General features: G+C 43.8%; 47 protein-coding genes (2 of these 47 only partly in view). 36 read left to right on the top strand and 11 right to left on the bottom strand.

Features of this window, described 5'->3' with window-relative positions:
• From IGI73_RS04680 to IGI73_RS04690, 3 genes are all read right to left on the bottom strand, one after another.
• On the bottom strand, positions 1-34 hold the beginning of the coding sequence (locus tag IGI73_RS04680) for an AAA family ATPase (protein ID WP_005225502.1). The gene continues 905 nt to the left of window position 1, outside the view; 34 of the gene's 939 nt are visible here — the first part of the coding sequence; its start codon is at positions 32-34; its stop codon lies beyond the left edge, outside the window.
• A 191-nt stretch (positions 35-225) separates the two neighbouring features.
• Positions 226-2,067, bottom strand: coding sequence for an FAD/NAD(P)-binding protein (locus IGI73_RS04685; protein ID WP_438759117.1), 1,842 nt, complete (start codon positions 2,065-2,067; stop codon positions 226-228).
• 37 nt (positions 2,068-2,104) lie between these two features.
• A complete protein-coding gene (locus IGI73_RS04690; protein WP_428206472.1) occupies positions 2,105-3,100 on the bottom strand; it encodes an ROK family protein in 996 nt (331 codons plus the stop codon).
• 172 nt (positions 3,101-3,272) lie between these two features.
• Between IGI73_RS04690 and IGI73_RS04695 the strand changes: the two genes are divergently transcribed.
• The gene (locus IGI73_RS04695) at positions 3,273-4,079 is read left to right on the top strand and encodes an HAD-IIB family hydrolase (protein WP_438759118.1); all 807 of its coding nucleotides are present in this window, start codon (positions 3,273-3,275) and stop codon (positions 4,077-4,079) included.
• Between the two features lie 85 nt (positions 4,080-4,164).
• Here the strand turns inward: IGI73_RS04695 and IGI73_RS04700 are convergent, their stop codons facing one another.
• Entirely contained in the window at positions 4,165-6,315 is a 2,151-nt protein-coding gene (locus IGI73_RS04700; RefSeq protein WP_428206470.1) for a GH92 family glycosyl hydrolase, read from the bottom strand.
• 5 nt (positions 6,316-6,320) lie between these two features.
• A complete protein-coding gene (locus tag IGI73_RS04705) occupies positions 6,321-7,373 on the bottom strand; it encodes a GntR family transcriptional regulator (protein WP_087627155.1) in 1,053 nt (350 codons plus the stop codon).
• Positions 7,374-7,528: 155 nt separating this feature from the next.
• Here IGI73_RS04705 and IGI73_RS04710 point away from each other — a divergent pair, with 155 nt between their 5' ends.
• The 11 genes from IGI73_RS04710 to IGI73_RS04760 all read left to right on the top strand — a co-directional run bounded on the left by IGI73_RS04710 (position 7,529) and on the right by IGI73_RS04760 (position 22,210).
• Complete coding sequence (locus IGI73_RS04710) at positions 7,529-8,818, top strand: glycoside hydrolase family 125 protein (protein WP_428206469.1); 1,290 nt, start codon at positions 7,529-7,531, stop codon at positions 8,816-8,818.
• 73 nt (positions 8,819-8,891) lie between these two features.
• Positions 8,892-11,570 carry an alpha-mannosidase gene (locus IGI73_RS04715; protein ID WP_428206468.1) on the top strand — a complete coding sequence of 893 codons (2,679 nt, stop codon included), beginning with the start codon at positions 8,892-8,894 and terminating at the stop codon, positions 11,568-11,570.
• A 3-nt stretch (positions 11,571-11,573) separates the two neighbouring features.
• The gene (locus IGI73_RS04720; RefSeq protein ID WP_428206467.1) at positions 11,574-12,449 is read left to right on the top strand and encodes an ROK family protein; all 876 of its coding nucleotides are present in this window, start codon (positions 11,574-11,576) and stop codon (positions 12,447-12,449) included.
• Entirely contained in the window at positions 12,442-13,833 is a 1,392-nt protein-coding gene (locus IGI73_RS04725) for a glycoside hydrolase family 1 protein (protein ID WP_128431792.1), read from the top strand. The genes IGI73_RS04720 and IGI73_RS04725 overlap by 8 nt, the downstream gene beginning before the upstream one ends.
• A 240-nt stretch (positions 13,834-14,073) precedes the next feature.
• Positions 14,074-14,955, top strand: a complete 882-nt coding sequence (locus IGI73_RS04730; protein WP_086294872.1) for an ABC transporter permease — start codon at positions 14,074-14,076, stop codon at positions 14,953-14,955.
• 13 nt (positions 14,956-14,968) lie between these two features.
• A complete protein-coding gene (locus tag IGI73_RS04735) occupies positions 14,969-15,889 on the top strand; it encodes a carbohydrate ABC transporter permease (protein WP_005225516.1) in 921 nt (306 codons plus the stop codon).
• A gap of 27 nt (positions 15,890-15,916) precedes the next feature.
• Positions 15,917-17,386 (top strand): ABC transporter substrate-binding protein, encoded by a 1,470-nt coding sequence (locus tag IGI73_RS04740; protein ID WP_005225517.1) that lies wholly within the window; start codon positions 15,917-15,919, stop codon positions 17,384-17,386.
• 278 nt (positions 17,387-17,664) lie between these two features.
• Positions 17,665-18,285: a DUF624 domain-containing protein gene (locus tag IGI73_RS04745; protein ID WP_128431794.1), complete on the top strand. Its 621-nt coding sequence runs from the start codon at positions 17,665-17,667 to the stop codon at positions 18,283-18,285.
• A complete protein-coding gene (locus IGI73_RS04750; RefSeq protein WP_223079917.1) occupies positions 18,278-20,026 on the top strand; it encodes a sensor histidine kinase in 1,749 nt (582 codons plus the stop codon). The genes IGI73_RS04745 and IGI73_RS04750 overlap by 8 nt, the downstream gene beginning before the upstream one ends.
• Positions 20,019-21,503: a response regulator transcription factor gene (locus IGI73_RS04755; protein WP_128431795.1), complete on the top strand. Its 1,485-nt coding sequence runs from the start codon at positions 20,019-20,021 to the stop codon at positions 21,501-21,503. Before IGI73_RS04750 ends, IGI73_RS04755 begins: the two co-directional genes overlap by 8 nt.
• Before the next feature lie 107 nt (positions 21,504-21,610).
• Positions 21,611-22,210 (top strand): YczE/YyaS/YitT family protein, encoded by a 600-nt coding sequence (locus IGI73_RS04760; protein ID WP_128431797.1) that lies wholly within the window; start codon positions 21,611-21,613, stop codon positions 22,208-22,210.
• Positions 22,211-22,350: 140 nt separating this feature from the next.
• Here the strand turns inward: IGI73_RS04760 and IGI73_RS04765 are convergent, their stop codons facing one another.
• Entirely contained in the window at positions 22,351-23,586 is a 1,236-nt protein-coding gene (locus tag IGI73_RS04765) for a helix-turn-helix transcriptional regulator (protein ID WP_144808310.1), read from the bottom strand.
• A gap of 150 nt (positions 23,587-23,736) precedes the next feature.
• Between IGI73_RS04765 and IGI73_RS04770 the strand changes: the two genes are divergently transcribed.
• The 10 genes from IGI73_RS04770 (at position 23,737) to IGI73_RS04815 (ending at position 36,666) form a co-directional block, all read left to right on the top strand.
• The gene (locus IGI73_RS04770) at positions 23,737-25,098 is read left to right on the top strand and encodes an MFS transporter (protein ID WP_438759121.1); all 1,362 of its coding nucleotides are present in this window, start codon (positions 23,737-23,739) and stop codon (positions 25,096-25,098) included.
• An 89-nt stretch (positions 25,099-25,187) separates the two neighbouring features.
• Positions 25,188-27,416 (top strand): alpha-L-rhamnosidase, encoded by a 2,229-nt coding sequence (locus IGI73_RS04775; RefSeq protein WP_128431802.1) that lies wholly within the window; start codon positions 25,188-25,190, stop codon positions 27,414-27,416.
• Between the two features lie 6 nt (positions 27,417-27,422).
• Complete coding sequence (locus IGI73_RS04780; RefSeq protein WP_128431803.1) at positions 27,423-28,688, top strand: glycoside hydrolase family 1 protein; 1,266 nt, start codon at positions 27,423-27,425, stop codon at positions 28,686-28,688.
• Positions 28,689-28,875: 187 nt separating this feature from the next.
• Positions 28,876-30,324, top strand: a complete 1,449-nt coding sequence (locus IGI73_RS04785; protein WP_164888596.1) for an MFS transporter — start codon at positions 28,876-28,878, stop codon at positions 30,322-30,324.
• A gap of 213 nt (positions 30,325-30,537) precedes the next feature.
• Positions 30,538-31,758 (top strand): MFS transporter, encoded by a 1,221-nt coding sequence (locus IGI73_RS04790; protein ID WP_010747782.1) that lies wholly within the window; start codon positions 30,538-30,540, stop codon positions 31,756-31,758.
• A 123-nt stretch (positions 31,759-31,881) separates the two neighbouring features.
• A complete protein-coding gene (locus IGI73_RS04795; protein ID WP_010747783.1) occupies positions 31,882-33,213 on the top strand; it encodes an APC family permease in 1,332 nt (443 codons plus the stop codon).
• Complete coding sequence (locus IGI73_RS04800; protein ID WP_428206465.1) at positions 33,210-34,169, top strand: D-2-hydroxyacid dehydrogenase; 960 nt, start codon at positions 33,210-33,212, stop codon at positions 34,167-34,169. The genes IGI73_RS04795 and IGI73_RS04800 overlap by 4 nt, the downstream gene beginning before the upstream one ends.
• A 168-nt stretch (positions 34,170-34,337) precedes the next feature.
• Positions 34,338-35,369, top strand: a complete 1,032-nt coding sequence (locus tag IGI73_RS04805) for a YibE/F family protein (RefSeq protein ID WP_332282798.1) — start codon at positions 34,338-34,340, stop codon at positions 35,367-35,369.
• Positions 35,366-36,127 (top strand): YibE/F family protein, encoded by a 762-nt coding sequence (locus IGI73_RS04810; protein WP_428206464.1) that lies wholly within the window; start codon positions 35,366-35,368, stop codon positions 36,125-36,127. The genes IGI73_RS04805 and IGI73_RS04810 overlap by 4 nt, the downstream gene beginning before the upstream one ends.
• Positions 36,128-36,144: 17 nt before the next feature.
• On the top strand, positions 36,145-36,666 hold the full coding sequence (locus tag IGI73_RS04815) for a GNAT family N-acetyltransferase (RefSeq protein WP_086294879.1): 522 nt from the start codon (positions 36,145-36,147) through the stop codon (positions 36,664-36,666).
• 81 nt (positions 36,667-36,747) lie between these two features.
• Here the strand turns inward: IGI73_RS04815 and IGI73_RS04820 are convergent, their stop codons facing one another.
• Positions 36,748-37,746: a LacI family DNA-binding transcriptional regulator gene (locus IGI73_RS04820; RefSeq protein WP_270276062.1), complete on the bottom strand. Its 999-nt coding sequence runs from the start codon at positions 37,744-37,746 to the stop codon at positions 36,748-36,750.
• 254 nt (positions 37,747-38,000) lie between these two features.
• Here IGI73_RS04820 and IGI73_RS04825 point away from each other — a divergent pair, with 254 nt between their 5' ends.
• The 4 genes from IGI73_RS04825 (at position 38,001) to IGI73_RS04840 (ending at position 43,579) form a co-directional block, all read left to right on the top strand.
• Positions 38,001-39,272, top strand: a complete 1,272-nt coding sequence (locus IGI73_RS04825) for an extracellular solute-binding protein (RefSeq protein ID WP_086294881.1) — start codon at positions 38,001-38,003, stop codon at positions 39,270-39,272.
• Between the two features lie 139 nt (positions 39,273-39,411).
• Positions 39,412-40,647: a carbohydrate ABC transporter permease gene (locus IGI73_RS04830; RefSeq protein ID WP_016608233.1), complete on the top strand. Its 1,236-nt coding sequence runs from the start codon at positions 39,412-39,414 to the stop codon at positions 40,645-40,647.
• Between the two features lies 1 nt (position 40,648).
• A complete protein-coding gene (locus IGI73_RS04835) occupies positions 40,649-41,503 on the top strand; it encodes a sugar ABC transporter permease (RefSeq protein WP_010747791.1) in 855 nt (284 codons plus the stop codon).
• A gap of 9 nt (positions 41,504-41,512) precedes the next feature.
• Positions 41,513-43,579 (top strand): beta-galactosidase, encoded by a 2,067-nt coding sequence (locus IGI73_RS04840; protein ID WP_428206463.1) that lies wholly within the window; start codon positions 41,513-41,515, stop codon positions 43,577-43,579.
• A gap of 83 nt (positions 43,580-43,662) precedes the next feature.
• Here the strand turns inward: IGI73_RS04840 and IGI73_RS04845 are convergent, their stop codons facing one another.
• Positions 43,663-45,177, bottom strand: coding sequence for a flavocytochrome c (locus tag IGI73_RS04845; RefSeq protein WP_428206462.1), 1,515 nt, complete (start codon positions 45,175-45,177; stop codon positions 43,663-43,665).
• Positions 45,178-45,750: 573 nt separating this feature from the next.
• On the opposite strand from IGI73_RS04845, the gene IGI73_RS04850 reads away from it, so the two are divergent.
• Together IGI73_RS04850 and IGI73_RS04855 are read left to right on the top strand one after the other, a co-directional pair.
• Positions 45,751-46,473, top strand: coding sequence for a metal ABC transporter ATP-binding protein (locus IGI73_RS04850; RefSeq protein ID WP_060791832.1), 723 nt, complete (start codon positions 45,751-45,753; stop codon positions 46,471-46,473).
• Between the two features lies 1 nt (position 46,474).
• Complete coding sequence (locus tag IGI73_RS04855) at positions 46,475-48,232, top strand: metal ABC transporter permease subunit (protein ID WP_015509320.1); 1,758 nt, start codon at positions 46,475-46,477, stop codon at positions 48,230-48,232.
• Between the two features lie 28 nt (positions 48,233-48,260).
• Here the strand turns inward: IGI73_RS04855 and IGI73_RS04860 are convergent, their stop codons facing one another.
• The 3 genes from IGI73_RS04860 to IGI73_RS04870 form a co-directional block, all read right to left on the bottom strand.
• A complete protein-coding gene (locus tag IGI73_RS04860; protein WP_194194772.1) occupies positions 48,261-48,434 on the bottom strand; it encodes a hypothetical protein in 174 nt (57 codons plus the stop codon).
• A gap of 134 nt (positions 48,435-48,568) precedes the next feature.
• Positions 48,569-49,429 carry a metallophosphoesterase gene (locus tag IGI73_RS04865; protein ID WP_428206461.1) on the bottom strand — a complete coding sequence of 287 codons (861 nt, stop codon included), beginning with the start codon at positions 49,427-49,429 and terminating at the stop codon, positions 48,569-48,571.
• 174 nt (positions 49,430-49,603) lie between these two features.
• Positions 49,604-50,320 (bottom strand): hypothetical protein, encoded by a 717-nt coding sequence (locus tag IGI73_RS04870; RefSeq protein ID WP_428206460.1) that lies wholly within the window; start codon positions 50,318-50,320, stop codon positions 49,604-49,606.
• 185 nt (positions 50,321-50,505) lie between these two features.
• Here IGI73_RS04870 and IGI73_RS04875 point away from each other — a divergent pair, with 185 nt between their 5' ends.
• The 8 genes from IGI73_RS04875 to IGI73_RS04910 form a co-directional block, all read left to right on the top strand.
• The gene (locus IGI73_RS04875) at positions 50,506-51,276 is read left to right on the top strand and encodes a TatD family hydrolase (RefSeq protein ID WP_005225534.1); all 771 of its coding nucleotides are present in this window, start codon (positions 50,506-50,508) and stop codon (positions 51,274-51,276) included.
• Positions 51,269-51,841 carry a ribonuclease M5 gene (rnmV, locus tag IGI73_RS04880; RefSeq protein WP_016608225.1) on the top strand — a complete coding sequence of 191 codons (573 nt, stop codon included), beginning with the start codon at positions 51,269-51,271 and terminating at the stop codon, positions 51,839-51,841. Before IGI73_RS04875 ends, rnmV begins: the two co-directional genes overlap by 8 nt.
• Positions 51,838-52,725, top strand: a complete 888-nt coding sequence (gene rsmA, locus IGI73_RS04885; RefSeq protein ID WP_005225536.1) for a 16S rRNA (adenine(1518)-N(6)/adenine(1519)-N(6))-dimethyltransferase RsmA — start codon at positions 51,838-51,840, stop codon at positions 52,723-52,725. Before rnmV ends, rsmA begins: the two co-directional genes overlap by 4 nt.
• 118 nt (positions 52,726-52,843) lie before the next feature.
• Positions 52,844-53,455 carry a hypothetical protein gene (locus tag IGI73_RS04890; RefSeq protein ID WP_005225537.1) on the top strand — a complete coding sequence of 204 codons (612 nt, stop codon included), beginning with the start codon at positions 52,844-52,846 and terminating at the stop codon, positions 53,453-53,455.
• Positions 53,456-53,593: 138 nt separating this feature from the next.
• A complete protein-coding gene (locus tag IGI73_RS04895) occupies positions 53,594-54,364 on the top strand; it encodes a C39 family peptidase (RefSeq protein WP_123834372.1) in 771 nt (256 codons plus the stop codon).
• Between the two features lie 399 nt (positions 54,365-54,763).
• Positions 54,764-55,732: a homoserine O-succinyltransferase gene (locus IGI73_RS04900; RefSeq protein WP_010747802.1), complete on the top strand. Its 969-nt coding sequence runs from the start codon at positions 54,764-54,766 to the stop codon at positions 55,730-55,732.
• A complete protein-coding gene (locus IGI73_RS04905) occupies positions 55,722-56,921 on the top strand; it encodes a MalY/PatB family protein (RefSeq protein ID WP_167823000.1) in 1,200 nt (399 codons plus the stop codon). The genes IGI73_RS04900 and IGI73_RS04905 overlap by 11 nt, the downstream gene beginning before the upstream one ends.
• Positions 56,911-57,671 carry the 5' portion of an aminotransferase class I/II-fold pyridoxal phosphate-dependent enzyme gene (locus IGI73_RS04910; RefSeq protein ID WP_428206459.1) on the top strand. Its footprint extends 334 nt past the window's final position, so the window shows 761 of its 1,095 coding nt (coding positions 1-761); the start codon lies at positions 56,911-56,913; its stop codon lies beyond the right edge, outside the window. Before IGI73_RS04905 ends, IGI73_RS04910 begins: the two co-directional genes overlap by 11 nt.

A 57,671-nucleotide genomic window follows, 5' to 3' on the forward strand; every position in this document is an offset into this window, starting at 1 on the left:
TCAAGGCATCTATTTTTTGTAATTCAGCGGTCATCTGATAACCTCCCTACGTTCGTTTCTTCCATTGTAACGGTTTTCTAGGACTGTCGCAATTTTCGTGTAATAATTAAAGAAAATTTCAAGAATATTCAAAAAAGAGAAATCCTTTCTGCGGATTTGCGAAAGAAAAACAAAAAACTTCCGAAGCGTTTCCTCGGAAGTTTGCGTTTGATAGAACAGAAGCGACTAGAAGGTGTGGTGCAAGAGGTCAGCGGCGATCTGGTCCGCCTGCTGTAAATTCCAAGCATCGGTTCCTGGCTGAGCAGTGGCAGCCGTCAGCCAGTGGATGCCTTCTGTGGGAATCCCAAAACAATAGAGGGTAGGGAAAGGGCGGTCATCTGGTCCAAGGATCTGATTGGTCTCAGGATCGATGGCGATCGCACCCGTCTCAAAAGGCACCTCATTGGGGATCGCCAACTGGTGCGGGTGAATAATCCGATCGTTTAGCAGTTGCCGCAACAAGGAATTGTTGGTTCGACGAATCGCTGTCGATGGAATGCGAGCCTCAATTAGTTGCGTCGCGTGATAGCGTGTGTCGTCAAATCGCTTTGAATACGTATAGTAAGCCTCCTCGATCTCAACAGTCATGTCAGGACCTAGTAAGGTCACCACTCCCGCTTCCATCAATGCCACCAGTTCCTGAAGGCGCCTAACTGGCGGACCGATCGATAAAAAGCTGTTCAAGGGAACGAAAGACTGCCAAAAGAGTGTTTTCAAGTCTTGTACTGGCATTAGCTGATGATCGAGAACAAACCGAATCGGGTCCCGCAGGTCTTTGAAGACTTCCAAGGCACTGCTGATAGGTCCTGTTAGATTGCCTTTTTCGGCATCTTGGATTTGGGTACGTAATAGTGCAATGAAAAAGTCTTGCAACGACTGCGGCTTTTTCTGCGCAAAGGGGTCGGCTAGTTGTTGCCATGACCACCACTCTGTCGTAGGAAGCTGCCATTTTTTCAGCAACTCTTCAGATCCTTCAGAGGCAACAAAGGCGGCGGTAAAAGCGGCAAGCTGATCTTTGTCCAGCAGCTGTTTTTCTAAAAGCAGCGTCTGATAATAGACGAGTTCTGCCTCTTTTTTTAAATAGAAGAGCAAGGTCTTGCCAGCAACCGTTTTGGCTGCTTGCCAAGCAGCGAGGCGTTCAGGGGTCAAAAAAACGGGCTTTCGCTGCTGCGTCGGTGTTTTTTGATTGCGGCCACGAGGATGATACGGGACACCCCGACGAGAACCTGCGATGATTTGCGGTTCTTCACCAGAAGGTTGATAGACGAGGGATCCATTGACTTTGACGAAGGTGCCGCCCCGACCGCTGGTCAAGCGGGTGACGTAATCGTAAAAGGCAAGTCCTAGTCCCCGTAGAATCACAGGTTCGCCAGCTTTCACCGCCGTTAGATCCGTATCTGCCGCATTGGCTGGCGGTGCATAAAACCAGCCATTATTTTCTGCGGCCGCCGCCAATCGTTGTTCTGCTGCTGACAGTTGGGCTTGTGAATGGCCTGTAGCTAAGACGACGGCATCAACAAGAAATGTGTGGTGAGCCGTCGTCAACTGGTAGCGATTTTTGGAAAGAGGGGTCAAGGAGCTGACACTGTCTGACAGATGGTTGACGGTAATGGATTCAGGCAGCTCTTTTAATAGCTGCTGATAAAACCACTGCTGATAGAGGCCATATAACGCCCGCGAGCAATGCCCGTTAGGATCAAGTGAATCAAGTGCTGTGCATTCCGCAACGAGCTCAGGAGCATGCGTGGCTGCGAAATGTTTCCCTTCTGTCACTGCCCATTCGTATAAGGTAGGTCCTTTGACCACAGGACCGCCGGTGCTTAATGTGTCATCCGTGAAAAGGGTGACTTGACTGGTTACAGAATTCAATAGCAGATCCGCCGATTGGTCCGTGCGCCAAACTGCCCCAGGAAGAAAGGGATCAAACAGCAGCAAGTCGATGGCTTGTTTGTTTTGTTTGCTATGAGCGATCAGTCGTTCTGAAAGTGAAAGTCCACGAGGACCAGCACCAATGATAGCTATTTTCATATCACACCACCTCAATTATTCTATGGTCATTGTGTCATCAACGGGCTAAGTCAAAAGGTGTCTTGCGGAAAATCAGCCAGTGCATGCCTAGCACCATGGCTTCCTCGATAGCATCGATATAATGGAAAGCAGGCTGATTGGGTTGTTGCTGCAGCAATGGATTTTTTTGGATCGCGTCTAAGAGATCGGTTTTTACTGCATCACTGCTGGCTAAAATAATACAGTGGGGGGCAAAAGCAGCATTGTAAAATGGCAGTAAGCTTGTCAGGCGCTGAACCAAAGCCGTGCGGTCTTGCGGTGCCCCTTGGTCCAAGTAGCCGGGCAAAAACTTTGCCTCTCCCGCTAGGGCGTCTTTTCCTTCTAAAAGTGCACCATTGACCAGGAGCGTGATACCAGGCATGCTTTTTTCGGGATTGTACATGCCGACGATGGTTTGCTGCAAAGAGATCTGTTGGGCGATGCAATAGCCGATCGTTAAAATATGGGCATCGTTTTGACAGTAGAAGGGCAGTGCAGTGACCTCTGCCACGAGAGCTGCCAGCTGCCAGCCATTAAATTTTTCATACCAGCTGGAAGTCACGGTTCCTCCACTGATTTTTCCTGGTAAAAAGAGGGCGATCTGTTCCACAGAAGGAAATAATGCTAGCTCGTTCGTTACACATTCTTGAAAGCGATGAGGGGCAACATCAGGAAACGGCTGGTCGTGTTTTGCCAAAACCTTTCCCTTGCGGTCGATCAGCATGGACCAAAGAGCCAAGGAACCATCGTGATCGATAAAACTAAGCAAAAGAGAATGGCCTCGGTCTTGGTTGAGCTGATAGGTCACAGCAGGCCGCCCTAGCTCTTTTTGCTCCAGCGGACCTTTAGTGATTTCTTCCTCTGCCAACAATTCTTTTAATAATGAGTTAGTGGTGACCATGCTGATGCCGGTTTTCTTTACTAAATCGGAGGCGAATAGTGCCCCGTTTTGAAATAAGGTTTTTAAAACCAGCTGTTTGTTTTGCTGGCGAATGGAATGGGTGTTAGAAGCCATAGGTGTTCTCCTTAATGAAGTGATTTAATTAAGTATACCGACGGGATGAAACGATGTAAAGTTTTTAAAAGACTGACTTGACGGAAAACTTTAAAATAAGTATACTTAATTAACAATGTTAATTAAGTGATTCGCCATAAAGAGGACACGAGGTAGAGGGGAAGAGAAACGTATGATCAAATTAGTCATCACAGATTTAGACGGCACATTTTTGAACAGCCAAGGCAGTTTTGACCGGCCTTATTATGAACAAGTCAGCCAACAAATGAAAGAAGCGGGTGTTGCTTTTGCTGCGTGTACCGGCAAACAGTGTGAACGAGTGGAAGAACTGTTTGGTGAAGCAGCAGCGGATGTTTGGATTCTTGGGGATAGCGCGACCCGCATCAAACATCAAGGCGAATACATCTTTGAATCACTGCTGCCAAACGAATTAGGGCGGCGGATCATTGCGAAGCTCGCTGCGATTGCGCAAGATCATGTGATCATCGCCTGTACACCGACTGCGGCGTACATTGTGGAAACGACCAATGAAGCAGATGCCCAGAAAGTTCGCGGCTCTTATCGGGTGGTCAAAACGGTGGCGGATTATCAAACCATCACCGAAGATTTTGTGAAGCTCACTATTTTTGATCCCAAACTACGTTGCTTTGAGCATGTCCAACAGTTAGGCGAGTTTACAAACGACGCCTACATCGTGGCTTCGGAAGCCGCTTGGATCGATATCACCAATCAAGGCGTCCACAAAGGAACGACTGTGGCACACTTGCAAGAATTGCTGCACGTCACACCAGAAGAGACAATGGTTTTCGGCGATGGCTTGAACGATTTGGAGTTGATGGCAGCTGGCACGTTTAGTTTCGCCATGAGCAATGCCTTTGAGGAAGTCAAGGCAGCCGCAGCGTTTGTGACCAAGTCAAACGATGAAAATGGCGTGCTGAAAACCATCGAACGTCTGTTACCGCTACAAATGAACCAATAAAAAAACCGCTCCCTAGCAGGGATAGCACGTACTTTCATTTGACTGAAAGTAGACTGCTGCCTGTTGCTAAGGAGCGGTTTTTTCGTTATGCATGTGGTTGACTGACGCTATAAGGATAGGCATCGGCTGACCACTCTTTGCTGCGAGGGACGATACCTAGCTGGAAGTTCAATGTACCACCGGCAGTCAATTCTTGGTGGGTGAAAAACAATCGCTCGAAGGGTTCTTCGTTCAATGTGATTTTATCCACGAAGAGCTGTTGCGGCGCATTGGGCGTGCTCTTGATCACTAAGTCTTTGCCTGAAGCAAGATGTAGTGTTGCTTGATCAAATAATGGCATGCCGATGACATATTCCCCCGTCCCTGGTGTGACTGGATAAAAGCCCAAGGAGTTGAAAATGTACCAACCAGCCATGCTACCGTTGTCTTCATCGCCAGGAAAGCCTTTGGGCGAGTCATTGAAGCATTGTGTCAATAGCTGCTTGATCAAGGGCTGTGCCATTTCTGGTTTGCCCAAATAGCTGAATAGATACGGATAGTGGAAGCTTGGTTGATTGGAGATCGCCAGCTGACCAAAATCGAGTGCAGCCATCTCGCTCATTTCATGGATCTCAAAGCCGTAGCCTTCTGTCGTATAGCGAGGTTCTTGATTGCACAAGTCGATCAGTTTTGCTTCAAAGGCCGCTTTGCCGCCGTGTTCGGCGATCAAGCCAGCGAAATCATGGTAAACAGCAAAACTGCTTTGCCACGCACTGCCTTCTGCATAATCTAAGCCCCAGCGTATGTCACTGAATTCTGGACGAAAGGCACCATCGGGATCTTTTGCCCGCATAAAGCCAGTTTCCTGATCGAAAATGTTGCGGTAGTTTTGCGATTGCTGCTGATAATAGTCTGCTTGCTCGTCACCCAGCTGTTGTGCGACTTGTGAGATACAAAAATCACTGTAACAATAATCAAGGGTGTGATTGACCGATTCATGATGCGTCAATGGCACATACCCATAAGTCAAGTAGTCCGTCGTGCCGCGCCGACCATAATTGGGATTTTCACTTTGGACGGTGGCGCCTTTTTTCATCGCTGCTAAAAATTCGGGCATCAAATCGGGACGAATGCCTTTTACTGCGGCATCAGCGATCACGGCATCGATCAGCGTCCCTGGCATCAATCCACGCTCATCTGGCGATAGCCATTTTGGTAAAAAGCCGCTTTCGCGATAACTGTTCAAAAAGCCTTCCAGCATGTCTTCCAATTGTTCGACAGCCAAGAGTGAAAAGAGCGGGTAGACAGTTTTATACGTATCCCAAAAGCCGTTGTTTGTATACAGTGGTCCTGGTTTGATTGCTTTTGCCAAGGTATCCCAATGCATTTTGCGGCCCTCTTGATCGATTTCGAAGAAGGTTTGAGGAAACAAGAATAAGCGATAAAAATTATGATAAAAAGTAGAAACTTGTGTTTGATCGTGATGCTCGATCTCGATTTTTTGCAAAAAATGATTCCATTGCTGTTGGACAGAAGCCAGATAATCGGCAGGAGCCCATTGCTGTTCCCGTTGCAAGTTCAAACAAGCTTGTTCGCGACTGAGAAACGAGGTCGCAAAACGGATCGTCTGTGTTTGGCAATCATCAAAGCGGAGAACGACGAAGGCTTCTTTGCCTGTCAAGGCACCTTCGATCGCCGTGATGGGTGTTTCAAAACGATAGACGAAATGGAAGGTGAAGCGTTCATCTTCGCACCCTGAAAATACGACCAGTTGACCAGCCACTGTTTGTTCATCCAACTGTTCTAAAACATAGTCACCCGGCAGTGACAAGCCAAGACCTGGCTGATCCCCGCAGTTTTCAATAGTCAGCACACCGCCATACATACTGGGGATCAAAGTCGTTGTTGTTAAATACCGCTGCGTCTTGATTTTAAGAAAGGCTGGATTAAAGGTGCTTTCTTCGGGACGATACGAGCTTTGCGCATGGAAAAGGGTATTTTCAGAAAGCGTGCCGTTTATCGGCAGCATCGTCAGATGGCTGAAATCTCCCATCCATGGGCTAGGCTGATGGGTGATGCGAAAGCCCTGAAAGGTTCGATCTTCTGGATGAAACCACCAACTGCCGCGTTGATCGCTGGTTTGCGGGGCAAAGTAGTTCATGCCAAAAGGAACCCCTGTATAAGGCAGGCAGTTGCCGTGGGAAAAACTATATTGGTTGTCTGTTCCGTGTCGTGTGTCGATCATTGATACGTTCACTTGGTTCACTCCTTTAATTGGGTTGATTCTCTTTTGATCAAAGAAACCGCCACTAGATGGGTGGTCGTCTCCGTTGGTACTGGGGTTGCTGCCTTCGCAGCGTTGATTTTCTCAATCACTTGGTTTCCTGCCAAGCGCCCCATCTCGGCAAAATTCTGCCCGATAGTCGTTAGTGCTGGATCAACGAGGGCTGCGGCTTGGATATTATCGAAACCAACTAGGGAAATGTTGGCAGGGACGTGCAAATCTGCTTGGCGCAAAGCACGCATCAATTCGATGGCGATCAAGTCATTTTCACAGACGGCTGCCGTGACCTGATGTTCTTCCAAGTAGGCAAGCGCATTTGCGATGCTGGCAGCCGTGTCATCGAGCTTGGTGCGAAAGGTTCTTTGGGCTTTTTTCAGCGCATCGATGTAACCTAGATAACGCTGACGGACGGATTGCGGATGATGGGTATCACCAAAAATATAAGCGATCCGTTGATGCCCCAACGCAAGTAAATGCTCTGTGGCTAGCTGTCCACCTTGAAAGTTATCTGGCATCACCGCTGGAAAATTAAACTCATGCAGCTTTTTATCTAAGGTCACGATAGGAAAGTGCTTTTCAGCACATTCGAACAGCAAGTCATAGTAAGAAAACGTATTGCTGGCGTAATAGATCAGGCCGTCGAATTCTTGCATCAGCTCAGCTGCCGTCGTTTTTTCCAAATAATCCACTGGTGTCATCAAAAGTTCAAAGCCGTGTTCTTGCATCACGGGGTAAATGCCTTCGGTAAAGTTTCCTAAAGAGAGATCATTGGCAAAGGGCAAGACAAACAAAATTCGTCCAGTCGCTTTTTTTTCCTTCAATTCTCGGACAAAGCTGCCGCTGCCTTGCACGCGATAGATCAGCTGATTTTGTTCCAGTTCCGTCAAGGCTCTTTTAGAGGTGATCCGACTGACTTGGTATTGTTCAGATAGTTCTTTTTCAGTAGGGACACGACTGCCAGGCGCTAATCGCCCTTCAACGATGGCTTCGTGAAGCTCCGCGTAAATTTTTTTATATAATGGTTGTTTCATAAGAAAACCCCTTTTGATATATCATATTTGTTAGCATACCATAAACCAATAAAAATGAAAACCCTTTAATTATTTTGAAAAAGCGCTAGACATTCAACTAATTCATGATATACTAGGTTCGTAAATTGATATATCAAATCAGGGAAGGTGATGGAATGGTTTATAAAGAAATACCAACTTCAGTAACAACATTTATGGAAACGATTACGGATCTATGCGGAGAAACGCATGCCGATTGGGCGAAAAATTTTAACGCAGCCTTTGCTAATACACTATTAACGACGGTCAAGCGTCATGAGGATGGCACGACCTTTTTACTGACGGGGGATATTCCAGCCATGTGGCTGCGAGATTCCACTGCACAAGTTCGTCCGTATTTGGTGATCGCCAAAGAAGATGAAGACTTAGCAAGCATGATCAGCGGGTTAGTTAAAAAGCAATTCTACTATATTACGATCGATCCTTACGCAAATGCCTTTAACGAATCAGCCAATGGCGCTGGCCACCAAACAGACGATACTGAAATGAACGATTGGATCTGGGAACGCAAATATGAGATCGACTCTTTGTGTTATCCGATCCAACTGGCCTATCTGCTATATAAAAACACAGGCAGAACCGATCAGTTCAATGATGATTTTGTAACAGGCATCGAAAAAGCCTTGGAGGTGTTTGTGACAGAACAAAACCATGAGGAGTCTCCATATCGCTTTGAACGGGATACCTGGCGAAAAGAAGATACCTTGACTCATGACGGCAAAGGCGCACCAGTGAAACCCGTCGGCTTGACTTGGTCAGGCTTTCGACCAAGTGATGATGCCTGCAAATACGGCTATTTGATTCCCTCCAATATGTTTGCGGTGGTGGTCTTAGGCTATATCCAAGAAATCTTTACGACGGTTTTAGAAGACGCAGCGATCGTGGCACAAGCGAAAAAACTACAAGCAGACATTGAAGCAGGGATTAAAGCATACGGGTTGACCACGAACCAAGCTGGCGAAGAAGTCTACGCCTATGAAGTGGATGGATTCGGCAATGGCACCCTGATGGATGACAGCAATGTGCCGAATTTGATCGCCGCCCCTTACTTGGGGTATGGCAGCATGGAAGATCCCCTTTATCTTCAAACCCGTAAAACGTTGTTGAGCAGTGAAAATCCGTATTTCTATGAAGGGAAATACGCCAAAGGCATTGGTAGCTCTCATACGCCAGAAAATTATGTGTGGCCGATCGCCATGGCAATGGAAGGGATGACCACCACTGACAAAGAAGAAAAGAAACGAATTTTGGATCAGTTAGTGGCGACAGATGCGGGTACAAATTTGATGCATGAAGGGTTCGATGTCGATGATCCTTCGCAATACACGAGAGAATGGTTCTCGTGGGCGAATATGATGTTTTGTGAATTGGTTATGGATTATTTCGATATCCGAGTGGAAAAATAAGCAGCACGACCCATCACCATTCGAGTGACACAAAAAGCAGTCCAACGACGCAAACAGCGAGGAGTAAAAATCAATGAAGAAACAAGTTTATATCATCTCACACAGCCACTGGGATCGGGAATGGTACATGCCTTACGAACAGCATCACATGCGGCTAGTGGAATTGATGGATGATCTTTTAGAATTAATTGAAAATGACCCTGAGTTCCACAGCTTCCATCTAGATGGACAGACGATCATCTTGGATGACTATTTAGAAGTGCGGCCTGAAAAACGCGAGGCGGTCAAAGCGGCCATCAAACAAGGGAAATTACAGATCGGTCCGTTTTATATTTTGCAAGATGACTTTTTGATCAGTGCCGAATCAAACACCCGTAATATGCTGATTGGAATGGCAGAAAGCAAAAAGTGGGGCACCCCCGTTATGTTGGGGTATTTCCCAGATACCTTCGGCAATATGGGACAAACTCCGCAAATGATGCTGCAAGCCAATCTTGAAAGTGCTGCATTTGGGCGTGGCGTCAAACCGATCGGCTTTGACAATGAAGTTTTACCCGATGATCAATTTACTTCCCAATATTCTGAAATGCATTGGGAAGGTCCAGATGGCAGTCAAATCTTTGGTCTACTTTTTGCCAACTGGTACTCCAATGGCAATGAGATTCCAGTGGATAAAGCAGAAGCCAAAGCTTTTTGGACCCAAAAACTGCAAGATGTAGAAAAATTTGGAGCCACCAATCATTACTTAATGATGAATGGGGTCGATCATCAACCCGTCCAAAAAGATATTTCGGCAGCGATTCGTACAGCCAACGAGCTTTTCCCAGAGTATGAATTCAAACACGCCAGCTTTACCGAATACCTTGAAGCGGTGCAAGCAGATCTGCCAGATGACCTAGGAACTGTCACAGGTGAATTGACCAGTCAAGAAACCGATGGTTGGTATACTCTAGCCAATACCGCCTCTTCCCGAGTTTATCTAAAACAATGGAATACAAAGGTTTCCCGCCAATTAGAAAATGTTGCGGAGCCATTAGCAACTATGGCTTATGAAGCAAGCGGCAGCTATCCTCACGATATGTTGGATCATGCGTGGAAAACCCTGATGCAAAATCATCCTCACGACAGTATCTGCGGCTGTTCAGTGGACGAAGTACACCGAGAAATGATGCCGCGGTTTGAAAAAGCCAATGAAATCGGCAAGTTCGTGGCAGATGAAGCGTTACGCAATTTAGTAGCCGCCATCGACACGAGCCAGTTTCCTGAGGAGAGTCGCCCTTTCGTGGTCTTCAACACCACTGGCAGCACCCGTTCTGGTTTAGTGGAAGTCGTGATCGAACTTGAGCGTAAAACATTCCGTGAAGGATTGCCAAGCAAGCTTTACCACGAATTGTTGGCGAAGCCAAAAGGTTATTATTCGGTGATCGATGAACAGGGGAACCCTGTTGCTGCGATCATTAGTGAAGAAGAGGTCCTTTTTGACTATGAATTGCCTAAAGATGCTTTTCGGATTCCTTTCATGAAACGCTTTGTCAAGGTCCAAGTTGAAGCAAATCAGTTGCCAGAATTTTCATGGCAGACCTTTGCCCTAGTAGAAAAAGCCGCTACGCCAGTAGAGAGCGCCCCGATCGTTTCAGAAGGAGGGCGCAAACTTGCCAACGCACATTTGGAAGCCGTCATTACTGAAAACGGCAGCTTGACGATTACAGACAAAGTAACCCAAAAAACGTATCGCAATTTACTGGTTTTCGAGGATGTGGGGGATATCGCCAATGAGTACATCTTCAAACAACCAGAAGGGGATGAAGCAATCTTATCGACACAATTTCCGCATCACGTGACGATCGAACAAAACGATCCACTGGTGGGGATCGTGCGACTGACGCAAGAATTGCAGATTCCCGTTTCAGCAGATGACCGTTTGTTAGAAGAACAAAAAGCTGTCGTCGATTTCCGTTTCCGTAAGGCACAGCGGAGTCAAGAATTGGTTGCTTTCAAGATCGAGACGGAGATCCGTTTAGAACGAACCAGCAACCGCCTGGCATTTAAAACCACCGTCAACAACCAAAGCAAAGATCACCGACTGCGAGTGTTATTCCCAACAGGGATCATCACGGATTTCCATGAAGCTGACAGCATTTATGAAGTCGTAAAACGGCCGAATCAGGTTTCCAGTCATTGGGAAAACCCAACAAATCCGCAGCATCAGCACGCCTTTGTCAACTTGCATGATGAAACTAGCGGCATGACGGTTTCTAATTTTGGTTTGAACGAATATGAAATCGTGAAGGATCAGATCTGCTTGACCTTGTTGCGCTGTACGGGAGAGCTAGGCGATTGGGGCTACTTCCCAACACCAGAAGCGCAATGCTTAGGCAGCCACACCTTTGAATACGGCGTAGCCTGTCATGGGGCTCCTGAAGAACGTTATGAAACGTATCGCCAAGCACAAGCTGCCCAAGTTCCTTGGACGGCAAGTCAGACCGACAAGCATCAAGGCAAGCTAGCCAGCAGCAACCAATATATGGAAGCTCATGGATCGACGGTAGCTATCACCGCCTTAAAACGCAATCGCCAAGACCAGCAGATCGTTTTGCGGGGCTATAATTTGGCGAATCAAGCCACTGCCTTTCACGTGCAAAAAGAGCAGGCGACGCTCTGTCTGTTGAACCTTTTAGAGGAAGAACAAGCATCGACCGTCAATCAGCAATTACACCCATATGAAATTCGTACCATTGGAGTAAAGGAGTGAGTAATGATGGTTTATGGAGGAATTGAAGCCGGCGGCACAAAAATGATTTGTGCCGTTGCCGATGACCAGCTGACGATTATCGCCCAAGAGTCGATCCCAACGACAACACCAGAGGAAACGTTAGCGGCGATCTTTGCCTTTTTCGATCCCTACGATCTCGTGTCATTAGGGGTCGGTTCCTTTGGTCCGATCGGGATCGATCCAACCCAAGCGAACTATGGCCACATACTAGCGACGCCGAAACAGGGCTGGCAGCAGTTCGATTTTCTCGGTGCATTGAAGAAGCGCTACCCAGAGACAGCATTTGCTTGGACAACAGATGTCAATGCTGCCGCTTATGGGGAATTACGCCAAGGATCGGCGCAAGGCAAAGACAGCTGTGTCTATTTGACAGTAGGAACCGGCATTGGCGCAGGAGTCGTTCGTGAAGGAAAGATTTTCGAGGGGATCGGTCATCCAGAAATCGGTCATACCTATGTCAAACGCCACAGTGAAGATACGTATGCTGGCACCTGCCCGTATCACGGCGACTGTCTGGAAGGATTAGCCGCAGGGCCTTCTTTAGAAGGACGTACGGGGATCAAAGGACAAGACTTGCCGCAAGCGCACGAGATTTGGGGGTTGCAGGCCTTTTATCTAGGGCAAGCGCTGGTCAATATCACGTTGACCTTAGCACCTGAGAAAATCATTTTAGGCGGCGGGGTCATGAATCAGCCGCATCTACTCGCTCAAATCCAACAAGCCTTCCAAAAACAAATGGCAGGCTATATGGAGACACCACCAGTGGAAGACTACATCGTCACTTGGGGCTTGCCGAACAAAAGCGGGATTATCGGCTGTCTCTTGTTAGGCAAAGAGCAGGTGACTGCCCATGACTAACCTGCATTTTCCTAAAGATTTTTGGTGGGGAGCCGCCGCCAGCGGTCCACAAACTGAAGGACGAACGGCCGATGATGGCAAAGGCGATTCGATTTGGGACTATTGGTACGCAACGGAGCCAGAACGTTTTTATCAAAAACGGGGACCAAAAGATACCGTCCAGCTGCTGCAGCGTTATCCAGAAGATGTGGCGTTGATGAAAGAGATCGGCTTTAATTCTTTTCGAACCTCGATCCAGTGGAGTCGCTTGCTGCCAGAAGGAAGAGGAGCGGTCAATCAACAAGCGGTGGCGTTTTATCGCGAGTACTTCGCCACTTTGATCGAAAATGGCATCGAGCCTTTCATCAATTTGTATCATTTTGATATGCCGATGGCACTGCAAAAAGAAGGCGGCTGGCTCAATCGCGAGACTGTCACAGCATTTGCAGATTATGCTGCTTTGTGTTTTGAGTTGTTCGGTGATCAAGTCCGTCATTGGTTCACGCAAAATGAACCGATCGTGCCAGTGGAGATGGGGTATTTGTATCAACAGCATTACCCAGCAGAAATCAACTTGGCACATGCGGTGCAAGTCGGCTACCATGAAGCACTCGCCAGCTCCTTAGCGATCCAACGCTTCCGTCAATCTCAGCAATCAGGCGAAATCGGCATCATCTTGAATTTGACACCGACTTATCCGAAAGATCCGAACGATGAAAAAGATGTCCAAGCGGCGCAACTGGCAGATGCCTTTTTTAACCGATCCTTCTTAGATCCAGCGGTCAAAGGCACCTTTCCTGTAGAATTGATCGCTGTCTTAAACGAGTTGGCGATCATGCCAGAAACCAGGGCAGAAGATTTGCAGATCATTAAAGAAAACACGGTCGATCTCTTGGGGGTCAACTATTATCAGCCACGGCGGGTGCAGCAAAAGCGTTCTGCCAAAACAGCGGACACACCAATGCCAGAAGATTACTTCGATGTGTATGATTGGCCAGAAAAGAAAATCAATCCCCATCGAGGCTGGGAGATCTATGAACGAGGCATCTATGATACCTTGATCAACCTACGAGACAACTACGGCAATATCCCCTGTTATATTTCAGAAAACGGCATGGGGGTCGAAGATGAAACACGCTTTATCGATGCCAGCGGTCAGATCCAAGATGAGTACCGCATCACCTTTATCAAAGATCATTTGCGGTATGTTCACCAAGCGATCCAAGAAGGCAGCCAGTGCCGCGGGTATCACATGTGGACCTGCATGGACAATTGGTCTTGGCTGAATGAATTCAAAAATCGTTACGGGTTTATTGCTGTCGATTTGGCTACCCAAAAACGGACCATCAAAAAGTCTGGTGAGTGGTTCCACGAAGTGATTCAGCAAAACGGCTTTGTCGACTGATCATTCATAAAAAACAAATCAATGAAGCGTCCTATCTTGCAAAAGGTAGGACGTTTTTCAGGTTTTTAGAGAATAAAAACAAAATATAAACAAAGACCTTTAATTTGTTTCATTTTATCTTTAGTTTGTTCCTTATTTTTTAGGGATGAAAGCGTTATTCTAGTAGCATGAAGGAGATGATGAGATGTGAAGAAAAAGGGGTTTTGGAGGAATGTCTGGCAATACAAAGCATTGATATTGATGGCTTTGCCAGGTGTTGTCTGGTTTATCTTTTTTTTCTATATACCTGTATTCGCAAATGTGGTGGCGTTCAAAGATTTCCACATTTCACCAGACGGCTTTTTTGCCAGTTTGAAACAAAGCCCATGGGTCGGCTTTGATAACTTTAAATTTTTATTTGCATCCAATGATGCTTGGCTGATCACTAGAAATACCCTACTCTACAATATCGTATTTTTAGCATTCAACCTATTCTTTGCGATTGCCTTTGCCATTATTATGAGTGAGCTGCGCAATAAGCGCTTGGTAAAAGTGTATCACACGATGTCCCTGTTGCCGTACTTCCTTTCTTGGGTGGTTATTTCGTACTTTGTCTATGCCTTTTTGAGTCCAGACAAAGGGATCATCAACCAATGGATCACGGGTATGGGCGGTGAAGGAATCAACTGGTATGCTGATCCGAAATGGTGGCCGTTTATTTTCGTCTTTATGAATGTCTGGAAGAGCTTAGGCTACAACAGCATCATCTATTATGCGTCAGTGGTCGGGATCGATCAGACGTATTACGAAGCCGCGATGGTCGATGGCGCCAGCAAATGGCAGCAGATCAAAAATGTGACGTTGCCACAGCTGATTCCAATGATTTCTGTTTTGTTGATTTTGAACATCGGTGGGATCTTCCGTGCCGACTTCGGACTTTTCTATCAAGTCCCACGAAACTCTGGGGCGTTGTACCAAGTCACCTCCGTTTTAGATACGTACATTTATAATGGACTGACTGCCACAGGCGACTTCGGGATGACCGCAGCTGCCGGCCTTTATCAATCAGTGGTTGGGGCATTACTATTACTAACAGCGAATTTGGTTGTTCGTAAACTAGAACCAGATTCAGCATTATTCTAAGGAGGATGGATAAATGAAGAAAAAAGTAACGAAAGTCGAGATCCGCTCCTTTAACCCAACGGTCAACCTGATTTTTAATATCGTGATCGGTCTGTTCGCGATTTCCTGTGTCTTGCCGTTTCTCTTTGTGATCGCGATCTCATTGACCAGTGAAACCTCTTTGGCAGAAAACGGCTATCGCTTTTGGCCACAAGAATTTTCGTTCGCAGCGTATACCTACCTGTTTAGCGGACAAATGAGCAGCAAAATTTTTCAAGCATTTGGCGTATCTATTTTTATCACTGTTTTTGGTACCTTCGTCAATGCAACGATGACTTCGCTATATGCCTATGTCATCTCTCGCTCAAATTTTCCATTCCGTCGTTTCTTTACGATCTTCGCTTTGATCACCATGTTGTTTGCGCCAGGGATGGTTGCCAATTATTTAGTGATGGTCAACTTGATCCAATTGAAAGACACGATTTGGGCGTTGATTTTACCCCTTGCCTTAGGGCCTTTTAATATCCTTGTTATGCGGACCTTCTTTAAAAAGACGGTACCAGATAGTATTATAGAATCTGCGCGCATCGACGGTGCCAGCGAAATGAAGATTTTTCTGTCCATCGTGTTGCCGTTAGCCGTTCCAGGGATCGCAACGATCAGTCTATTTGCCGCTCTTGGCTATTGGAATGACTGGTTCAATGCATTGTTGTATATTCAAAAAGACTCTTTAGTGCCCTTACAAGCACTTTTGATGCGGATTCAAAGCAACTTGGACTATCTAGCCAAAAGCTCTGGTATGGCTGCCCAGATCCAAGGCGGTTTGGCCGCTTTGCCAAGCGAAACTGCTCGCATGGCAATCGTTGTTGTTGCAACCTTACCGATTGCGATCACCTATCCATTCTTCCAACGGTATTTTGTCGGTGGTCTGACAATTGGTGGCGTCAAAGAATAATCAAATAAGTATAGGGAGGAAACAAAAATGAATTTGTGGAAAAAAACAGCTTTTGCTGGGATGGCCGCAGCGGCAACTTTGGGAATGGCTGCCTGTGGGTCGAACGGCGCAACATCCGACTCAGAAAACAATGCAGACGGCGTAACGACTTTATTGATGTATCAAGTTGGGGACAAGCCAGAAAACTTTGATCAATTAATGGAGATCGCCAATAAACGCATTGAAGAAAAAACCAACGCTCGCATCGATCTGCAGTATATCGGCTGGGGTGATTGGGATCAAAAAATGAGTACCATCATTTCATCGGGTGAAAACTACGATATTTCCTTTGCCTCAAACTATGTTGCGAATGCGCAAAAAGGCGCGTATGCAGATTTGACGGAGTTAGCACCAAAATATGCCAAAGAAGCGTATGATCAATTAGACGAATCTTATATCAAAGGCAATACGATCGACGGAAAATTATATGCCTTTCCAGTCAACGGCAATATTTATGCCCAACAAGTCTTGACCTTCAATAAAGAGTATTTAGATAAATATGATTTGGATATTAGCGGGATCGAATCTTATGCAGATGCCGAAGACGTGTTGAAGAAGTTTAAAGAAGAAGAACCAAACATCGCACCGTTTGCGATCGGACAAACCTTTAATGTTTCTGGAAACTATGATTATGTAATCGGGAAAGATTACCCATTTGCTGTTAAATTGGACGGCGATACAACGAAGATCATCAATCAATACGAAGATGATGAACAAATGGAAAACTTGAAATTGATGCACAAATGGTACAACGAAGGCTTGATCCCAACTGATGCAGCCACTAATACGACTGGTTACCCATTAGAAGGCAACACATGGTTCATGCGTGAAGAAACCCAAGGACCAATGGATTACGGCGATACGATCTTAAGCAATGCCGCAGGTCATGAATTGGTTTCACGTCCAATCACGAAACAATTAAAATCAACAGGCCAAGCGCAAATGGCAAACTTTGTCGTAGCGAATGTTTCGAAAAACAAAGAAAAAGCAGTGGAAGTGTTGGGCTTGTTGAACAGCGATCCTGAATTGTTGAATGGATTGGTTTGGGGTGTCGAAGGCGAAGCATGGGAAAAAATCGAGGGCGAAGACAACAAAATCCGTCTCCTTGATGGCTACTTGCCAAATACCCGGATGGCTGCTTGGAACACTGGGAACAACATGATCCTTTATACACAAGAATCCATCACAGACGATATGATCAAAGAGCGTGATGAAAATATTGCTAACGCTGAAGCATCACCAATCTTAGGGTTCAACTTCAAGACTGATAATGTGAAAACAGAAATCACGAATATCGCCAATGTCATGAACCGTTACAAAGCAAGTTTAGCAACGGGAACGATCGATCCAGAAGAAAATGTTCCGAAACTAAACGAAGAATTAAAAACCGCTGGCTGGGAGAAGGTTCGCGATGAAATGCAAAAACAATTTGATGAGTATCGTGCAAGCCAAGAATAAGCAACAGGCGCCGCTCACCAATCAATAGATCAAGTAAGCCGGAGGCTAAACGCATCAGGACCAATGGTTCCCACGTCTAGCTTCTGGCTGCTTTTTCTTTAAAGTAAGTAGCGAAATCTTTGATGAAAAAATAACGTTACTTTTGTTTTTTAACCTTCAAGCAGCAAGCATAGTGCCTCTAAAACGTACATAGCATTAAAAGATTCTCAGGTAGCTTGAGTAGGAAGCTAAAATCATGCTACATTTTCGATAGGGAACAAATAAGGGAGGAATTTTAAATGGAAGAAACAGCAAATAGTGGGTTGGTCAAGGGCTTTCGCTTGATTTGGGCGATCGTGAAGTTGAATTTGTTTTTCGTCGTATTGACATTGGCAGGTGGCGGAATCTTAGGGATCGGTCCAGCGTTTCATACCATTAGTACCTTGATCCATGAAGACGGACTAAATTATGAGCATCAAAGCTTTCGCAGCGCATGGCGCATTTGGCGCAGCGTCTTTGTCAAAGCCAATAAACAGTTTTATCTTTTCTTCCTACTGACAGGTTTCTTAGTGTATAACTTGTATTTAGCTACCCAGATCCAAGGCTTGATTTGGCTGATGATCTCTTTTGTTTTAGTTGTCGTCAGCGGATTGAGTATCTTACTGTACTTACTAAGTGTGGTTTTTGACACATCCTATGAGATTTCCTTGTGGAATAACCTGAAATTGTCCTTCGTGTGTCTGTTTCTTCATATGGCGACCTTTCTAAAATTGTTAGTGGGGATTGCCAGTATTTTCGCTTTTACTTGGATGATGAAAGGGCTCTTGCTCTTTGGAACCTTCAGTCTATTGATTTTGTGGTGCCACATGGCGATCAGTCAGGAAAAAACCGTCATTGATCGGGACTTGGCACATGACTAAGCAGCGCTTTCGTTTGTTTAAACATGACTTTTTGATCAATCAGTTGATGCAGTTGTATAGCGTCCTTTTGGTGATCATCTCGATTATTATCATGCTGGTTCTGACGGCATATACTGGGGCAGACCGCTTCAATAGCAGCGAACGCCTCGTGGAAGCTACCAGTATGCAGCTGGATGCATACGTGCAGGATCAAAACGCGGTCGTCTCAACGGTATTAGGCGAATTTACCAGTTCGGATACTGCTTTTGAATCGCTGCGCAATTATTTACAGCTTTCATTGCCAGACTATTTTTCCTATAGTAATGATATTTTTCGCCAGACGGGTCAAAGTGTGTATTTGCCAAACATCCTCTATCGCTTGATCCGTAATCATCCTAGTATCGAAGAGATCATTATTCAACTAGATGAAAGCAATGAGACACTAGTGGCAACCCCAGATACCCCTTATGGAGAAAAACGCAGCGGCAAGCAGATCGATTTGAAAAATCGTCTGTTTTTTGTTCGTTCGATCGCCCAACCAAGTAATTATGCGCAACCGTTAGGGCAAGTCTACGTGATTTTTCACTCAGACGATGTCTTAGCCAATCGACAAGAAGACAACCAAGCGCATGGTATTAACAGTTTTTTGTATACCTCCAATGGTCAGCGACTATACAAGGATGCCGCGAACCTTAGCAAGCAGACCTTAGCGAAAATTGATCAGGCGGTGGCTCATGGAACTATTCACGACACTCTGTCGAAAGACTTTTATATCAAAAAACAAACGACCGTCAGCGGAGAGTTGTCACTGATCTTGTTGTCAAAAGGTGTGATCTGGCGGGATATTTTTTCTAGCGCCATTTGGATCTTTAGCTTTGGGATTGGGATTCTCTTATTGGTCCTATGGGTGCTCCATCGGACCTTCAAGCGCTATACCTCGCAAGTACAGCAGATCGTCTATGCGACGAAAGAAGTCAGTCAAGGGAATTTTGATAAGCGGATCGATACCGCCAATGTCCAACAAGAGCTGAAAGAAATCGCAGAAGCCATCAATCAAATGACTTACAGTATCAACGAGTATATCAAAGACATCTACACGTTAGAGATCAAGCAGCGAGACGCCGATATGCGGGCGCTGCAAGCACAGATCAATCCGCATTTTCTGTATAACACGTTAGAATACATTCGAATGTATGCCTTGAGTCGCAACCAAGAAGAGCTGGCGGATGTCGTCTATGCCTTTTCGGCACTGCTACGGAACAATACGACGCAAGAAAAGACGAAGACCTTAAAAGAAGAAATCGATTTTTGTGAAAAATATGTCTACTTGTTTCAGATGCGCTACCCAGATAAGATCGCCTATCATGTAACCATCGATTCGGCATTAGAACAGTTGGAATTGCCGAAGTTCACGCTGCAGCCGCTTGTCGAAAACTATTTTGTTCACGGCATCGATTATCAGCGCAATGATAATGCCATCAGTATCAAGGCTTATAAAGAAGTCGATCAGATCGTGATTGAGGTCAAAGACAACGGCAAAGGCGCAGATGCACAGCAGTTGGCGATGATCCAAGAAGAACTGCAAAATCAGGAGATCGGAGCCCAAACCTCAATCGGGATCAAAAATGTTCATGAACGGTTGCGGGGTATGTTCAACAGCGCCTATCAAATGGACGTTGCATCTCAGGCAGGTGCTGGGTTTACGGTCAAGATCCGCTTAGATGAGAAACGTTTGCAAAGGGGGCATGAGACAGATGTATAAAGCAATGTTCGTTGATGATGAATACATGATCTTGCAGGGGCTGCAAATGATCTTGCCTTGGCAAGAACTGGGCTTTGAAGTGGTGCATACAGCGAAAAGTGCTAGTGAAGCTCTCGAATACTTGCAAGAGCATTCCGTTGATTTGCTGATCACGGATATTCGGATGCCAGAAATGAATGGCATCGATATGATCCGCCAAGCACAAGCGTTTGGGAATCGATTTTTCTCGATCATTCTATCAGGCTATCAGGAGTTTGCCTTTGTCAAACAAGGCATGGCGTTAGGTGTGCGTAATTATCTCGTCAAACCTGTTAACAAAGAAGAACTACGCAGCAGTGTACAAGCAATTACAGCTGAGTTAGAGGAGCAGCAAAAACTGTTGGCAGAAAAAGAACTGTATCAAGAGTCAAGCCTGCTGCTTTGGTTGAATGATGAATTGAACGAAAGCGAGTACCTCCATTTGCTGGCGCAACAGCGGGTGCCACTAGCAGCACCCTTTACCGTTTTGCAGTTCAATGGGACTGCTGAGATCTTACAAAAAATCACGACGTTTTTTCAGCAACACGATCAGCCATTGATCTTACCAGGGCGATTAGATGAAAACCAAGTGATCATTACTGCTGCTGGACCAAGGCAGCAAATCAACGCTGATCTAAAAGCACTGGCACAGCAGCTCAATAGTACTGACTGGCAGTTGATTATGAGCGAGACCATCAACGAGTGGGAGAATTTGTATAAAGCCTATGAAAAAATCAAGCAGGTTCAGTCACTGCAAGCCTTCTACCCAGATCTGTTCTTACAAGAACAGACGATCCACGTGGATATTTTAGAGCGAAACGAAGAACTCCCGTTTCTGTCTTTTAACAAAGCACTGACCATTGGGGATGTCAAAACGATCCAACATGAGCTGGATAAAATGTTCGCTATTTTGGAACAAACCCAAGCAGACCCTGAGCATGTTCGCTATGTTTCGTTCTTGTTGTTCAATGATATTTATCGGCAGCTGCCAGTACTTTCCCACGAAAACCATGAACAGATTTTGGCACGGATTCGTGAGTCTAATACACTGGCAGATTTGCGGCAGCTCTTTGATGATGTGCTGGAGTTGGCGAAATCGCAGCCGCCGCAAAAACGCTATTCAGAGATCGTTCAAAAGACGATCCAGTTGATCGAAGAAGGCTATACCCATGATTTGACGGTCAAATCAGCGGCTGAAGAACTGCATGTCAGTGTCGTTTATTTGGGGCAGCTCTTTAAGAAAGAAACGGAAATGAGTTTTAATCAGTACGTCAATCTGGTGCGGATCAAGCAAGCCCAGCAGCTGCTGCTTCATTCGAAAGCCACGATCAGTGAGATCGGCGATCGTATTGGTTACAACAATACCAACTATTTTTCCAAAATGTTTAAGAAATTGAATGGTCTGACCCCCAAAGAGTTTCGCGATACCTATGAACAGCATTATGAATCCCTTGATTGAATTTAGATTTCTTCAAAAAAAATCTGGTTTTTGTGATTAAATGATAGTAATTGTGACGCTTTCACGGTAAACTAAGAGAGGAAAAATAAAGAAGAGAGCGTGATGTTGTGAAAGAAACCAAAAAATTTGCACAAGTTTTGATAGGTACCGGGCTGATTGCGTTGGCCATTTCCTTATTGATCACCGCCCATCAAGGATATGATACGATCAGTACGTTTTTACTAGGAATTTTGAATTTCGTCGATGTCCCTTTTTGGATTGCCAGTTTGTGTTTTAATATTATTGTTTTGTTGATCGTTGCAGTCTTTGATCGTGCTGAATTAGGCATTGGCAGTTTTATCAATGGGATTGGCTTAGGCCTGTTGATTGGGATCTTTGAACCAGTGATGGACAAAGTATCTATTCATTTGCCTTTTTATCCTTGGATCGCTATTTTCGCTGCACCGATCTTATTTGGGATCGGCGCTGGTATCTACGTTTCTTCCAACAAAGGATCAGCGGCGTTAGAAGCCTTGACTGCCTTGATCTACAAACGAAGCAAATTGACGCAAAAAACGATCCGTATCGGCTTGGATGCAGCCATGGTCTTGATCGGTTTTGGGCTAGGCGCCAGTGTTGGGTTAGGTACTCTCTTGTGTATCGTCTTTATTGGCCCAATCTTTGAAGCCACCATGAAAACCATCGCTGCTCGGAAGAAAAACGCCTAGCCTTGAAAATAAGTCGGAAAAAGCTGTCTGTGAGGACAGCTTTTTTGCTGGATCAAAAGAGATAACGAGGAGTTACAAGAATCAGGGATGAAACGAGGTAACTTGTTTATTGTTTATACTACTAATTTTCGTTCCATTCATTAACGGTAAACTTCATTCTTTCTTGTGATTTGCTGCTGCTTTCGGTACTGCAATGGGGTGGTTCCAACAATCTGCTTGAATGTCTTTTGAAAATAACTTTGACTTGAAAATGAAAGCTGTTCTGAAATTTGGGCAATAGATAACTCCGTCAAAGCAAGTTGTCGTTGAGCTTCGCTGATCCGTTTTTCATTAATGTAATGGGGCAAGTTTTTGCCGGTCACTTTTTTGAATTTTGTAGAAAGGTACTCAGAGGAATAGCCGATATAATCTGCGATCATAGGGACAGTCAACTTCTCTCTGAAATGATCAGTAACATAGCTTATGCATCGATTGATTTCATCGTCTTCGATAATGTTCAATTGGGCTTCACGCGGTCTTGTCTGCTGCACACGCCTACAATAGTCTTTGACCATAGCAACAGAAAGTGTACTGAGTGCATGAATGCTTGGACTTGCCTCGATCTCATTGATATAAAGACCGCCTAAACGATAGCAAATATCAGAATCCACGCCTCCAGCGATTGCAGCTCGTAGTGCTAAAGAATTTAAGATCACATTTGCATTTTTTGAATGCCTTAGTGCGTCAGGACCTAGTTGCTTTAATGTATAAGAGAAGCTCTCTAAGATAGAAGTTAGGGAATCTAAATCACCATGACGAATACAATATGAGATTTTCTCTTCATAATTGACCGTGTTGGTGTGTTCAAGATTAAACTGGTTTTCCTGCTCAAAATCAGTCAGCTTTTTTTGTATCTGATTTAGCAGACTTTCTTCTTCTACTGGATTTGTTAGTAAGGACTGAGGGTGAACAATCTTTTGATTCAGGAAACAGTGTACCGAACAAATAATATTTAAAAAATTTTCTAGAGAAATATTTTCGATCGTCTCGATTCTATTGCTTGGTTTTTGTTCCAATTGTTTGAATGCAGTCTTCATTTTGACTTGTAGCGCATCTCGCTCTTGCGGATCATAGTATCCGACCAATCCTGGACCAATAACAATCTCTAAGTTTTCTGTACAGAGATAACCAAAGATGAAGAAATCTTCTGTAATCAAAAAATCTGGTTTGCTTTCTGCAAAGGAAGCTTGAAATTTAGGTAATATTTGCTGGATTTTTCCAAGATATAAAGAACTGCTATAAATACTTTTTTTGCCTTCAAAAATACTAAATCCCATTTGATGGGTTTTTGAAAGAAGATCAAGATAATGGGTGATCAAGCCTATTTTTTTTTGCATTTTTCCGCTCCTTTTCTTTGAATAGTACAATAATTATTTTAATTTTACAAGAATGCGCTTACTTATTTTGATATTCTGTGAATAAGGAGGCGATAGAAAGAGGTAAGTAAATAACGAAATTTTTATATTTTTTGATAGGAGATGTGAGCTATGGAAAATGTGCAAGAATCACAAGCACTGAATGAAGAGAATGAAAAATTAGATTTGCCAAAGTTTTTCTACTGGAAGGGAAGAGATGTTTCACTGTCAGGATTGCAGGTGATCGTTACTGGATACTTACTGCTTTTTTCGACAGATGTACTGCAGTTATCACCAGCATTTGTGGGTGGCTTATTGATGGCAAGCAAGATAATCAATGCTTTTACCAATCTATTCGCAGGCTACTTAGTCGATAATACCAACACAAAATTAGGAAGGGGACGGCCATATGAGTTTGCCGTGATTGGTGCATGGTTATGTACGGTTCTCTTATTCAGCTGTCCGCCTGAATGGAGTACAACAGTAAAAGCTATCTGGATCGTCATTATGTATTTCTTTATTTTTTCTATTTTTAATGCGCTACTTTTCGCCGCACAAACCCCCTACATGGTGAGGGCGTTCCCTTCAAGAACACAGATGATCAAAGTTTCATCATACGGCGGTGTCGTTTCAATGCTAGGGGCGATGATTGTGAGTATTACTTTCCCGGTAATGATGGGAAGACTGGCTTCTTCTGGGGGCGGTTGGCGTTCGTTGATTTTGATCTATGCAGTTCCGCTCTGCTTGATTGGAATTTTACGACTGATTTTTGTTAAAGAAGACACATCAATTCGTGTCGAAGAAGCAGGTGAAAAACTGAAAGTAAAAGAAATCAGACAGATGTTTTTGAAAAATAAATATGTTTGGCTCTACGCTGCTATCGTAGGACTTTTTAATGTTATTCAAGGGATGAACATATCCGCTCAATATTTCACCTATGTTGTAGGAAACATTTCTTTACAAGGGATCATGGGCATGCTTTCGATGATTATGCTGCCAGTAATGTTCGTTTTTCCAAAACTGATGAAGAAAATGAGCGTAGCAAATTTGATTCAAATGAGTGCAGTGTTCTCGGGTGTCGGTTACTTAATAAACTTTTTTGCAGTAGCCAACATACCGGCACTGATTGTCGGAAATGTGCTCGCAAGTCTCGTTATGCTGCCACTGTCGTATCTAGGCAACGTAATTATCATGAATTTGGCAACTTACAATGAATCGATGGGATTAAAACGTATGGAAGGGAGTACGAATGTCAGTATTGGTTTTGTGGGGCAAGTTTCCAATGGGTTGGGAACAGGGCTTATCGGAATTCTGCTGGGGTTGTCAGGATATGTCGGAACAAATCCTTTTCAGCCTGATGGGGCGCTATTAATGATTCGTGGAATTTACGCAATCATACCGTTACTTTGCATGGTTGGTATTTTCTTTTTGGCTTGGCGGTTTTCAGCTTTAGAGAAAAAAATTCCAGAGCTAGAGCAAAAAAAGCAGGATTAATTTCAAAATTTTAAATGGGAAAAAGATCGATCAAGACTAAAATGATCTTCAAATGAGTCAAAACAGAAAAAGTAGGAGGACTGAAATAATTGGATGAATTAAGAAAAAGATTTATCACGTCACAACGATCAGATTATGAAGAAGGATCTGTATCAGTGTTTTCAAAACAGTTTTCATTAAAAAAAGATCCTGTGGCAGCAGAATTATCGATAACGGCTTTAGGTATTTATGAAGCAGAACTTAACGGGGAGAAATTAGGAGATCAGTTATTTGCACCAGGGTACACCTATTATCCTAAAGATTTATTTTACCAAAAATTTGACGTTCTGAACAAACTGAGTGCTGGCAATCATGAATTGAAAATCTATTTGGGTCAGGGGTGGTACAGTGGGCGCTTCACTCATGACAATCTGCTCAAGATTTATGGAGATCAAACAGCTGTATCTTGGATACTTGTTGTTACTTATGAAGATGGTAGTGTCGAAAACTATTATTCTGATTCAAGTGTCAACGAACTGCAATCACCCTATCATTATGCTGGATTTTACGATGGTGAAATTTTTGATCAGCGAATAGAAGAAATCTGCATTGGGAAAGCAAAGTTGTTTGAAGGTCGGATTCCTGAACATTTATCTGAAACGCATCTTGAAGTCAAAATACAAGAGGAGATAGCGATCAAGGAGGTAGTGAAAAAAGAGCAAAAAACGATTCTTGATTTCGGACAAAACTTTGCGGGATTTGTTGAAGTTGATTTGGGTATGTTACCAAAAGGAGCCTGCCTAAAACTAAGACATGGTGAGATGTTGACGAAAGATGGAGCGCTTTATACCGATAACTTAAGAAAAGCAAAGGCGGAAACGGTCATTTATGCTAATGGTGAAATGGGTCGCTATCGTCCACGATTTACGTATATGGGTTTTCGCTATGTAGAGCTGACAGGTGTTGAATATCGTGATGGGTTACTCACTGCTCGAGCGATTTACAGTGAGATGGAACGAACCGGCTTCTTTACGTCTTCCAATAAAAAAGTTGAACGACTGTTTCTAAATCAATTGTGGGGGCAAAAATCCAACTACGTGGAGATTCCGACGGATTGTCCACAAAGAGATGAGCGGATGGGTTACACCGGAGACGGTCAGGCATTCGCTTTGACCGGCAGTTACAATTTTAATACGGAAAATTTTTGGCAGAAGTTTTTCAAAGATATTCGATTCTCACAGCTAGATAATAAAGATGGCTTTGTTGCCCCGACGATTCCAGCTACAGGTCCAGGGGAAATTGGATTTTTGAACATGCTGGGTTGGGGAAATGCGGTTACCATCATACCAGAAATAATGTATTGGCAATACGGCTCATCAAAGTTGCAAGAGGGCTATTATGATAACATGAAACTGTTTGTTGATAGTGAGATTCGGCATATGCAAAACGATCTTTGGTTAGCCCCAAATTTAGGAGATTGGTTAATGCCTGGCAAAGACATGGCCTGGATGGCAATGAACAATGGCCCTGTGTCAAACTCCTTTATCGTAAATGATCTAAACCTTCTAAGCAAACTAGCTAGACGTCTTGGACGGATGAAAGATGCCGCTGACTATGAAATCCAGCTGAAAAAAACTCGTGAGGCATATATCGACCAGTTTATTTCTGAAGATGGCGTGATCAGTGGGGATTATCAAGGTGCTTACGTGATGGCTTTGCAATATGTAGGAATCACCGGCGATCTACGGCAAAAGATGCTGAAACGTTTAGTCACTGATGTGAAACTTCATGGATTAAATACCGGTTTCTTTGCCACAGAATACCTGCTGCCTTTATTGGTCGAAGCTAAAGAAGTTGGCTTAGCCTTTGACGTATTGCTAAATGAAGCTTGTCCCGGCTGGATGTATCAAGTTGTGAACGGCGCAACAACGATTTGGGAACGGTGGGATGCACTGAAAGAGGACGGAACGATCAATGATGTAAAAATAGAGCAAAGCAATGAAAATATGGTTTCGTTCAATCATTATGCATTTGGTAGTGTTGGGAAATTCTTCTATCAGTATATTTTAGGAATTCAACCTTTAGAGCCAGGTTACAAAAGGATTTTGATTCGTCCCTATACGGATGCGAGAATCAGCGATGCTGCGGGTTCATACCATTCAACTTCGGGTGAAATTAAAAGTGCATGGAAATACCTATCGGATAAGCAGATTCAGTTCAATATTACTACACCAAAACCTACAGTAATTGAATTGCCAAATGGAGAAAAATTTGAAGTATTACCTGGTGAGTATGAATTTGAGGTTGATTTATCAACAAATAAAAAAGAGGAACGGTGAGAATAGATGGTCTTTTATTTAGGAGCAGCTACAGCTGCACATCAGATTGAAGGAAATAATATTCATAGTGATTTTTGGGTTCAAGAGCAGTTGCCCCATTCAATTTTTAAGGAGCCTTCTTTAGATGCCGTCGACCATTATAATAGATACGAGGAAGACATAGATCTAATGAAAGAAGCAGGATTCAACGCCTATCGGTTTTCAATTGAATGGGCGAGAATCGAACCGAAAAAAGGGCAGTTTGATGAAAAAGAAATCGATCATTACCAAGCGGTGATCGAGTATTGCAAGAAAAGTGGCATTACTCCTTTTGTAACACTGCATCATTTTTCAAGTCCGAAATGGCTAATTTCAGAAGGCGGCTGGGAGTCAGAGAAAACAGTTGATTATTTTAGACGATATACCGATTTTGTAATCAGTCGTATTGGTGATTCTGTTGATTATATTTGTACGATCAATGAAGCAAATATGGGCATTCAGTTGGCAGCAATCATCAAAAGGATTTTGAAACAAATGGGGGTCAATCTTCAAGTCGGAGTCAATATGCCGCTGGGTGAAGAACAACGACTCCAAATGAAAGAAGCAGCTGAAGCATTTGGTTTAAAAGAAAACGAGCAAGCCAATACATTTCTTTCACAACGAACCCAAAAAGGCGATCAGATTATTATTGAGGCACATAAAGCAGCGCGATCAGTTATCCGTTCAAAACACAAAGGGATTAAAGTTGGAATGACATTAAGCTTACATGATCTACAACTGGGTGATGCAAGTGAAGAAGCAAAGAAACTGATCGAAAAAGCATGGTATGATGAATTTCTTCATTATTTGCCAACAATTAAAGAAGATGACTTTTTCGGCGTCCAAAATTATACTCGTGAGATTTTCACAAGAGAAGGTGTACAAAGCGCGCCAGAAGGCAGTAAATTAACTGAGATGGGGTATGAAAACTATCCGCAAGCATTGGCGAATGTTGTAAGAAAAGTATCAGATGTTTTCAATAAAGATATCTATATCACAGAGAACGGTATTGCGACATCGGATGATCGAGAACGGGTGTCATTCATTGATACAGCACTTGCAGGTGTGAGTGATCTAATCCAAGAAGGGGTTCCGGTCAAGGGGTACTTCCATTGGAGTCTCATGGATAATTTTGAATGGCAAAAAGGGTTTGCGATGAAGTTTGGATTAATCGAAATTGACCGCAGTACCCAAACAAGAAAACCTAAGCCCAGCTTGTATCATTTAGGAAACCAATTGAAGCATTTTCAATAAAAGCTGATTATTCCTATTCTTTTAAAGGAAACAATAACTGTTTTCTTTAAGAGAATAGGGAATGTTAATGGAGAAACGATGCTAGTACAGGCATCAGCTGTTGCTGAATAGCTCGGCATAAGGTCAGCGAAATTTTATGAAATGCTGGAATAAGTAGTTTAATAGAAGAAAAAAGAGGGCGATGATTTTGGAACAACTGAATCCAACAAGGTCAGTTTATAAGAAGGCAACAATGTTTCAATTGATATTCTCACAATTCAATACGGCGGCTTCGATGCTCTTTTTTTCACTTGCTGGACTGATGAGTTATCTGGCAAATGAAGGATATGGGATCACCGTTTCCGTCACAGGAATTATTTTGACGGCAACTCGCATATGTGATGGATTTATCGATCCTATTCTTGCAATATTTATTGATCGAATCAATACACGTTTTGGGAAAATAAGAATTATTTTAATTATTGGCTGGTGTTTTCGCTCATTTGCAACATTCCTTTTATTCGTATGGGGCAGCCAGCATGATTATGGAATCTTGTATTTTATTTCTATGTATATTATATATATTATTGGAGCGACGTTATCCGATATTTCAGGAAATATGATTGCGCCTGTGATTACGAATGACCCTGTACAGCGACCTTATGTTCAAGTCTGGAGTACTTTGTATAGTTTTTTAATTCCTATTGCATTTAGTTTGATTACTACGCTTGTGATTCTTCCAAAATATGGGAATTATTATTCCGCTCAAATGTTGCGAGAGACGGCGTTGCTTGCTATACCAATTTCGTTTGTCCTCACAATCATTTGTATTCTGAGTATTGCAGCGATTGATCGTCCTGAAAATTTTGCAGGCTTTTCTGTCTCCGAGGAAAAGAGATTAGTCGGCTTTGCGGATATGCTTCGTCTTTTTCGGCGCAACCGCCCTTTTTTAATGTACCTCGTATCCTCTGTTATGACAAAACTTTCCCAACATATTGCAACGCAAGCGATTCTTACTACAATGTTTTTTGGTATTTTGATCGGTGATCTGCAGCTGGGAATTATTTTGAATTCGCTTTCGATGATTCCTGCATTAGGTTTTGGATTTGTTGGAGCAAAATATTCCAGCAAGTTTGGTAATAAGGCAACGACGATCACTTGGACAAAATTGAATATGCTGGTTTCTTTCGTTACGATCCTCTTTCTCACTAGTATCGATATGAAGATGATACCAAGTAATAAGTTATATATGCTCCTTTTCTTCTTATTATTGTTTTTTGCCAACGGCACAAAAATGTGTGTGACCATTGCCAATGGGGCCATGAGATCGGATATCATTGATTATGAGTTGGTTTCCTCTGGAAAGTTTATCCCGGCTATGATTACTTCTACGTATAACTTTATTGATCAGATCATATCCTCTTTAGGAACGAGTATTGCAGCATTCTCAGCAGCGTTTATTGGCTATAAAACAGTTGTTCCACAACCGACAGATACCGCTACCATAGGAATCAAAGCGATCGCTTTGTTTTTATTGTTCGGCTTTCCCATTTTGACTGGTGGGATTGGTTTAGTAGCAATGAAGCACTATAGTTTGACATTTGATAAAATGGCAGACATTCAAAAAGAAATCTTTACTAAAAGGCAGGAACAATGATCAAGAGCAATCAACCTGACTGCAACTGGTAAACGTTAAATGAATCTACTTAGGGATTGTGAGCAAGTATTTTTCAATAATGAAGTGAGAGGGGGCAATTAGCATCAATTATTGTAATAGTTTAAGATTCTCTGGGTAAAAAAAGTGTTTTCTCCATGGTTACTGTCTTATTGGACTTGGTATACTGATAAGACGAGTAAAGGAGAAGTGAAAATGAAAAGTTATCGTTCGACGATTGCGGCTTGCTTTGTAGGGTACATCGTTCAAGCCGTCATCAATAATTTTGCCCCCTTATTATTTTTGACCTTTCAAAGCCAATACCAGCTACCGATCAGCCAGATTACTTTGCTGGTTAGTTTTAACTTTTTGACCCAGTTAGCCGTCGATTTTGCAGCAATCTTTTTTGTAGACCGCATCGGCTATCGAGTGTCGATCGTAGCCGCGCATTTTTTTGCAGCGATCGGCTTGATTGGTCTAGCCGTTTTTCCCTTATGGTTTCCGACCCCGTTTAGCGGATTGTTAGCAGCGGTTTTGTTGTATGCCATTGGCGGTGGCTTGCTGGAAGTCTTAGTCAGTCCCATCGTTGAAGCCTGTCCAACGGAACATAAGGAAAAAACGATGAGCATGCTGCACTCGTTTTATTGCTGGGGGTACGTGGGGGTCGTTTTGTTCTCAACTGCGTTCTTCATGGTGTTCGGTATTCAACAGTGGCCGATTTTGGCGATCATCTGGGCACTGATCCCGTTGGTCAATTTGTTTTTCTTTACCAAAGTCCCGTTGGCACCAATCGTTGCCGAAGGAGAACGAGGGTTGACCACTCGGCAGCTCTTTTCCTTGAAAAGCTTTTGGCTGTTTCTGGTGATGATGGTCTGTGCTGGAGCCAGCGAACAAGCAGTCAGCCAATGGGCATCGACCTTTGCCGAACAGGGCTTAGGCGTTAGTAAGACGCTAGGCGATTTAGCAGGGCCAATGGTTTTTGCCTTGATGATGGGGATCTCCCGCTTGCTTTACGGCAAGTTTGGGGAACGCATCGATTTGAAACGCTTTATGTTTTTGAGTGTTTTGCTTTGCCTACTGGCGTATATGATGATCGGCTTTGCTTCATTGCCATTGATCGGGTTTCTTGGCTGCGGCTTAAGCGGTTTTGCCGTAGGGATCATGTGGCCAGGGGTCTTTAGTCTTTCTGCGCAATACATTCGCAACGGCGGGACGGCGCTATTTGCTTATTTGGCATTAGCAGGAGATCTAGGATGTTCAATCGGACCCGCTGTCGTCGGCAGTATCGTCGAATGGACGGGACAACAGCTGCAGGTTGGGATTCTAGGGGCGATCGTTTTCCCGATCATCTTGCTGGCAGGAATTTATTTGGTTCAACAAATGCACAAAAAACGACAGCTTCCGTTGCTGGTTTTTCAAGAATCCACAAAAGAATAAAAAAATTTTGGAGCAAATGCCGTCTTTTCATGGTATTTGCTTTTTGTTTTCTGAAATTCCTCTAGTCAAGATAGTTTCTATCCGCTATACTTTGACTTATTCATTTAAAAAGGAAGTGATGTTGTGAAAAGTCAATTGAAAAAAGAAATCAGTTTTTTTGGGGCATTATCGACAGTAATGGGAACGGTGATCGGCGCCGGCGTGTTTTTCAAAGCAGCGGCTGTGGTCCAGCAGACCCAATCCACCGGTTTGACATTGTTGGTCTGGCTGCTTGCCGGCTTTCTAACGATTTGCGGCGGTTTGACCGTGGCGGAGTTAGCGACGGCGATTCCTGAGACTGGCGGACCCATTCGATATATTGAAAGAATTTATGGGAAATTACCCTCCTTTTTATTAGGCTGGGCACAAAGTATCATTTACTTTCCAGCAAACGTGGCGGCTTTAAGTATTATTTTTGCGACCCAGTGTTTGAACTTATTTCATCTACCCAGCAATTATTTGCTTCCTTTATCGATTTTGACCGGAACGAGTGTGACCTTGATCAATCTTTTGGGAACAAAAGCCGCTGCTCAAGTCCAGTCCGTCACGTTAGCAGTCAAGCTGATTCCGATTGCGGTGATCATCGTGGCGGGCCTGTTGACACCAGGGCAAGTATCGGTCTCATTGGTGGATTTTTCTTCCAATACTCAAGGATCGCTTGCAGCTGGCATCAGTAGTGCCCTCTTAGCAACCCTTTTTGCTTATGACGGCTGGATGGGAGTCGGTAATGTCGCTGGGGAAATGAAGCGACCCGAAAAAGATTTACCAAAAGCCATCATCTTTGGGTTGAGTTTTGTTACCTTGGTGTATGTGTTGATCAATGTTGCCTTTTTAAAAACATTGCCGATCGATCAAATCGCTGGTAATTTGAACAGTGCTTCAGAAACTGCGATGGCCTTGTTTGGCAGCTTTGGCGGAAAACTGGTCACGATCGGTATCCTGATCTCTGTGTATGGCGCATTGAACGGCTATACAATGACTGGCTTGCGGGTCCCATATGCCATGGCGTTGGAAGATGAGATTCCTTTCAGCAAGACCTTTGCGACCTTAAGTAAAACCACCAATGCACCTTATGCGGCGGCTTTTTTACAGTTGGGGATCGCATGTATCATGATGCTTTTAGGCACTTTTGATCTCTTGACCGATATGCTGGTTTTTGTTATGTGGTTCTTTAGTGTATTATTATTTGTAGGAGTTTTTCGTTTGCGAAAAACAGAACCGCAGATGAAGCGTCCGTATAAAGTTCCCTTCTATCCAATCATTCCCTTGATTGCGATCTTAGGTGGCTGTTTTATCTTAATTATGACCTTGATCACTGACACGTGGTTAGCAGTCGTGGGAATTGGCGTGACGTTACTAGGAATTCCCGTTTTTTATGGAAAAGCAAAAGGAAAAGCGAGAGGAGCGAAAGAATGAAGATCGTTGTACTTGATGGCTATGCGTTGAATCCAGGAGATTTGTCTTGGCAAGGGTTTGAAGAATTAGGAGAGGTGACGGTGTATGATCGTACCTCGTATACAGATAAACAAGAAATTATTGAGCGAATCGGCGATGCCGAAGCAATTTTGACAAATAAAACGCCGATCACCGCAGATGTGCTCAAAGCATGTCCGCAATTGACCTACATTGGGGTCTTGGCAACTGGATACAATGTCGTTGATTTGGTAGCAGCGAAGGAACAGGGAATCACCGTGACCAATATTCCTAGCTACAGTACAAATGCAGTGGCACAAGCGACCTTTGCTTTGCTGCTGGAAGTGACGAATCAAGTGGGACACCATAATCGTTCCGTGCATCAGGGCGACTGGCAAACCAGCAAAGATTTTTCTTATTGGCAGACACCATTGATGGAATTGGCAGGCAAAACGATTGGGCTGATTGGATATGGTGCGATTGCTCAAGCAGTTGCCACGATCGCTCATGCGTTTCAGCTGAAGGTGATCTACTTTAATCATCGACCAAAACCAGCACAAGCGGATTGGGCAAAACAAGTTTCGCTGGCGGAATTGTATCAAGAAGCAGATATCATCAGCCTTCATGTTCCGCAGTTTCCTGAGACAGAAAAAATGATCGATCGCACAGCATTGGCACAAATGAAATCTTCTGCGATCCTGATCAATACCGCCCGTGGCGGCTTGATCGATGAAGCGGCAGTTGCTGAAGCGCTGCAAACAGGGCAGATCTCAGCCTTGGCGGCAGATGTCGTTTCAAAAGAACCGATCGCAGCTGACAATCCCTTATTACAGGCGCCAAATTGCTATTTGACACCGCATATCGCTTGGGCACCCGTCGAAACGCGGCGTCGTTTGATGGGGATCGCTGTGGCGAACTTAAGCGGTTTTAAAGCAGGTACACCGCAAAATGTCGTGTAAGCAAAACGAGCAAGTAAAAGGACTTTGACAAAGCAGGCGACTAGCAAAGCAGTTAGTCTCGCCGACACAGTAACCATTTCGACCAGTCATCCAGCCTCACAAGGTGATTGGTCGTAGGACTGGTGGTTTGTCTAAGTCTTTTTTTGCTGAAAATGAAAGGAGACGGTCTTGAAAAAGTATTATTATCTAGCGGCCTTTGTTAGCGTGCTGGTCTTAAGCTGGCTGATCCAAACCCAAAGTAGCCGCTTTTATGCACAGCCGATCATAGAAGTACAAACGGTTCAAGTCACCGCCGACCAGCAGCAGATCCAAGGGATCGTTCGTAACGGAGAAGAAGCTGGGGTACTACGGACAGTCACTACGCAATACACCCCCAACGGTGCGATTCATCCGTTGTATCAGACCGGACAACAGCTGCTTTTGCAAAAAGAAGGGGATGGCTGGCAGGTACAAGCACAAAAACGGGATGGGTATCTCTTTTTCTTCCTTGCCTTATTTTTGATGGCAGTAGTCGCAATTGGTGGCAAAAAGGGCTTGCGGGCTTTACTTAGTATCTTTGTGAATACTGGCTTACTGCTCCTTTTTCTTTGGTTTCACAAAGGCAACAGCTCCTTTTCATTGGTCTTTTTGATGATCGTTTTTACGATCGTCTCGTTGGTTTTGACGATGGGGATTTCCTATGGCTTTCGTACGATCGACAGCCGCAAAATCATTGCCTCGTTAGCCAGCGTCCTCTTGGCGTTTTTTCTCTGTCGGTTCGCCATGGATCTTTTGCAAGATCATGGGTTGCGCTATGAAGAAATGTCGTTTCTGACCCGTCCGTATCGCAGTGTCTATCTAGGGAGTCTGCTGATTGGCGCGATTGGTGCCAGCATGGACAATATTGTCATGCTGATTGCCAGTCTAGATGAGATCCAGCGCATCAATCCCCAGACTAGCCGCAAGGAACGATTAGCGATCGGTCGGTCCATCGCGCAAGATACGACTTCTTCGATGATCAATGTCTTGTTGTTTGCTTATTTAAGTGGGAGTATGCCAGCGCTATTGTTTTACCTAGCAAATGGCTGGCTGCTGTCGCAAGCATTGCCGATGCATCTTTCTTTAGAAATAGTGCGTACATTATGCGGTGGCTTTGCGCTGGTTTTATCGGTACCGTTGACGCTCCTTTGCTTTGAACTACAAAGGAGGAAAGCAAAATGAATGTTTTGTTTGTGTTGATCTTGCTTTTTCTCTTGCTGACTTTCGCTGTTTTTCGGATCGAAGGGCTGTTTCAAGTCACTGGTCTGTTTATGAATGTGGCTGTCTTTCTAGCGCTGCTGGTCCTGATTGACCGAGGGGCACCGATCATACCAGCGGCTTGTGTTGCCTTTTTAGCCGTGGCGGCGATCACCTTGTTTTTCGTGAATGGCGTCAATCAGAAAACCAAAATTGCCTTTGTCTGTGTGTTGGTCTTTCTAGGGCTTTTTCTACTACTATTTCCGCTTGTGCTCTCTGCAATGAATCTGCATGGGTTTTCGGCAGAGGAACTGGATGAGTTGGCGATGTATTCCTTTGATGTAGCCATCGATTTTAAGGCATTGATGACTGCGATCATTTTGATGAGTTTTTCGGGGGCGGTGGCAGATGGGAGTATGGCAATCAGCACTGCGACCTATGAACTTTTTCAAGCAAACCCGCAAGTCTCGATCAAGGCATTAAGTAAAAGTAGTATGACCGTGGTATCAGACGTATTGTCTTCAACGATCAATACCTTATTGTTTGCCTTTATGGGAAGTAATCTGGCGTTGATTGCGTGGTTTCAAGATTTGTCGATCTCCTTTGGTGAAATGATCAATTCGAAGGCGTTCGTCTCAGAATTGGTCGTTTGTTTGATCACGGGTCTGGCAGCGGTGATTATTTTACCCATCACCGCATGGGCAGCAAGTTGGTATTTTTTGAAAAGAAACCGAATGGAATAGGAAGGAGCGCAACCACCATGGAACCACTAATTGAAACTAAGCGATTAGTGCTGCGAGAAATGAGTCATGACGATCGACCAGCGATTGAAAAGATTTTGCAAGATCCAGAAGTGATGATTGCCTATGAAGGACCCTTCAGTGAGCAAGAAGTCACTGGTTGGATCGACAAACAGCTGCAACGCTATCAAAACGATCACATTGGCTTGTGGCTAGTGATTGAGAAAGCATCCGGGCAAGCGATCGGTCAATGCGGGTTGACATGGCAAGACGTCAAGGGAGAAGCCGTTTTAGAAATTGGGTACTTGTTTCAAAAGAACTTCTGGCATCATGGGTTTGCCACAGAAGCCGCCCAGGCTTGTAAAGGCTATGCGTTTGCAACGCTGAATGCCGCCATTGTTTATTCGATCATTCGTGAGACCAATCAAGCCTCCATAAATGTGGCATTGCGCAATGGAATGAAGCTGGTGGATCGCTTTGTCAAACACTATCGGCAAGTGGACATGCCGCATCTTGTGTATGCTGTGGCGAAAGAGATGTGAAAAACGAAAGAATGCTTTTTTTGATTTAGACAATGAAACGCCCCTAGAAAGTTAGTTTTTCTAACTTTCTAGGGGCGTATTTTATGCTTGCGTAAAGCTTTTTCGTTCGATGAGTTCAGCCCCTAAAAGGACTGTTTTGGTGATCGCTCGAGGATGAACGATCTGATCCACCAATAAATCGATCGCGGTTTTGGCGATTTCCTCCACATCAATTTTAAACGTTGTTAGAGGGGGAGCCACAAATTTTGCGATCTCATTGTCGTTGATACTGATTAATTCCAAGCGATCAGGAATGATGATGGATCGTTCATTTAACGCTTGGAGCACACCAACTGCGATGGTGTCAGAAGCCACAAAGAGCGCCTCTGGCAAATTGTCACCAAGGGATTCCACCATTTTTTTCGCCAAACGATAGCCGGTTTCAACGGAAAAATTGCCACCACTAAATAAGAACGCCTCATCGAGCGCATCTCGACGAGCCAGCGTTTGACGGAAGATGACCTCGCGACTATCCATTTCTGCACGTTGGGTATCAGGATTTAGATAAGCACCACCAATAAAGCCGATCTTTCGGTATCCTTTTGTTAAAAATAGATCGATCGCCAGTTGCGTCATTCGATCAGTATCAGGTTTGACCGTATCGAACAGCTCTGGACAGGGGTTGATTTCCAAAAGGACGCCATAGGGGCAAACGGATTTGAACTGCTGCGTTTCATTCTCAGTGAAAGAGCCAATCCCAATAAATCCGGCGACTTCTTGCAGTGTTTCTAAAACATCATCTTCATGGGTGATCAGTTGAATTTCCAAATTGTTGATTTTCGCATATTTTTCTAAAGAGATACGCAATTGTCGAAAATAGACATCTTGCAGCTCTTCTTGTTCTGTCAGCCAGAAAAGGACGGCGATTTTTTCTAGTGTTGTTTTTATTTTTGAGCGATCATAACCTAGTGATAAAGCGGTATGAATAATTTTTTGACGCGTATCGGCTGCGATCGACAACGATTCGTCGCCTTTCAATAATCGGGAAACAGTCGCTTGTGAAAAGCCTGATTGCTCGGCAATTTTTTTTATTGTAACCAATCTTCTTCACCTCTTTCTTCTAGTATACGCTAACAACTTTACCAAGTAAATGAATTTACTAAATATATTTACTGAACAGTGAAAGTTCAGAGCGTGGTGGTATTTTGAAAAAATATTTGTGAGATAAACCTTGATTTTATCCATTTGTTTACTTCGTTGAAGAAATTAATTTAGTAAAACTATTTACATATTAAGTAAAATAATTTATTATAAACGAGAAGATAGCGTTTGCAAAATAAAGAAAAGGTGGAGAAATGATGATGAAAAAAATGTCTCGAGTTCTTTTTTTAAGTGTAGCAGCTTTAGGATTAGGTGCTTGCGGTCCACAAAGTGAAGGGACAGATAGTACTGCAGCAAATAGTGGCAGTGATAAGGACTATGATCTATTGGTCTGGGAAGACCAAGCAAAATCAGTTGGGATTGAAGAGGCAGTCAAACAATTTGAAGAAGAACACGATGTGACGATCAAAGTGGTCGAAAAAGCCTATGGTGGACAGATCGAAGATTTACGATTGGATGGACCCGCTGGTACAGGTGCGGATGTCATCACGATTCCTGGCGATCAAATCGGTACAGCCGTTACCGAAGGTTTGTTGAAAGAATTAACAGTCGATCAAACGCTACAAGAGCTGTATACAGAATCAGCAATGCAATCGCAAATCGTTGACGGCAAAGTCTACGGCTTACCAAAAGCGGTTGAAACACAAATTTTGTATTATAACAAAGAACTAATTTCCGAAGAAGACTTGCCACAGACAACGGATGAGTGGCTGGAGTATTCCAAGTCTGTCTTAGATGCTGACAGTTATGGGTTACTGGCATTATGGGATCAAATTTATTACGCACAAGGTGTATTGAGCGGTTATGGAGGTTATGTTTTTGGCGAGAATGCCGATGGATCCTATGACCCTGAAGATATTGGATTAGCTAATGAAGGCGCGATCGAAGGAGCAGACTATATCCAACAATTTTATGATGCAGGTGTTTTTCCATCGGGATTGGTCGGTGAACAAGGAATCAATGTGTTGGACTCTTTATTTACGGAAGGAAAAGCTGCCGCTGTCATCTCGGGACCATGGAACTTGTCTCCATATAAAGAAGCGGGCATCGACTATGGTGTGAAAGAATTGCCATTATTAGGCAATGGTGAACATATGGGCTCCTTTATCGGTGTCAAAAGCTACAACGTAAGTAGCTATTCCCAAAACCCTGAATTAGCTGAAGCATTCGTCAAATTTATCAGCAATGAAGAAAATTCAAAAGTTCGTTATGAAAAAACACAGGAAGTACCAGCGGTTGCTTCATTGGCAGATGATCCAGCAGTTCAAGAAAGTGAAAGTGCTGCAGCCATTGCCGCTCAGTCCCAACACGCAGAACTAACGCCTGGGATCACTGAAATGAATTCAGTATGGGAACCAATGGATGCCGCATTGCAAACCATTGCTACTGGAAAGGCTGAACCGAAAACAGCTTTACCACAAGCAGTCGAACAGATCAAATCAGCCATTGCGGCAATTCAAAACTAGAAAGTCGTCTCAAGGACAAACGTTTCGGGTGGTCATTCATCACTAGGAATCAAGTAAGGCCGAACGAAACGTTTGTCAGCGGCTTTTTCTTACAGGGGGCGAAAATGTGAAAAACACGCAGTCGTATGCAAAACGAGCAATGCTATTCTCGATCATACCAGGATTCGGTCAATTTTATAATCGGCAAAAAATCAAAGGCGCTTTATTTTTCTTCTTTTTTGCTATGTATCTTGTCGTCTTTAAAGATTTATTTAATATGGGACTTTGGGGCATCGTGACATTAGGCGTGGAAGTGCCGAGAGACAATTCCATCTTTTTATTAGCAGAAGGATTAGTTGCCTTGATCGTCATCGGTTTTGGTCTGTTGTTCTATTATTTAAACATCCGTGATGCCTATAAAAACGGTGAATTAAGAGACAATGAGCTACCAGTCAACTCTATCCGTGAAAGCTACCAGGCACTATTAAGAGAAGGCTATCCTTATTTAATGAGTAGCCCAGCATTTTTCTTACTCGTGTTTTCTGTTATTTTTCCGATTCTCTTTAGTATCGCGTTAGCTTTTACGAACTATGATCTGTATCATTCTGCACCTGCCAATTTAGCAGATTGGGTGGGATTAGAGACCTTTAAGAAGATTTTTACTGTCGATATTTGGCGTAGTACCTTCTTCAATGTTCTGGGCTGGACAGTTATCTGGACCTTGATCGCCTCAACGTTACAAGTTTCTATCGGAATATTTTTAGCGGTGCTGGTGCATCAAAAAGAATTACGACTCAAAAAGTTCTTTCGAACGATTTTGATCCTCCCATGGGCAGTTCCGGGATTTGTTACGATCTTGGTGTTTTCAGGAATGTTCAATGATTCCTTTGGTGCGATCAATCATTCGATTTTGAATTTCTTCCAGATTTCACCGATTCCTTGGCTAACGAGTGCGAATTGGACCCGCTTAGCTTTGCTACTGATTCAAGGCTGGCTAGGCTTTCCGTATATTTTTATCGTGACTACAGGGACGCTGCAATCCATTCCTGATGATTTGTATGAGGCGGCGACCATCGATGGTGCTTCAGCTTTACAAAAATTCCGCCGAATCACATTGCCATTATTGCTTTATGCAATGGCACCGATTTTGATTACGCAATATACGTTTAACTTCAACAATTTCAATATCATTTATCTGTTTAATTCTGGTGGACCAGCAGTTCCTGGTTCGACCGCTGGTGGTACCGATATTTTGGTTTCGTGGATCTATAAGCTCACGATGCAAAATAGTCAATATGCACTGGCAGCAGCGTTGACGATTCTCTTATCGATCGTCGTGATCGCGATTGCTTTATGGCAATTCCGCCGAACAAATTCATTCAAGGAGGTTGGATAACATGAAGGCAGCAAGTATGAAGAAACAAAAATTTGTCCGCCTATCCTTGACGTATCTCGTACTGATTTTTACGGTAGTAGTGATCGTCTATCCTTTACTTTGGACGATCGGTGCTAGTTTTAATCCTGGGAACAGTTTAGTAAGTACGAGTCTGATTCCGACGAGTCCGACATTAAGTCACTACACGAAATTGTTTGCTGGTGACAACTCGCTTTATTATAGTCAATGGTATTTGAATTCATTAAAAATCAGTGTATGCACCATGTTCTTGTCACTGATTTTTGTCTCCATGACGGCGTATTCCTTTTCACGATTTCGTTTTACAGGCCGTAAAAATGGGTTGATGCTGTTCTTACTACTACAAATGATCCCGCAGTTCTCTGCCTTGATCGCAATTTTTGTATTGGCCCAAATGCTCGGCTTGATCAATAGCCATTGGTTGCTGATCTTGATTTACGTTGGGGGCCAGATTCCCATGAACACGTACTTATTGAAAGGGTATTTTGACTCGATCCCGTTAGATTTAGACGAGAGTGCCAAGATAGATGGCGCAAGCAATACGCGAATATTCTGGCAAATTTTGATTCCTTTATCACGACCAATGCTGGCAGTCGTTGCCATGAATGGCTTTACTGGACCACTTGGAGACTTTGCCCTGTCTTCTGTGATTTTACGTAATCCTGAGTACTATACACTACCCATTGGGTTATACAAATTAGTCACGGATAAAATGGGAGCCAGCTATACGACTTTTGCGGCAGGGGCTATTTTGATCAGTATTCCGATCGCACTCGTCTTTATTGCATTACAAAAACATTTTGTCTCCGGTTTGACCGCTGGTGGCACAAAAGGATAGGAAGAGAAGATGACAAGATATAACTTAGAAGAACGCTTTTTACATGGTGGGGATTATAATCCTGACCAGTGGCTAAATTATCCCGAGATCTTAGCCAAAGATTTAGAACTAATGGAAAAAGCTCATGCTAATACATTTTCCCTTGGTATTTTTGCTTGGAGTGCCTTAGAGCCAGCAGAAGGGGTGTTTCAATTTGAATGGTTAGACAAAATCATGGATGAGCTCGCCGAACGAAACAGCAACGTCATTTTAGCGACGCCAAGCGGCGCGCGTCCTGCCTGGTTGTCTAAAGCATACCCTGAAGTTCTACGGACCAATGAAAAACGGGAAAAAATGTTACACGGCGGGCGTCACAATCACTGCTTTTCTTCACCGATCTATCGTGAGAAAGTGGCGATCATCAATCGGAAATTAGCTGAACGCTACCACGATCACCCAGCACTATTGATGTGGCATATTTCCAATGAGTATTCTGGAGATTGTCATTGTCCCATTTGCCAAGAAAACTTTCGTCAGTGGGTTAAGCAGAAGTACCAGACATTAGCAGCCTTGAATGAGGCCTGGTGGGGACCTTTCTGGAGCCATACGATCACCGATTGGTCGCAAATCGAATCTCCTTCACCGATCGGCGAAATGCAAGTTCATGGACTAAATCTAGACTGGCATCGTTTTGTGACCGATCAGACCATTGATTTCTATGAACATGAGATCAAAGACATTCGTCGTTTGTCTCCAGATGTGCCGATCACAACGAATTTCATGGCAGATACCCGAGATTTGATTCCCTTTTATAGCCTTGATTATGGAAAATTTGCCCAGCATGTAGATGTCATTAGTTGGGATTGTTATCCTGCTTGGCATAATGATTGGGGAACGACAGCTGATTTGGCAAGTAAGGTTGGGTTTATCAATGATCAGTACCGTAGCTTGAAAAAGCAACCCTTTTTGATCATGGAATCAACCCCTAGTGGTGTGAATTGGCATCCAGTCAATCGCACGAAACGCCCCGGGATGCATCTGTTGTCTTCTATGCAATTTATTGCTCACGGTTCAGATAGTAATCTTTATTTCCAATGGCGAAAATCTCGAGGCTCATCTGAGAAGTTCCATGGGGCCGTCGTGGACCATGACAACGACGAACAGAATCGTGTTTTTCAAGATGTAGCAGAAGTGGGAAAAGCCTTAGAAGAAATCAAAGAAGTCAAAGGATTGCACAAAAAAGCCAAAGTGGCGATCATCTATGATTGGGATAACAATTGGGCGCTCAATGATGCGCAAGGTTTTGGTTTGGAGAGCAAACGCTACCCACAAACGTTGCAAGAGCATTATCGCTATTTTTGGGATCATGACATCGCGGTTGATGTCATCACGAAAGACCATGACTTTGACTCTTACCAATTGATCATCGCTCCGATGCTTTACCTTTTACCAAAAGAAACTATGAAAAAGTTTCAACAGTATACGAACAATGGCGGGACGCTGGTTTCCACTTATTTGACGGGGATCGTGAATGAAACGGACTTGACCTATTTAGGGGGCTGGCCCCAAGAGTTAGAAGAACTGTTTGGTGTGTCTGTGAAAGAAATCGATACGTTATATCCGAAACAAAAAAATCTGCTTTTAATGAAGGAGCAGCAGTACCAAATTCATGATTATTGTAGTGTTGTTCAAACAAACACTGCCCAAACGTTAGGGGTCTACGGTGCTGATTTTTATCAAGGTCAAGCTGCAGTGACCGTAAATGATTATGGTGAAGGAAGTGCCTACTATCTTGGGGGACGGACGGATCAAGCCTTTTTGGAAGACTTCTATCAAGAAGTAATACAACAGCTTCGCATACAAAATGAGTGGGTCCGTCAAGGTTCAACGAACGTGTCGATCCAAAGTAGAGAAAGTCAGCAAGAGCAGCTTACTCCGACTACCTATTATTTTGTGATGAATTTTTCCGAAGAAAATCAAGAAGTAGAGGTAGCAACTACAGGAGTCGATTTGCTTACTGGAAAAACGACAAACCAAATGCTTCAGTTGGCGCCTTATGAGGTGCAGATTATCAAAGTGACAGCACCAGAACAATAAAAACTATTGTGTCAATTATATGAAAAAAGAAGTACTTACGTTGATGAAAAAAACGTAAGTACTTTTTTTTTATAGAGAGTGTTTTAATTTTCTTGCGCAAATTCGGCAGCTTTTGTTCCTGCTTGGCGTCCGAAGATGATGATATCGGCAACGGCATTACCGCCAATTCGGTTTTCACCATGCAACCCACCAGTTACTTCACCGGCTGCAAAAAGACCTGGAATGATTTCGTTATCCGTAGCGATCACTTCTGTGTTGGTGTTGATCTTCACGCCGCCCATCGTGTGGTGGATACCAGGAGCGATGGCAATGGCATAGTAAGGTCCTGTTGACAAATCGTTGTCCATTGCTGTGCTGCGTCCAAAGGCTTCGTCTTCACCAGCAGCCACACTGCTGTTCCAGGTAGCGATCGTGTCAGCAAGCGCTGCTTCTGGCATGTCCAATTCTTTTGCTAATTCTTCGATCGTGTCAGCGGATTTGACTAACCCTTGTTGCTCGTAAAAATCAATGGCTGTCACGCGTTCTTTGACACCTGCATCAAAAACTAACGTTGCTGATTTTTCAGGTAGGGCAATGATCGCTTCAGAGACTTTGTCTCGTGTTTCCATTTCATTGAAGAACCGTTCGCCTTCTTGATTGACCAAGATCGCGCCTTCTCCACGGACAGCTTCAGTGATTAACAGTGATTTAGACTGATCCACTGTTGGGTGGATTTGGATTTGCTCTAAATCAACCGTTTGTCCACCTAATGCTTCGATCATTTTGATCCCATCACCAGTCGAACCCTCTTGGTTCGTTGTCACGTAGTCTGCCAATTCTGGTTTGTATTCGGTGATCATGTCGAAATTGGCACCGAAACCGCCTGTTGTAACGACAACTGCTTTGGCATCAATGGTTTGTTCGGTTCCTTCAACTTCAACGGTCACCCCGTTGACTTGACCATCTTCTTCATTGATTTCTTTGACATCGGCATTCACAAAAATTGGGATTTCCAATTCATGGATGTTGCGCATCAAGCCATCAACTAAGTATTCCCCAACAGCAGAACCATCCGATGGACGGTGCGTTCTTTTTTCACTCATCCCGCCAGTCGTTGTTAAGTTGTCTAAAGTGATACCCATGGAATCTAACCAATCGATTGCTTCTGCTGAATGATCCACAAAGTAGCGCAACAATTCTTCATCATTGGTGTTGTGGCCGCCAGCTAATGTTTCTTCATAAAATAGATCGTTTGAATCTTCGATGCCTTCTGCTTCTTGGAATTTGGTTTCTGAAGCGTTCATTCCTGCTGAAGATTTCAATGTATTTCCACCAGAAATTGGCATTTTTTCTAAAATAACTGGGTTTGCGCCAGCTTCTTTTGCTTGGATCGCAGCGGCCATTCCAGCGCCACCTGCACCGACGATCACGACATCGTAGTTGTCTGCAAGTTCGCTAGGGTCTGTGTATTCTTGACCAGATGCAGCAGAAGTTGCATCTGTTTCTTCATTAGCAGATGAACCAGTACTTGAGCTGCTGCTTGTTTGTGAATCAGCGCCACAAGCACTCAAAGTTGCTAACGAGGTTAGGACTAATAGTGTTTGGAAAATTTTCTTCATTGTTTTTATTCCTCCTAAAACTTTTTCCAAATCAAAGACTAACATAGTTGTCATGTTATTTTTAGCTTTTGTTCGAAAAATCACATAATAATTAGAAAAGTTTAATTTATAAAGCGTTTTAGTCGAGATGAAAGGGTTTCTTGGTCATCATAAAAGAGAGTGAATTCGTGAATTTATGGAAATAGAAGAATTGTTGATTCTTTGATTTGTTTGGTATTAATCATAAAGGGAGAAAGCGAAGAGGCTTTGATTAGCCTCTCTTCTGTTATTGAAAAAACGTACGTCACTGAGGTGCCGAGGAATGATCTCTTTTATTAAGAATAAATCAAATGCTTTGCGCTCAAAAGATAGAAAGAAATTGATGGCATCCGTGTTTGTGGGCACCAACTTTTACTCAATAAATAAAGATAGAATCTTAGTTTTCAAGAGTCATTGCCAAGAAACTGTGGTGTTTCTTAAAAAAATCAAGAGAACTGTCTTGCAAAACAAATCCTTTCTTGTATAATAAAAATAAGTTAGGTCTACCTAAAAAATAAATAAACTATCCTTAACTATGGAAATGGAGTGAAAATAATGATTACTTTTTCAGAAATATCCGCAGCCTATGATGGCGATCATCAAGTGATCTCGGATTTGTCGTTTCAAGTAGAAAAACCGTCGATCGTAGGGATCATTGGTCCAAATGGGGCAGGGAAGTCGACGCTGATCAAAGCGGCGTTGAAATTGATCCCTTCCAGTGGGAACATGAGTGTCGACAAAAAAGCGTTAAAAGACTTTCAAAAGGAAATTGCCTATGTCGAACAAAAGACCGCGGTTGATTACACGTTTCCGATCACAGTCAAAGAAGTCGTATCTTTAGGCTTGTATCCTAAGATGCGCATGTTCCAAAGGATGTCGGCAAACGATTGGCAGAAAGTGACAGCCGCTCTGGCAGCGGTAGAAATGGAATCCTTTGCGGAACGTCAGATTGGGGAATTGTCCGGCGGGCAGTTTCAGCGGGTCTTGATTGCTCGAACGTTGGTGCAAGATGCCAACTATATTTTCCTCGATGAGCCCTTTGTAGGGATCGATGCCACCAGTGAAGCGATCATCGTCGGCCTGTTGCGTAACTTGCGAGATGCTGGCAAGACGATTTTTATCGTTCACCATGATCTGGGGAAAATCACCGAATACTTTGATTACTTGGTTCTGCTCAATCAAACCCTGATCGCTGCGGGACCAGTCAGTGAAGTCTTTACCGAGAGCAATTTGAAGCAAACATTTGGCGATGCGATCATCGTGAAAGGAGGCGTTTAACATGTTGACAAGCTTTTTTACGAGTTTAAGTAACTATCATTTCTTGCAAAATGCCTTGATCACGGCAGTCGCGATCGGGATCGTGGCAGGGGTGATCGGTTGTTTTATTATCTTACGAGGAATGTCCTTGATGGGGGATGCAATCTCTCATGCGGTCTTACCAGGGGTAGCCTTGTCTTATATCTTCGGCGTTCATTTTTTTGTCGGGGCGATCTTCTTTGGGATCTTGGCTTCCATGATCATTACCTATATCGCCAATAACAGCCTAATCAAAAGCGATACAGCGATCGGTATCACCTTTAGTTCGTTTCTAGCTTTAGGGGTTATCTTGATTGGAGTAGCAAATAGTTCGACTGATTTGTTTCACATTTTGTTTGGGAATGTGCTAGCGGTGCAAGACAGCGACAAATGGCTGACGATCGCTATCGCTATCCTTGTGCTGGCAGTGATCATCCTCTTCTTCCGTCCACTGTTGATCACGTCTTTTGATCCGATGATGGCAAAGGCCTTTGGGATGAAAGTGCAAGCCTATCACTATTTATTGATGTTCTTGTTGACTTTGGTTTCAGTGACAGCGATGCAAAGCGTCGGAACGATCTTGATCGTGGCTCTGTTAGTCACTCCAGCAGCAACGGCTTATCTTTATACAAAACAATTGAAGCATATGATGGTCATCGCAGGGGTTTTAGGTGGTTTCGCCTCATTTATCGGCTTGTTTATCGGGTATAGCTTTAATATTGCCGCAGGATCAAGTATCGTTTTGACCGCAGGAGCCTTTTTCGTGATCGGTTTCTTGTTCTCACCAAAACAAAAGACCAGTCCAGTCAAACGCTGGTCAGTGACGGCGGTTTTAGCAACGGCAGCTGTAGCTGGTGGCTTCTTTTTGGCACAGCAAAACGGACAGATGGCCCAAACAGAAGGGAAACTTTCAGTAGTAGCGACCAATTCGATCATTGCTGATATTACGGAAAACATTGCCGGTGATCGAATCGATCTTCACAGTATCGTACCAGTGGGGCGTGATCCCCATGAATATGAACCTTTAGTGGAAGATGTTCGAAAAGCGACCGATGCCGATCTTATCCTTTACAACGGCTTGAATCTAGAAACTGGCGGCAATGGCTGGTTTACCAAATTGATGAACAATGCCAATAAGGTAGAAAATGAAGATTACTTTGCCGTCAGTGATGGCGTGGATGTGCTTTATCTTTCTGATGATGAAGACCACAGCAAAGCCGATCCTCATGCCTGGTTAAATCTAGAAAACGGTATGATCTATGCCCGCAACATTGCTCAACGTTTGAGCGAAAAGGACCCTGACAATCGCTCTTTCTATGAAGAAAACCTTGAACGCTACTTGGCTTCATTAGAAGAACTGGATCAGCAAGCGAAGGAAAACTTCCAATCGATTCCCGAAGAGAAGAAATTGATCGTCACCAGTGAGGGAGCCTTCAAATACTTCTCCAAAGCCTACGGTGTACCGTCTGCCTATATCTGGGAAATCAATACCGAAGAAGAAGGAACCCCTGCGCAAATCAAGAACTTAGTGGATCAGCTGCAAAACTCAGCCGTCGCTTCCTTGTTTGTCGAAAGCAGCGTCAATACTCGTCCGATGCAAAGTGTTTCTCGTGATGCAGGTATTCCGATATTCGGAACCGTCTTTACCGATTCGATTGCAGAACCGGGAGAAGAAGGTGACAGCTACTATAACATGATGAAGTGGAATCTCGATACGATTTATCAGGGCTTGAATCAATAATGCAAAAAACATCCTTAGCTCGTTCTGGCTAAGGATGTTTTTTCGTCGTATTTTTGTGCTGGAGAAAAGCAAAGAGATAAAATCCGCAGCCCATCAAAGCAGCAAGAAAAGCGATGATAGGAAAGTACAACCCCTGACCGTATACATAGGCTGTATAAGCGAAGAAGGCGATCAAAAACCAAAGCGTTTCCGAGATGAGCATTTTTTGGTTCCTCCTAATTGTTGAAAAGTGTTTATTTAGTATATTTTAACACGGTGGGCGCAAAAAGAAAATCAGCGAATCGAACGTTTGCTGAAACGAGTCGCTGATTTTTTCCCAATTGCACCGATGAACAGTTAAGAAACGTTCAATTGCTGTTGCGGTTCTAAATGGTAATAAAGGATCTCAGGTGGGACACCGAGTCGGGCGGGAATCTTGGTCATACCAACCCCGCTGGAAACACTTAATAAGGTCTCATTGCCTAAAAGGTAGAGCCCATCGGTATATTTCAACGCGCCCTTTGTTTTCGCATAATAAAAAGGCAAGCGAATCTGCCCGCCATGGCTATGGCCAGAAAGAATCAAGTCGTAGTTTGGCAGATTGGTGATCCGAGAAACATAATCGGGTTCATGGAGCAAAAGCAACTGCCATTCTGCTAAGGTTGCTTCATAGGTAAAACTGACTTTCGGACTTTCTATATCGATACCGACAATATTCATCGACGTTTTGTCATCAGAACCAAAAACCGACTCATTATCAAGTAAGGTAAACCCTGCATGCTGGTATATTTCCTTAACAAAGTAATGCCCGTCATTCAAATGGTCATGGTTCCCCATAACTGCGATCTTACCCAGAGGCGCTTGCAATTTTTTCAGCTTTTCGATCAGTCGCTTGGTTGAACGATGCGGCCATTTTTTATAATTATCGATCAGATCCCCCGTGATGATGATCAGATCCGGCTTGTTTTGGATCGTTGATCGAATGATGCGATTCATTCGCCGTGGTTTGTACCAACGAGAAAAATGAAGGTCGCTGATATGGGCGATCACGAGACTGCTTTCTGCTTGATAAAGATCGTAAGCCTTTGAAATATCTAAGACGGTGCGCTTGTCTTTTTTTATGAGGTAGTGCCGTTGTTTGAGAAGATGCGGTTCAATAATAAAGGAGTAAACTAGCAAGCCCGTAAGGAGGAATGCAATAAGAATGAGGGTGTACATGGCGTGGCTCCTTTTTTGATTTGCTAGTTTCTAGCATAGTAGATTCTTACAAAAAAAGCAATCATGCGAAAGCAAAAATAACAAAAAATATCCATCGTATTTCGTTTGTTTCTTCCATGAAAAAAAGATACAAAAGGGGCGGCAATAGCCGATCTTTTGTATCCTAGATCGCAATTATTTGCTTTTCACCAAACGTTTGAAGCGTGCTTTGTGTTTGACGGGGATCAAAGCCATGACACAATCATAAGGGACGGAGATGATCGCCCATGCGAGACTTTTACTTGAAGCAAAGGGATAGTTTTGCTTTAAGACAAAATGGCCACTGATCAAGGCAAAACCGATACTGCCGACCCACAGCCATTGCGGGTCCCAATTCGTAAAGTGTTGGAGGGCTGTGATGACAAAGGGATAACCGTAAAAGTACAATGCAGTCAAAACGAAAGTGACATTTTTGGTTAATTGACGCAGGGTCAGTAAGAAAAATAAGCCAGAAAGAACGATACCCAATGGCGGGAACAGACTAACTAAGAAGGAATACACGATGCCCCATACGATCATGCCAGGTCCTTTGACGAGAGCGGCTAAGACAAAGACAAAAAGTAGGAATAAGAGCTGTTGCGAAAAACTTGCTGCTGTCAAAAGTCCGAAGAAACCAACCAATAACCAGTGAGAAAAAGTCGTTGTTTGATTCTTTTGTGGTGTCTGTTGCTGCAATTTTAGCCAGGTAGCAAAATTCGGGAAATCATGCTGGAAATTTCGCTGAAAATCGCTGTTGAATGCTTGATGGGCATTTTGCTGCCGATAGTAATGATATTGATGTTTTAACGTGCCTTTCGTGGCTGCTTTTTGGCCAGAAAAAAAGCGGCCGGGATCAATTTTTGATCGTTCCATATTTCCACCTCCATACGATTTCGTTACCCTCAGTATAGAGAAAATCAGCTTCGGCGTCCTCCAACTTTGGGCGGATTTTTTTTGCTTGCTGAAAGTTTTCTTATACTGATGAAAAAAGCGAAGAGGATTCGTTTCTTAAACCGTCAAAATATGCTAGAGTATAGAAGGACTAAGGAGGAGATTTCATGATTTTTGATTCTCATACACATTTGAATGCAGAACAGTTTAACGAAGACATTCCCGAAACGGTCGCCCGTGCGCAAGAACTAGGAGTAACGGAGATGGCGGTCGTCGGTTTCGATCAGCCAACGATTGAAAAATCGTTAGCATTAAGCAAAGAATATCCTGGCATTTACAGTATTATCGGTTGGCATCCAACCGAAGCTGGTTCTTATACCCCACAAGTGGAAACCTATTTGCAAGAGCGCTTGGAACAACCAAAAGTCGTTGCCCTAGGTGAAATCGGTTTAGACTATCACTGGATGGAAGATCCGAAGGAAGTTCAAGAAAAGGTCTTTCGTCGGCAAATGGCGATCGCCCGTGAACATCAGCTGCCTATCAGTATTCATACCCGTGAAGCCTTAGAAGATACCTATGCGATTTTAAAGGATGAAAAAGTCCAAACGATCGGCGGCATCATGCACAGCTTTAGTGGGGACGGCGAATGGGCGAAAAAGTTCTTGGACCTAGGAATGTATATTTCCTTTAGTGGTGTCGTGACCTTCAAAAAGGCGACGGAGGTACAAGAAGCTGCGCAAGTCGTGCCACAAGATCGGCTACTCGTTGAGACTGACGCGCCGTATTTAGCCCCTGTTCCTTATCGTGGCAAGCGCAATGAACCGGGCTATACTCATTATGTAGTGGATAAAATCGCGGAGCTGCGGCAAGAAGCGGTGGCTGATGTTGCGGCCTACACGACAAAAAATGCCCATCGCTTATTTAGGATCAATGACTAATAAACCGAAAATCGAAGAAATCATTGTCGTCGAAGGCAAAGACGACACCCGCCGATTGCAAGAAGTGTTCGATGTAGATACCATCGAGACGATCGGTTCGGCGATCGATGACACGATCCTTGATCAAATCGAGCACGCCCAAGAGACACGAGGGGTCATCGTGTTTACCGATCCCGATTTTTCGGGAGAAAAGATCCGCAAAATCATTATGGAAGTCGTTCCTGATGCCAAGCATGCCTTTTTACCGCGCAGCCAGGCAGCACCGAAAAGCAAGGGCAGTTTAGGCGTGGAACACGCCAGCCATGAAGCGTTGAAAGAAGCCTTGCGAAAAGTCGTAACCCCGATTGCTTCAAATGAAGTCAGTGAGGGGACCATTGATCGGCAACAGTTGTTAGCGTATGGCTTGATCGCAGGGGCTGGAGCGAAAGAGAAACGAGAGCGGTTGGGGGATCTTTTACGCATCGGCTATACGAACGGCAAACAATTAGAGAAGCGGCTGACAATGTTTCGTATCACCGATGCAGAGTTGGCAGAAGCAATGAAAATAGTGGAGGAAGAATTGTGAAGGAAGAACGGGATATAGCAACCCCCTCAAGAACCAAAGAGATTTTAGCGAAACATGGCTTTACCTTTAAAAAAAGTTTAGGGCAAAACTTCTTAACAGAACCGAATATTTTACGGAAAATCGTAGAAACTGCAGGCATCGACGAGACGACAAACGTCATTGAGGTTGGTCCTGGAATCGGTGCGCTGACCGAACAGTTGGCAAAACATGCCAAGCAAGTGTTGGCGTTTGAAATTGATGATCGGTTGATCCCAGTGTTAGCCGACACAATGCAGCCATATCAAAATGTGAAAATCATTCATCAAGATGTCTTGCAAGCAGATCTGGCAACGACCATTCAGTCAGCATTCAGCGATACGGCTGCTTCATTAAAAGTTGTCGCAAATTTGCCCTACTACATCACTACGCCAATTATGATGCACTTTTTAGAGTCTCAGGTAAAAGTAGATGAAATGGTCGTGATGATGCAAAAAGAAGTGGCAGATCGAATCTCAGCAGTTCCCGGGACTAAAGCCTATGGCTCGTTGTCGATCGCTGTGCAATACTACATGGAAGCAAAACTGGCATTCATCGTCCCGAAAACCGTTTTTGTGCCCCAACCGAATGTTGATTCGGCTATTTTGAAATTGACGCGTCGATCACAACCAGCAGTCGCAGTCACCGATGAAAAAGAGTTTTTCAAATTAACGAAAGCAGCCTTTCAGCTGCGTCGTAAAACCCTTTGGAACAATTTGCAAAATAGCTATGGAAAAGATGAAACAACCAAACAGTGGTTGGCAGACAGCTTAGAAGCAAGTGGGATCGATCCGAAACGACGTGGAGAAACGCTGTCGTTAGCGGAATTTGCCAAATTAAGCAATGAAATGCAAGCGCGTAAAGGATAACTTCAATAAAAACGGATGTTGAATAAACATTCGTTTTTTTGTGTCTTGACACCTCGTGGAAATACCAGTAGAATAAGCAAGACAGAACTGTCATGACACATTGAAGGAGAGAGTATAAATGAAAAATCATTCCATTCGCCATTTAACGATCGCTGCATTGTTGATCGGCATGGGGATCGTCATTCCCATGGTAATGCCCAAAATCGTCATCGGACCAGCATCTTTTACCTTAGCTAGCCATGTGCCCGTCTTTGTGGCGATGTTCTTTTCACCTGCGATGGCGATCGCGGTAGCTTTAGGAACGACCTTTGGCTTTTTCTTAACACTGCCACCAATCATTGCTTTACGGGCATTGTCCCATGTTGTTTTTGCCGTCATCGGTGCCTTTTATTTACAGAAGCACCCAGATATTTTACTAAAAAATGGCAAACCCTCTTTATTGAATATCAAATTTCAGAGCTTTAACTTGATTATCGGACTGATCCATTCTGCCGTAGAAATGGCAGTCGTTGCCGCCTTTTACTTCACAGGAAATGTACCAGGGACCGCATTCGATGGTAATTTCTACTATTTCTTGTTCGTTTTGATGGGGATCGGCGGTTTGATCCATAGCTTGATCGATTTCAATTTGGCTTATTTTGTTGCAGGTGCCTTAAGCAAACAATTTGATATTCGTTCGTTTTCGAAAGCAAAAGGACGCTTTATTCAGAAACAGAAGAAAGCGGCATAAGCGCCAGTTTGAATAGACCCGCTGCCTAAACGGGCCTATTTTTTTGTGTTTAGATTAAGAAAATACTCCTTCCTAAAAAGTTTATTATAGTGAAATAATAAACAGAAATAAGTTATAATATACAAGAGGAGGAAGTAGATGAAGAAGAAAAAGTTAAAACGGTTACTTTTAGGTATGTTCGTCTTGATGCTCTTCTTTCTGCTGATTTTTTATGACAGTAAGAACGGGCAGTCCCCCTTTGAAAAGATAGAGGATGAATTGACACTAGCACTTTCGGATGAAGAACAAACACCAGAGCCTGAATACAGTGAGGTTATTCAATTGGATGTTCCGTTAGAAAATCAATTCGATGAAGTGGCGTTAGGGAACGGCTGTGAGGTAACGGCTTTATCGATGCTCTTGAATTTTTACGGATTTGATACCAATAAAAATCAATTGGCGGAAGAATTAGCGTATGTCCCGCTTTATGAGGATTATTATCACCATGGAGATCCACGAGAAGGCTTTGTTGGAAACATCTATGGCGGCGATAGCGCGATGGGGGTTGACGTAGAACCGATCACCGATGTCGCCGAAAGGATTGTAAAAGAGCAATACGAAGTCATTAGTGGACGAGACAAAAGCTTTGATGAGATCGTCAAAGTACTACAATCTGGGAAACCAGTTTGGATGATTGCGACGTTAGAATTACAAGTACCTACCGATGCGGATTTCTTTCAATGGAATACCCAAAATGGCGAAATCCTTGTGACGGCATTGATCCATTCGGTGGTGATCACAGGCATCGATGGTGATACGATGTATGTCAACGACCCTTATGGACATAAGGATCGTGAAGTCAGCAAAGAAGACTTAGCAGCGATCTATGAGAAAATGGGTCAGCAATACTTATATTTAGAAGAAATCTAAGAAAAACCCCTAACTTGCCGTTGACAGTAAATGAAAAAACAATTATAATTTTTTAAAATTAAACAAAGAAATCGATAACGTTGAAGAGAAGAGTAGCAGATCAACAAAGGTACAGAGACTCCGGTTGGTGAAAAAGGAGACATGCGGTGATCAGTGAAGATGAGCTCTGAGTTTTTTTGTTGGTTCACGCCAGCAAAACGGCATGCGCCCGTTACAGCGCCAAGTATCATAGTGTACTGTTGAGGTGTTATTTGTGAGAATAGCACGAATTAGGGTGGTAACGCGCATCAAGTCGTCCCTTTTATCCGTAAGGATAAAAGGGCGGCTTTTTTTGTTTTTCACAGCTGAAACTATTCGCCTTCTCTTCAACAAGAAATTTAACTGTAAGGAGTTGAAGCAATGCCGATCATTATTCCCAAAGAACTACCCGCTGCAGCGGTCCTGCAAAAAGAAAATGTCTTTGCCTTACTGCAGCATAAAGCGGCGAAACAAGAGATTCGTCCCTTGAAGATCGCAATCGTCAATTTAATGCCGAAAAAGATCGCCACAGAAAATCAATTGCTGCGCCTGCTTTCCCAAAGTCCGCTGCAAATTGAAGTAACTTTACTGAAAATGAAGTACCACGAAAGTAAAAACACGTCTGTCGATCACATGGAAAAGTTCTATCAAGAATTCTCAGTGATCCAGTCCCAACGATTCGACGGCTTGATCATCACTGGTGCCCCTGTTGAAAAAATGGCCTTTGAAGCCATTGATTATTGGCAAGAACTGCAAGAGATCATGGATTGGAGCCAGACGAATTGCACTTCAGTCCTGCATATTTGTTGGGGGGCACAAGCTGGTCTTTATTACCATTATGGTATCGACAAAGTGTTGTACCCAAGCAAATTGTTCGGTGTCTTCGAACAAGCAGTCACGCATTTTCATCCGCTCGTTCGCGGTTTTGACGACGTCTTTTATACGCCCCATTCGCGCTATACTGGCATCGATGAAGGCCAGCTCGCCCAGGCGCCTTTAGAAATCTTGGCAGCGGGTGTTGAAACAGGGCCTTCCATCTTCGTATCAGAAGATCATAAAAATGCCTTCTTGCTAGGGCATTTTGAATACCACACAACGACCTTGAATGAAGAGTACTTGCGAGACATGGAACGGGGCTTAGCTACCGCATTGCCCAAAAATTACTTTGCCTATGACCGTTTAGGCGGAAAAATTACCAACCGTTGGCGGGGACATGCCTCTTTGTTTTTCAGCAATTGGATCAATGAAACTTATTTGCGAACGCCGTATGACCTGTCCGTCACGCCGACGAAAGAAGGTTACCGAATTGGCAGTGAGCCAGAAGGTCGGGTGAGTATCAATGACGATTGAGCATTTTCTCTCCCACTATGCTAGACAGCGAAAAGGCACTGATTCTTTAAAATGGGATCTTGTTGATCAACGGTTCCAAGGAGAAAAGCTTTTGCCTTTATGGGTAGCTGATATGGATTTTGCTGCACCAAAGGCAGTGGAAGAAGCCTTGCAGCAACTGGTTGCTCAAGGAACCTTTGGCTATGCGATTCCCCCCTCAGGCTATTTTTTAGCCTATCAAGCTTGGCAAGATCGCCACTGGGGGACGAAATTCGAAGAAAAATGGCTCTCGTTTTCCACAGGGGTCGTCCAATCTTTGGTTGATTTGCTTCATTGTTTCACAGAACCAGACGATGGCATCTTAATCCAGCCGCCCGTCTATTATCCCTTTTTTGACAGCATCAAAGAGACGAAAAGGCGCTTGATAGAAGCACCCTTGCAAAAGGTAGGGAATTTTTATCAAATCGATTTTGCTGCTTTTGAAGCCAAAATCATTGAAGAAAAAGTGAAACTATTTATTCTCTGCTCCCCCCACAATCCTGTAGGGCGGGTCTGGCAAGAGAAAGAACTGCATCAGTTATTGGCCATTTGCCAAAAACATGAGGTTGTCGTGATCGCCGACGAGATCCATCGTGAGCTGATACTCGGTGAGCAGCAATTTGTTTCAGCCGTGACAGTGGCACAGGGGGTCGGCTTTGAGAAGCTGATCGTTCTGGATTCGCCCTCAAAAACCTTCAACTTAGCAGGATTATTGCTCTCTCATGTTTGGATTCCTGATTTAGAGATGCGCAGAGCCTATCAGGCTTGGTGTCGACAATACAAGCAGACGGAAGTCAATCATTTGGGATTGGTGGCTGCGAAAGCCGCGTATGAATCGGGGGATCAATGGCTAGCGGACCTGCTTTTGGTGATTGCTGCCAATGAACAAATGGTCCGCCAGCAACTGCAAGAAGCATTTCCCAAAATTGAGCTCCTGCCATTAGAAGGAACCTATCTTCTCTGGGTCGATCTGCGGCAAGTCATTGCCAAAGAACGAACCAAGCACGTGATCCAAGATACTGCCGGTCTGGCAGTCGACTATGGGGAATGGTTTTCTCAAGACGGTCAGGGCTTGATTCGTCTGAATCTTGCGACAACACCGACGATCATTCAAGAAGCCCTTGATCGCATGATCGAGGCAATCAAAAAGGAGGAACGACATGACGATTGATACAGCAACTTTTCTGGCACAATTAGGCAATCATTCGGATCAGCAAACTGGGGCGATCAGCCCACCGATCTATCTTTCCACGACCTTTGCTCATCCAGAGTTAGGGCAAAGTACAGGCTATGATTATACCCGTACCAAAAACCCGACCCGTGATATCTTAGAAGCAGGTCTTGCTGAATTAGAAAAAGGAGCTCGGGCAGTAGTGACCAGCTCTGGCATGAGTGCGATCGCTTTGATTTTTGACTTATTTACCAGCGGGAGTCGCTTTTTGGTTTCTCGTGATTTGTATGGCGGTAGCTTTCGCTATTTTGCGGAATTGGAAAAAAGCCAACGGGCATTCTTCGATACCTTCAGCACTGTAACAGAATTAAGTGAAAAACTAACTGACGAGGTAACGGCTGTCTTTTTAGAGACCCCAACGAATCCTTTGATGACCGTGACGGATATTGCTGAAACCGCCAAGCTTGCACACGACCATGGGGCGCTACTGATCGTAGATAACACCTTTTTGACGCCATTACGACAGTTGCCCTTAGAAGAAGGCGCGGATCTGGTGATCCATTCAGGCACCAAGTTCTTATCAGGTCACAATGATATTTTGGCTGGCGTCGTCATCGCCAAAGATGCGCAAGTAGGGGAGCGCTTGAATTATTTAGCCAATACTTCAGGCCCGACCTTGAGCAGCTTTGATACGTGGTTATTCATCCGAAGTTTAAAGACGCTGCCGTTGCGCTTTGAACGGCAAGAAGC

The sequence above is a fragment of the Enterococcus sp. DIV0755f genome (assembly GCF_051713725.1).
Classification (GTDB): domain Bacteria; phylum Bacillota; class Bacilli; order Lactobacillales; family Enterococcaceae; genus Enterococcus_D; species Enterococcus_D casseliflavus.

Coding starts and splice junctions, on each gene's coding strand:
- IGI73_RS04685 (WP_438759117.1), bottom strand. CDS start 2,067: ATGAAAATAGCTATCATTGGTGCTGGTCCTCGTGGACTTTCACTTTCA.
- IGI73_RS04690 (WP_428206472.1), bottom strand. CDS start 3,100: ATGGCTTCTAACACCCATTCCATTCGCCAGCAAAACAAACAGCTGGTT.
- IGI73_RS04695 (WP_438759118.1), top strand. CDS start 3,273: ATGATCAAATTAGTCATCACAGATTTAGACGGCACATTTTTGAACAGC.
- IGI73_RS04705 (WP_087627155.1), bottom strand. CDS start 7,373: ATGAAACAACCATTATATAAAAAAATTTACGCGGAGCTTCACGAAGCC.
- IGI73_RS04710 (WP_428206469.1), top strand. CDS start 7,529: ATGGTTTATAAAGAAATACCAACTTCAGTAACAACATTTATGGAAACG.
- IGI73_RS04715 (WP_428206468.1), top strand. CDS start 8,892: ATGAAGAAACAAGTTTATATCATCTCACACAGCCACTGGGATCGGGAA.
- IGI73_RS04720 (WP_428206467.1), top strand. CDS start 11,574: ATGATGGTTTATGGAGGAATTGAAGCCGGCGGCACAAAAATGATTTGT.
- IGI73_RS04725 (WP_128431792.1), top strand. CDS start 12,442: ATGACTAACCTGCATTTTCCTAAAGATTTTTGGTGGGGAGCCGCCGCC.
- IGI73_RS04730 (WP_086294872.1), top strand. CDS start 14,074: ATGGCTTTGCCAGGTGTTGTCTGGTTTATCTTTTTTTTCTATATACCT.
- IGI73_RS04735 (WP_005225516.1), top strand. CDS start 14,969: ATGAAGAAAAAAGTAACGAAAGTCGAGATCCGCTCCTTTAACCCAACG.
- IGI73_RS04740 (WP_005225517.1), top strand. CDS start 15,917: ATGAATTTGTGGAAAAAAACAGCTTTTGCTGGGATGGCCGCAGCGGCA.
- IGI73_RS04745 (WP_128431794.1), top strand. CDS start 17,665: ATGGAAGAAACAGCAAATAGTGGGTTGGTCAAGGGCTTTCGCTTGATT.
- IGI73_RS04750 (WP_223079917.1), top strand. CDS start 18,278: ATGACTAAGCAGCGCTTTCGTTTGTTTAAACATGACTTTTTGATCAAT.
- IGI73_RS04755 (WP_128431795.1), top strand. CDS start 20,019: ATGTATAAAGCAATGTTCGTTGATGATGAATACATGATCTTGCAGGGG.
- IGI73_RS04765 (WP_144808310.1), bottom strand. CDS start 23,586: ATGCAAAAAAAAATAGGCTTGATCACCCATTATCTTGATCTTCTTTCA.
- IGI73_RS04770 (WP_438759121.1), top strand. CDS start 23,737: ATGGAAAATGTGCAAGAATCACAAGCACTGAATGAAGAGAATGAAAAA.
- IGI73_RS04780 (WP_128431803.1), top strand. CDS start 27,423: ATGGTCTTTTATTTAGGAGCAGCTACAGCTGCACATCAGATTGAAGGA.
- IGI73_RS04790 (WP_010747782.1), top strand. CDS start 30,538: ATGAAAAGTTATCGTTCGACGATTGCGGCTTGCTTTGTAGGGTACATC.
- IGI73_RS04800 (WP_428206465.1), top strand. CDS start 33,210: ATGAAGATCGTTGTACTTGATGGCTATGCGTTGAATCCAGGAGATTTG.
- IGI73_RS04810 (WP_428206464.1), top strand. CDS start 35,366: ATGAATGTTTTGTTTGTGTTGATCTTGCTTTTTCTCTTGCTGACTTTC.
- IGI73_RS04815 (WP_086294879.1), top strand. CDS start 36,145: ATGGAACCACTAATTGAAACTAAGCGATTAGTGCTGCGAGAAATGAGT.
- IGI73_RS04825 (WP_086294881.1), top strand. CDS start 38,001: ATGATGATGAAAAAAATGTCTCGAGTTCTTTTTTTAAGTGTAGCAGCT.
- IGI73_RS04830 (WP_016608233.1), top strand. CDS start 39,412: ATGCTATTCTCGATCATACCAGGATTCGGTCAATTTTATAATCGGCAA.
- IGI73_RS04835 (WP_010747791.1), top strand. CDS start 40,649: ATGAAGGCAGCAAGTATGAAGAAACAAAAATTTGTCCGCCTATCCTTG.
- IGI73_RS04840 (WP_428206463.1), top strand. CDS start 41,513: ATGACAAGATATAACTTAGAAGAACGCTTTTTACATGGTGGGGATTAT.
- IGI73_RS04845 (WP_428206462.1), bottom strand. CDS start 45,177: ATGAAGAAAATTTTCCAAACACTATTAGTCCTAACCTCGTTAGCAACT.
- IGI73_RS04850 (WP_060791832.1), top strand. CDS start 45,751: ATGATTACTTTTTCAGAAATATCCGCAGCCTATGATGGCGATCATCAA.
- IGI73_RS04855 (WP_015509320.1), top strand. CDS start 46,475: ATGTTGACAAGCTTTTTTACGAGTTTAAGTAACTATCATTTCTTGCAA.
- IGI73_RS04860 (WP_194194772.1), bottom strand. CDS start 48,434: ATGCTCATCTCGGAAACGCTTTGGTTTTTGATCGCCTTCTTCGCTTAT.
- IGI73_RS04865 (WP_428206461.1), bottom strand. CDS start 49,429: ATGTACACCCTCATTCTTATTGCATTCCTCCTTACGGGCTTGCTAGTT.
- IGI73_RS04870 (WP_428206460.1), bottom strand. CDS start 50,320: ATGGAACGATCAAAAATTGATCCCGGCCGCTTTTTTTCTGGCCAAAAA.
- IGI73_RS04875 (WP_005225534.1), top strand. CDS start 50,506: ATGATTTTTGATTCTCATACACATTTGAATGCAGAACAGTTTAACGAA.
- rnmV (WP_016608225.1), top strand. CDS start 51,269: ATGACTAATAAACCGAAAATCGAAGAAATCATTGTCGTCGAAGGCAAA.
- IGI73_RS04890 (WP_005225537.1), top strand. CDS start 52,844: ATGAAAAATCATTCCATTCGCCATTTAACGATCGCTGCATTGTTGATC.
- IGI73_RS04895 (WP_123834372.1), top strand. CDS start 53,594: ATGAAGAAGAAAAAGTTAAAACGGTTACTTTTAGGTATGTTCGTCTTG.
- IGI73_RS04900 (WP_010747802.1), top strand. CDS start 54,764: ATGCCGATCATTATTCCCAAAGAACTACCCGCTGCAGCGGTCCTGCAA.
- IGI73_RS04905 (WP_167823000.1), top strand. CDS start 55,722: ATGACGATTGAGCATTTTCTCTCCCACTATGCTAGACAGCGAAAAGGC.